41 protein-coding genes are annotated in these 46,732 nt (G+C 71.0%); 23 read left to right on the top strand and 18 right to left on the bottom strand.

Annotated features, from left to right (window positions below):
* Nucleotides 1-40 precede the first annotated feature (40 nt).
* The 9 genes from pssA to ACWCRB_RS28205 form a co-directional block, all read right to left on the bottom strand.
* Nucleotides 41-862, bottom strand: coding sequence for a CDP-diacylglycerol--serine O-phosphatidyltransferase (gene pssA / locus ACWCRB_RS28245; RefSeq protein WP_235479820.1), 822 nt, complete (start codon nucleotides 860-862; stop codon nucleotides 41-43).
* A 22-nt stretch (nucleotides 863-884) separates the two neighbouring features.
* Nucleotides 885-1,541 carry a phosphatidylserine decarboxylase gene (locus tag ACWCRB_RS28240; RefSeq protein ID WP_053747193.1) on the bottom strand — a complete coding sequence of 219 codons (657 nt, stop codon included), beginning with the start codon at nucleotides 1,539-1,541 and terminating at the stop codon, nucleotides 885-887.
* Nucleotides 1,542-1,710: 169 nt separating this feature from the next.
* Complete coding sequence (locus tag ACWCRB_RS28235; RefSeq protein WP_450998721.1) at nucleotides 1,711-2,916, bottom strand: acyl-CoA dehydrogenase family protein; 1,206 nt, start codon at nucleotides 2,914-2,916, stop codon at nucleotides 1,711-1,713.
* A 2-nt stretch (nucleotides 2,917-2,918) separates the two neighbouring features.
* The gene (locus ACWCRB_RS28230; protein ID WP_383950957.1) at nucleotides 2,919-3,431 is read right to left on the bottom strand and encodes a MaoC family dehydratase; all 513 of its coding nucleotides are present in this window, start codon (nucleotides 3,429-3,431) and stop codon (nucleotides 2,919-2,921) included.
* Between the two features lie 5 nt (nucleotides 3,432-3,436).
* Nucleotides 3,437-4,402, bottom strand: a complete 966-nt coding sequence (locus ACWCRB_RS28225; protein ID WP_450998720.1) for an HpcH/HpaI aldolase/citrate lyase family protein — start codon at nucleotides 4,400-4,402, stop codon at nucleotides 3,437-3,439.
* Nucleotides 4,399-6,447: a methylmalonyl-CoA mutase family protein gene (locus tag ACWCRB_RS28220; RefSeq protein ID WP_450998719.1), complete on the bottom strand. Its 2,049-nt coding sequence runs from the start codon at nucleotides 6,445-6,447 to the stop codon at nucleotides 4,399-4,401. The genes ACWCRB_RS28225 and ACWCRB_RS28220 overlap by 4 nt, the downstream gene beginning before the upstream one ends.
* Before the next feature lie 16 nt (nucleotides 6,448-6,463).
* On the bottom strand, nucleotides 6,464-7,807 hold the full coding sequence (gene ccrA, locus ACWCRB_RS28215; RefSeq protein ID WP_450998718.1) for a crotonyl-CoA carboxylase/reductase: 1,344 nt from the start codon (nucleotides 7,805-7,807) through the stop codon (nucleotides 6,464-6,466).
* A 423-nt stretch (nucleotides 7,808-8,230) separates the two neighbouring features.
* A complete protein-coding gene (locus ACWCRB_RS28210) occupies nucleotides 8,231-9,043 on the bottom strand; it encodes a TetR family transcriptional regulator (protein WP_198655209.1) in 813 nt (270 codons plus the stop codon).
* 148 nt (nucleotides 9,044-9,191) lie between these two features.
* Nucleotides 9,192-10,997, bottom strand: a complete 1,806-nt coding sequence (locus tag ACWCRB_RS28205) for a 3-hydroxyacyl-CoA dehydrogenase family protein (protein WP_450998717.1) — start codon at nucleotides 10,995-10,997, stop codon at nucleotides 9,192-9,194.
* 356 nt (nucleotides 10,998-11,353) lie between these two features.
* On the opposite strand from ACWCRB_RS28205, the gene ACWCRB_RS28200 reads away from it, so the two are divergent.
* Complete coding sequence (locus ACWCRB_RS28200; RefSeq protein ID WP_450998716.1) at nucleotides 11,354-11,935, top strand: adenylosuccinate lyase; 582 nt, start codon at nucleotides 11,354-11,356, stop codon at nucleotides 11,933-11,935.
* A gap of 21 nt (nucleotides 11,936-11,956) precedes the next feature.
* Here the strand turns inward: ACWCRB_RS28200 and ACWCRB_RS28195 are convergent, their stop codons facing one another.
* Together ACWCRB_RS28195 and ACWCRB_RS28190 are read right to left on the bottom strand one after the other, a co-directional pair.
* The gene (locus ACWCRB_RS28195) at nucleotides 11,957-12,493 is read right to left on the bottom strand and encodes an N-acetyltransferase family protein (protein WP_450998715.1); all 537 of its coding nucleotides are present in this window, start codon (nucleotides 12,491-12,493) and stop codon (nucleotides 11,957-11,959) included.
* A gap of 64 nt (nucleotides 12,494-12,557) precedes the next feature.
* Nucleotides 12,558-13,616 carry an Rv2578c family radical SAM protein gene (locus ACWCRB_RS28190; protein ID WP_450998714.1) on the bottom strand — a complete coding sequence of 353 codons (1,059 nt, stop codon included), beginning with the start codon at nucleotides 13,614-13,616 and terminating at the stop codon, nucleotides 12,558-12,560.
* A 175-nt stretch (nucleotides 13,617-13,791) separates the two neighbouring features.
* Here ACWCRB_RS28190 and ACWCRB_RS28185 point away from each other — a divergent pair, with 175 nt between their 5' ends.
* The 14 genes from ACWCRB_RS28185 to ACWCRB_RS28120 all read left to right on the top strand — a co-directional run bounded on the left by ACWCRB_RS28185 (nucleotide 13,792) and on the right by ACWCRB_RS28120 (nucleotide 31,645).
* Entirely contained in the window at nucleotides 13,792-14,235 is a 444-nt protein-coding gene (locus ACWCRB_RS28185) for an SRPBCC family protein (RefSeq protein ID WP_450998713.1), read from the top strand.
* 166 nt (nucleotides 14,236-14,401) lie between these two features.
* Nucleotides 14,402-16,786 carry an MFS transporter gene (locus tag ACWCRB_RS28180; RefSeq protein ID WP_450998712.1) on the top strand — a complete coding sequence of 795 codons (2,385 nt, stop codon included), beginning with the start codon at nucleotides 14,402-14,404 and terminating at the stop codon, nucleotides 16,784-16,786.
* Nucleotides 16,787-16,985: 199 nt separating this feature from the next.
* Nucleotides 16,986-19,463 carry a SpoIIE family protein phosphatase gene (locus ACWCRB_RS28175; protein ID WP_450998711.1) on the top strand — a complete coding sequence of 826 codons (2,478 nt, stop codon included), beginning with the start codon at nucleotides 16,986-16,988 and terminating at the stop codon, nucleotides 19,461-19,463.
* Nucleotides 19,464-19,691: 228 nt separating this feature from the next.
* Nucleotides 19,692-20,417, top strand: coding sequence for a class I SAM-dependent methyltransferase (locus tag ACWCRB_RS28170; protein WP_450998710.1), 726 nt, complete (start codon nucleotides 19,692-19,694; stop codon nucleotides 20,415-20,417).
* 198 nt (nucleotides 20,418-20,615) lie between these two features.
* Nucleotides 20,616-21,491, top strand: coding sequence for an alpha/beta hydrolase (locus ACWCRB_RS28165; RefSeq protein WP_450998709.1), 876 nt, complete (start codon nucleotides 20,616-20,618; stop codon nucleotides 21,489-21,491).
* Nucleotides 21,492-21,603: 112 nt separating this feature from the next.
* The gene (locus tag ACWCRB_RS28160; protein WP_450998708.1) at nucleotides 21,604-22,437 is read left to right on the top strand and encodes a M55 family metallopeptidase; all 834 of its coding nucleotides are present in this window, start codon (nucleotides 21,604-21,606) and stop codon (nucleotides 22,435-22,437) included.
* Nucleotides 22,430-23,734, top strand: a complete 1,305-nt coding sequence (locus ACWCRB_RS28155) for a M20/M25/M40 family metallo-hydrolase (protein ID WP_450998707.1) — start codon at nucleotides 22,430-22,432, stop codon at nucleotides 23,732-23,734. The genes ACWCRB_RS28160 and ACWCRB_RS28155 overlap by 8 nt, the downstream gene beginning before the upstream one ends.
* Before the next feature lie 15 nt (nucleotides 23,735-23,749).
* Nucleotides 23,750-25,708, top strand: coding sequence for a dipeptidyl-peptidase 5 (locus tag ACWCRB_RS28150; protein ID WP_450998706.1), 1,959 nt, complete (start codon nucleotides 23,750-23,752; stop codon nucleotides 25,706-25,708).
* Nucleotides 25,705-26,634: a S66 peptidase family protein gene (locus tag ACWCRB_RS28145; protein WP_450998705.1), complete on the top strand. Its 930-nt coding sequence runs from the start codon at nucleotides 25,705-25,707 to the stop codon at nucleotides 26,632-26,634. Before ACWCRB_RS28150 ends, ACWCRB_RS28145 begins: the two co-directional genes overlap by 4 nt.
* Nucleotides 26,635-26,738: 104 nt before the next feature.
* A complete protein-coding gene (locus ACWCRB_RS28140; RefSeq protein ID WP_450998704.1) occupies nucleotides 26,739-26,993 on the top strand; it encodes a DUF1049 domain-containing protein in 255 nt (84 codons plus the stop codon).
* 52 nt (nucleotides 26,994-27,045) lie between these two features.
* Entirely contained in the window at nucleotides 27,046-27,597 is a 552-nt protein-coding gene (locus ACWCRB_RS28135; RefSeq protein ID WP_450998703.1) for a GNAT family N-acetyltransferase, read from the top strand.
* A gap of 121 nt (nucleotides 27,598-27,718) precedes the next feature.
* A complete protein-coding gene (locus tag ACWCRB_RS28130) occupies nucleotides 27,719-29,116 on the top strand; it encodes an NAD(P)/FAD-dependent oxidoreductase (protein ID WP_450998702.1) in 1,398 nt (465 codons plus the stop codon).
* A complete protein-coding gene (locus ACWCRB_RS28125) occupies nucleotides 29,113-30,984 on the top strand; it encodes a transketolase (protein WP_450998701.1) in 1,872 nt (623 codons plus the stop codon). Before ACWCRB_RS28130 ends, ACWCRB_RS28125 begins: the two co-directional genes overlap by 4 nt.
* A 16-nt stretch (nucleotides 30,985-31,000) precedes the next feature.
* Entirely contained in the window at nucleotides 31,001-31,645 is a 645-nt protein-coding gene (locus ACWCRB_RS28120; RefSeq protein WP_450998700.1) for a GvpL/GvpF family gas vesicle protein, read from the top strand.
* Nucleotides 31,646-31,677: 32 nt separating this feature from the next.
* Here the strand turns inward: ACWCRB_RS28120 and ACWCRB_RS28115 are convergent, their stop codons facing one another.
* The 3 genes from ACWCRB_RS28115 to ACWCRB_RS28105 all read right to left on the bottom strand — a co-directional run bounded on the left by ACWCRB_RS28115 (nucleotide 31,678) and on the right by ACWCRB_RS28105 (nucleotide 34,336).
* Nucleotides 31,678-31,848, bottom strand: coding sequence for a hydrophobic protein (locus tag ACWCRB_RS28115; protein WP_235473873.1), 171 nt, complete (start codon nucleotides 31,846-31,848; stop codon nucleotides 31,678-31,680).
* A gap of 62 nt (nucleotides 31,849-31,910) precedes the next feature.
* Nucleotides 31,911-32,744 carry a class I SAM-dependent methyltransferase gene (locus ACWCRB_RS28110; protein WP_450998699.1) on the bottom strand — a complete coding sequence of 278 codons (834 nt, stop codon included), beginning with the start codon at nucleotides 32,742-32,744 and terminating at the stop codon, nucleotides 31,911-31,913.
* Between the two features lie 98 nt (nucleotides 32,745-32,842).
* A complete protein-coding gene (locus tag ACWCRB_RS28105; protein ID WP_450998698.1) occupies nucleotides 32,843-34,336 on the bottom strand; it encodes a phosphatase PAP2 family protein in 1,494 nt (497 codons plus the stop codon).
* Nucleotides 34,337-34,441: 105 nt separating this feature from the next.
* Here ACWCRB_RS28105 and ACWCRB_RS28100 point away from each other — a divergent pair, with 105 nt between their 5' ends.
* From ACWCRB_RS28100 to ACWCRB_RS28090, 3 genes are all read left to right on the top strand, one after another.
* Nucleotides 34,442-35,095: a histidine phosphatase family protein gene (locus ACWCRB_RS28100; RefSeq protein ID WP_450998697.1), complete on the top strand. Its 654-nt coding sequence runs from the start codon at nucleotides 34,442-34,444 to the stop codon at nucleotides 35,093-35,095.
* A gap of 128 nt (nucleotides 35,096-35,223) precedes the next feature.
* Complete coding sequence (locus tag ACWCRB_RS28095) at nucleotides 35,224-36,843, top strand: ATP-binding cassette domain-containing protein (RefSeq protein ID WP_450998696.1); 1,620 nt, start codon at nucleotides 35,224-35,226, stop codon at nucleotides 36,841-36,843.
* A gap of 66 nt (nucleotides 36,844-36,909) precedes the next feature.
* The gene (locus tag ACWCRB_RS28090; protein WP_235473868.1) at nucleotides 36,910-37,143 is read left to right on the top strand and encodes a DUF6158 family protein; all 234 of its coding nucleotides are present in this window, start codon (nucleotides 36,910-36,912) and stop codon (nucleotides 37,141-37,143) included.
* Between the two features lie 50 nt (nucleotides 37,144-37,193).
* Here the strand turns inward: ACWCRB_RS28090 and ACWCRB_RS28085 are convergent, their stop codons facing one another.
* The 3 genes from ACWCRB_RS28085 to ACWCRB_RS28075 all read right to left on the bottom strand — a co-directional run bounded on the left by ACWCRB_RS28085 (nucleotide 37,194) and on the right by ACWCRB_RS28075 (nucleotide 40,106).
* Nucleotides 37,194-37,754 (bottom strand): type 1 glutamine amidotransferase domain-containing protein, encoded by a 561-nt coding sequence (locus ACWCRB_RS28085; protein ID WP_450998695.1) that lies wholly within the window; start codon nucleotides 37,752-37,754, stop codon nucleotides 37,194-37,196.
* A 40-nt stretch (nucleotides 37,755-37,794) separates the two neighbouring features.
* Nucleotides 37,795-38,196 carry a DUF2795 domain-containing protein gene (locus ACWCRB_RS28080; protein WP_369031293.1) on the bottom strand — a complete coding sequence of 134 codons (402 nt, stop codon included), beginning with the start codon at nucleotides 38,194-38,196 and terminating at the stop codon, nucleotides 37,795-37,797.
* Nucleotides 38,197-38,267: 71 nt separating this feature from the next.
* On the bottom strand, nucleotides 38,268-40,106 hold the full coding sequence (locus ACWCRB_RS28075; protein WP_450998694.1) for a thiamine pyrophosphate-requiring protein: 1,839 nt from the start codon (nucleotides 40,104-40,106) through the stop codon (nucleotides 38,268-38,270).
* Between the two features lie 238 nt (nucleotides 40,107-40,344).
* On the opposite strand from ACWCRB_RS28075, the gene ACWCRB_RS28070 reads away from it, so the two are divergent.
* Nucleotides 40,345-41,139, top strand: coding sequence for an RNA polymerase sigma factor SigF (locus tag ACWCRB_RS28070; protein ID WP_450998693.1), 795 nt, complete (start codon nucleotides 40,345-40,347; stop codon nucleotides 41,137-41,139).
* Here ACWCRB_RS28070 and ACWCRB_RS28065 read toward each other — a convergent pair.
* Nucleotides 41,120-42,313: a GAF domain-containing protein gene (locus tag ACWCRB_RS28065; protein WP_450998692.1), complete on the bottom strand. Its 1,194-nt coding sequence runs from the start codon at nucleotides 42,311-42,313 to the stop codon at nucleotides 41,120-41,122. The two genes, ACWCRB_RS28070 and ACWCRB_RS28065, sit on opposite strands and share 20 nt — an antisense overlap.
* A 67-nt stretch (nucleotides 42,314-42,380) precedes the next feature.
* Here ACWCRB_RS28065 and ACWCRB_RS28060 point away from each other — a divergent pair, with 67 nt between their 5' ends.
* The 4 genes from ACWCRB_RS28060 (at nucleotide 42,381) to ACWCRB_RS28045 (ending at nucleotide 46,661) form a co-directional block, all read left to right on the top strand.
* A complete protein-coding gene (locus ACWCRB_RS28060; RefSeq protein ID WP_369031290.1) occupies nucleotides 42,381-43,121 on the top strand; it encodes an ANTAR domain-containing response regulator in 741 nt (246 codons plus the stop codon).
* Between the two features lie 417 nt (nucleotides 43,122-43,538).
* Nucleotides 43,539-44,252, top strand: a complete 714-nt coding sequence (locus tag ACWCRB_RS28055; protein ID WP_450998691.1) for a hypothetical protein — start codon at nucleotides 43,539-43,541, stop codon at nucleotides 44,250-44,252.
* Nucleotides 44,253-44,388: 136 nt separating this feature from the next.
* Entirely contained in the window at nucleotides 44,389-45,636 is a 1,248-nt protein-coding gene (locus ACWCRB_RS28050; RefSeq protein WP_450998690.1) for an aminotransferase class I/II-fold pyridoxal phosphate-dependent enzyme, read from the top strand.
* On the top strand, nucleotides 45,633-46,661 hold the full coding sequence (locus ACWCRB_RS28045) for an MBL fold metallo-hydrolase (RefSeq protein ID WP_450998689.1): 1,029 nt from the start codon (nucleotides 45,633-45,635) through the stop codon (nucleotides 46,659-46,661). Before ACWCRB_RS28050 ends, ACWCRB_RS28045 begins: the two co-directional genes overlap by 4 nt.
* Nucleotides 46,662-46,732 lie beyond the last annotated feature (71 nt).

The following is a 46,732-nucleotide window of genomic DNA, read 5'->3' as shown; positions in this document are numbered from 1 at the left end:
ACCGTCATCCGGTTCGGGGCCCTCCGTACAGCGATTACCGCTACGGCAGCTGTGCCGCCCGTGCCTCGCGGCGGTTGCCGCGGAAGTTGTTCACGCGGCGGGCCGTGGCGAAGAGCGGGATCACCGCGCCCAGGACGAGCTGCAGGGCGCAGCCGGTCTGGAGGAGGAGCTGACCACCGGGGGCGTCGAAGGCCCAGGCCGCCAGAAGCCCCATCGCGGCGACGATCCAGGAGAGCATCGCGACCGCGAGCGGACCCCGCGGCTTCGGGTACTCGACCCGGCTCACCATCAGCCAGGCGGTGCCGACGATGGCCATGAGCGTGGCCACGAACGGCAGCTCCAGGAGCACGATCGAGACGACCGTCAGGGCGCCGAAGGGACTCGGCATGCCCTGGAAGGTGCCGTCCTTCACCGTCACACAGGAGAATCTCGCGAGCCTCAGCACGACCGCGAGCAGGACGACGATCGCACCGACCGCGGCCACCTTCTGGTACGCGTCGTCCGCGACCATGCCGTACACCAGGACGAAGTACGCCGGTGCCAGACCGAAGCTGATCAGGTCGGAGAGGTTGTCCAGCTCGGCGCCCATGGGGGAGGAGCGCAGCTTGCGGGCGACCAGACCGTCGAACAGGTCGAAGACCGCCGCACAGAGCATCAGGATCACCGCGGTCGCCGCCGAGTGACGGGCCATGCCCGACTCGTCACTGCCGGTGAGGTGCGGGATCAGGATGCCGGTGGTGGTGAAGTACACCGCCATGAAGCCGCAGGTGGCGTTGCCGAGGGTGAGGGTGTCCGCTATTGAGAGGCGGAGAGAAAGGGGCATCTCCTCCTCGTCGTCACCCACCTCGTCGGCCTCCGGCACCCAGCCGGCCTGTGTCTCGGGATCAATCACGGTCAATGCGAGTCACCCCTGCCACCGTCTTCTGTCCGACCTCGACCGCGACCTCGACACCCTCGGGGAGGTAGATGTCGACGCGCGAGCCGAAGCGGATCAGGCCGATCCGGTCGCCCTGCTCGACCTTCGTGCCCTGCGGGACGTACGGGACGATGCGGCGAGCGACCGCACCGGCGATCTGGATCATCTCGATGTCACCGAGTTCGGTGTCGAAGTGCCAGACGACTCTCTCGTTGTTCTCGCTCTCCTTGTTGAACGCCGGAACGAACCCGCCGGGGATGTGCTCGACGGACGTCACCGTGCCGGAGAGGGGCGCGCGGTTGACGTGTACGTTGAGCGGGCTCATGAAGATCGCGACGCGGGTGCGGCCGTCCTTCCACGGCATGATGCTCTGCACCACGCCGTCGGCGGGAGAGATGACCCGGCCCTGGGTGATCTCGCGCTCGGGGTCACGGAAGAACCACAGCATGCCCGCCGCCAGCGCGGTGGCGGGTACGGCCACGGCCTTGGCGGCGCCGGACTTGCGCGCGCGTACCAGGCTGAGGGCTGCGGTGGCGACGGTCGGGAGGAGCCACGGCGATGCTCCGCGCGCCAGGCGTACGCCTGCCAGGCTGTCGCGAGGTGCAGAGGTTTGGCTGTGGGGCATGGATGACCTTCGTAGCGGATGATGCCGCGCTGTATCAGGGGACGGCGGCTTTCCGGCGATCGTAGCGGCTCACAGCAACAACTGGGTAAGCCAGGAAGCCGAGTCGGCGGCTGAAGAGTGCTGACGGGGTGTGATCTTCTTCTCGAAGAAAACACCCCGAACCGAACAATCAGCCCTGGAATTTGTACTCTTCGAGCAACCTGCGCCCGATGATCATTTTCTGGATCTCGGCGGTACCTTCGCCGATCAGCAGCATCGGGGCCTCGCGGTAGAGGCGCTCGATCTCGTACTCCTTGGAGAAGCCGTAGCCGCCGTGGATCCGGAAGGCGTCCTCCACGACCTCTTTGCAGTACTCGGAGGCGAGGTACTTCGCCATCCCTGCCTCAAGGTCGTTTCGTTCTCCCGAGTCCTTTTTGCGTGCCGCGTTCACCATCATCGCATGGGCGGCCTCGACCTTGGTAGCCATCTCGGCCAGCTTGAACTGGATCGCCTGGTGCTGGGCGATCGGCTTGCCGAAAGTATGACGCTGCTGGGCATAAGAGACGCCCAGTTCGAACGCACGCTGAGCGACACCGCAGCCACGCGCGGCCACGTTGACGCGGCCCACCTCGACGCCGTCCATCATTTGGTAAAAACCCCGGCCGGTGGCGCCACCGAGCACGCGATCGGCCGGAATGCGCAGTCCGTCCATGATGAGTTCGGTGGTGTCGACGCCCTTGTAACCCATCTTGTCGATCTTCCCCGGGATGGTGAGCCCGGGCCGGACCTCACCGAAGCCCGCCTCCTTCTCGACCAGGAAGGTGGTCATCGACTTGTGGGGCGCGGTCCCCTCCGGGTGTCCTTCGTCACTTCGGACGAGTACGGCGACCAGAGTGGACGTTCCGCCGTTCGTCAGCCACATCTTCTGGCCGTTGAGGACGTACTCGTCACCGTCCCGGACCGCCTTGGAGGTGATGGCCGACACGTCCGAGCCGAGCGCCGGCTCCGACATCGAGAACGCGCCCCGGATGTCTCCGGCCGCCATCTTCGGCAGGAAGTGGTCCTTCTGCTCCTGCGTGCCGTGCTGCTTGAGCATGTACGCCACGATGAAGTGCGTGTTGATGATCCCGGAGACCGACATCCAGCCACGCGCGATCTCCTCGACGCACAGCGCGTACGTCAGGAGCGACTCGCCCAGACCGCCGTACTCCTCGGGGATCATCAGGCCGAACAGGCCCAACTCCTTGAGGCCGTCGACGATCTGCTGCGGATACTCGTCGCGGTGCTCCAACTCGGTCGCGACCGGGAGGATCTCCTTGTCCACGAAGTCCCGGACCGTGGACAGGATCTCCTGCTGGATGTCGGTCAGACCGGCGGTCTGGGCGAGTCGCGCCATGGCTACTTCTCCTGCTCCTTGAGCTGGGGCCGGCCGGGCTGTTCGCCGCCGCGCTCCTTGATGTACGTCTCGGTGGGCACCATCACCTTGCGGCGGAACACGCAGACCAGCGTGCCGTCCTGCTTGTAGCCCTTGGTCTCGACGTAGACGATCCCGCGGTCGTTCTTCGACCGGGAGGGCGTCTTGTCGAGGACCGTCGTCTCGCCGTAGATCGTGTCGCCGTGGAAGGTCGGCGCCACGTGCTTCAGCGACTCGATCTCCAGGTTCGCGATCGCCTTGCCCGACACGTCCGGCACGGACATGCCCAGCAGCAGGGAGTAGATGTAGTTGCCGACCACGACGTTCTTGCCGAAGTCCGTGGTGTTCTCGGCGTAGTTGGCGTCCATGTGGAGCGGGTGGTGGTTCATCGTCAGGAGACAGAAGAGGTGGTCGTCGTACTCCGTGACGGTCTTTCCGGGCCAGTGCTTGTAGACCGCCCCGACCTCGAACTCCTCGTAGGTGCGTCCGAACTGCATGGTGCTCAGGCCTCCGGCGCTTCGAACTTGGACGTGCGCTCCAGGCCGGCGGCCCGGCCCTTGCCCGAGATGACCAGCGCCATCTTGCGGCTGGCCTCGTCGATCATCTCGTCGCCGATCATCGCGGAGCCCTTCTTGCCGCCCGCCTCGGACGTGTAGTACTCGTACGCGTCCAGGATCAGTTCGGCGTGGTCGAAGTCCTCCTGCGAGGGCGAGAAGATCTCGTTGGACGCCTCGACCTGGCCCGGGTGCAGCACCCACTTGCCGTCGAAGCCGAGCGCGGCGGCGCGCTGGGCGACCTCGCGGTAGCCGTCGACGTTGCGGATCTGCAGGTAGGGGCCGTCGATCGCCTGGAGGTTGTTGGCGCGGGCCGCCATCAGGATCTTCATCAGGATGTAGTGGTAGGCGTCCGCCGGGTAGCCGGGCGGCTGCTCACCCACGACCAGCGACTTCATGTTGATCGACGCCATGAAGTCGGCCGGGCCGAAGATGATCGTCTCGACGCGCTGGGAGGCCGTCGCGATCTCGTTGACGTTGTTGAGGCCCTGCGCGTTCTCGATCTGCGCCTCGATGCCGATCTTGCCGACCTCGAAGCCCATCGTCTTCTCGATCTGCGTCAGCAGCAGGTCGAGGGCGACGACCTGCTGGGCCGTCTGCACCTTCGGCAGCATGATGCAGTCGAGGTTCTGGCCGGCCCCCTCGACGACCGTGACGACATCGCGGTACGTCCACTCCGTCGTCCAGTCGTTGACGCGCACGACCCTCGTCTTGCCCGTCCAGTCGCCCTCGTTGAGGAACTTGACGATGGTGTGCCGCGCCTCGGGTTTGGCGAGCGGCGCGCACGCGTCCTCCAGGTCCAGGAAGACCTGGTCGGCGGGCAGCCCTTGGGCCTTCTCCAGGAAGCGAGGGTTGCTCCCGGGGACCGCGAGACAGGAACGCCGGGGGCGCAGACGGTTGACGGGCGTGGTCATGCGGGGACCTCCAGGGGGTCGAGCTTGTTCGCTTTCCGGATCTCGTCGACGATGCGGCCGATGATTCCGGTGATGTCGAAGTCCTTCGGGGTGAAGACCGCGGCCACGCCCGCAGCCCTCAGCTGTTCGGCGTCACCATTGGGGATGATCCCACCGGCGATGACGGGTATATCTGTGGCACCGGCCACACGGAGCCGTTCCAGTACGTCCGGCACGAGCTGCGCGTGCGAGCCGGAGAGGATCGACAGGCCGACCGCGTGCACGTCCTCGGCGACCGCCGCCTCCACGATCTCCTCCGGGGTGAGCCGGATGCCCTGGTAGACCACCTCGAACCCGGCGTCACGGGCCCGCACGGCGATCTGCTCGGCACCGTTGGAGTGCCCGTCCAGGCCCGGCTTGCCCACCAGGAACCGGAGCTTGCCCACGCCCATGTCCCGCGCCGTGGCCTCCACCCTGCGGCGCACCAGCGCCATCGCGGTGCCCTCCCCGGCGGTCACCGCGACCGGCGCGGACGAGACCCCGGTCGGCGCGCGGAACTCCCCGAACACCTCGCGCAGGGCCCCGGCCCACTCGCCGGTCGTGACCCCGGCGCGGGCGCACTCCAGGGTGGCCTCCATGAGGTTGTCGGTGCCCTTCGCGGCCTCCTTCAGCCGCTCCAGCGCCTTGCACGGGCGCGGGTGGTTGAAGGGCGGCTGGTACCGCGTGTCGCGCCAGCCCTGGAGCGCCGACGTCACCCGCGCCTCGACGGCCGGATCGACGGTCTGGATCGCCGCGTCGAGGTCGGCCGTGAGCGGGTTCGGCTCGGTCGACTCGAAGATGTTGACGCCCACGATCTTCTCTTCACCGGACTCGATACGGGCCCGGCGCTCGGCGTGGGACGCCACGAGCTGTGACTTCAGATAGCCCGACTCGACGGCGGCCATCGCGCCGCCCATCTCCTCGATGCGGCCGATCTCGGCGAGCGACTCCTCGACCAGCTCGGCCACCTTCTTCTCGACCACGTGCGACCCGGCGAAGATGTCCTCGTACTCCAGCAGATCGCTCTCGTAGGCGAGCACCTGCTGCATGCGCAGCGACCACTGCTGGTCCCAGGGCCGGGGGAGCCCCAGCGCCTCGTTCCAGGCGGGGAGCTGGACGGCACGCGCGCGTGCGTCCTTCGACAGGGTCACGGCCAGCATCTCCAGCACGATCCGCTGGACGTTGTTCTCCGGCTGCGCCTCGGTCAGCCCGAGCGAGTTGACCTGCACGCCGTACCGGAAGCGCCGCTGCTTGGGGTTCTCGATGCCGTACCGCTCGCGCGTGACCTGGTCCCAGATCCGCCCGAACGCCCGCAGCTTGCACATCTCCTCGATGAACCGGACACCCGCGTTCACGAAGAAGGAGATCCGGGCGACGACATCACCGAACTTCTCGGCGGGAACCTGCCCCGAGTCCCGTACGGCGTCCAGGACCGCGATGGCCGTCGACATCGCGTACGCGATCTCCTGGACCGGGGTCGCCCCCGCCTCCTGGAGGTGATAGCTGCATATGTTGATCGGGTTCCACTTGGGGATGTGGTTGACCGTGTAGCAGATCATGTCCGTCGTCAGCCGGAGCGAGGGTCCCGGCGGGAACACGTGGGTCCCCCGGGACAGGTACTCCTTGACGATGTCGTTCTGGGTCGTCCCCTGGAGCGTGGTGATGTCGACACCCTGCTCCTCGGCGACGACCTGGTAGAGCGCCAGCAGCCACATGGCGGTGGCGTTGATCGTCATCGAGGTGTTCATCTGGTCCAGGGGGATGTCCTGGAACAGCCGGCGCATGTCACCGAGGTGCGAGACGGGCACACCGACCCGGCCGACCTCGCCGCGGGCGAGGATGTGGTCGGGGTCGTACCCGGTCTGGGTCGGCAGGTCGAAGGCCACCGACAGACCTGTCTGGCCCTTGGCGAGGTTGCGCCGGTACAACTCGTTGGACGCCTCGGCCGTGGAGTGACCGGCGTACGTGCGCATGAGCCACGGCCGGTCCTTCTCCCGCCTGCCTTCGGCGGACTGACGCTCAGTCATCTAGGGCCTCCGGCTCTCAGATGTTCCGGAAGCGGTTGATGGCGTCGATGTGCTGGGCGCGCTTCTCCTCGTCGCGCACACCGAGGCCTTCCTCGGGGGCCAGGCACAGGACGCCGACCTTGCCCTGGTGGAGGTTGCGGTGGACGTCGTAGGCGGCCTGCCCGGTCTCCTCCAGGGAGTACACCTTGGAGAGCGTCGGGTGGATCTTGCCCTTGGCGACCAGGCGGTTGGCCTCCCAGGCCTCACGGTAGTTGGCGAAGTGGGAGCCGATGATGCGCTTGAGGGACATCCACAGGTACCGGTTGTCGTACTCGTGGTTGAAGCCCGAGGTGGAGGCGCAGGTGACGATCGTGCCGCCCTTGCGGGTGACGTAGACCGACGCGCCGAAGGTCTCGCGGCCGGGGTGCTCGAAGACGATGTCGACGTCCTCGCCGCCGGTCAGCTCACGGATGCGCTTGCCGAACCGCTTCCACTCACGGGGGTCCTGGTTGTGCTCGTCCGCCCAGAACTTGTAGCCCTCGGCGTTGCGGTCGATGATCGCCTCGGCGCCCATCTTCCGGCAGATGTCCGCCTTCTGCTCGCTGGAGACGACACAGATGGGGTTGGCGCCCCCGGCCAGCGCGAACTGCGTGGCGTACGAGCCGAGGCCGCCGCTCGCGCCCCAGATGAGGACGTTGTCGCCCTGCTTCATCCCGGCGCCGTTGCGCGACACCAGCTGGCGGTACGCGGTGGAGTTGACCAGACCGGGTGCGGCGGCCTCCTCCCACGACAGGTGGTCCGGCTTGGGCATCAGCTGGTTGGACTTGACGAGGGCGATCTCCGCCAGCCCGCCGAAGTTCGTCTCGAAGCCCCAGATGCGCTGCTCGGGGTCGAGCATCGTGTCGTTGTGCCCGTCGGAGGACTCCAGCTCGACGCTCAGGCAGTGCGCGACGACCTCGTCACCGGGCTTCCAGGAGTTGACACCGGGACCGGTGCGCAGGACGACGCCCGCGAGGTCGGAACCGATGACGTGGTACGGCAGGTCGTGCCGCTTGGTCAGCTCGCTGAGCCTTCCGTAGCGCTCCAGGAAGCCGAAGGTGGACAGCGGCTCGAAGATCGACGTCCAGACCGAGTTGTAGTTGACACTCGATGCCATGACGGCCACCAGGGCCTCGCCCGGGCCGAGTTCCGGCACCGGGACGTCGTCCAGGTGGATCGACTTACGGGGGTCCTTGTCGCGGGTCTCGAGGCCCGCGAACATGTCCGTCTCGTCCTTGTGCACGGTGATCGCACGGTACGACTCGGGAAGCTGAATGGCGGCGAAGTCGGCCGGAGTCGAGTCCGGCGACTGGATCGCGTCCAGGATGTCCTTAACGGTCACGGTGGTGCCTCCGGCGAATGGCGTCCTGAGGGAAGACGCTGAGGGTTACGTCGGTGCTGCTGAGGGTTGGGGTGAGACGTGCCGTCGGTTCGGCGGTGGTGTTTCGGCAGCGCGTGGTGGCGCGGGAGGTTGCCTGTGACGCAGGCGTCCGGGCGCGCAGACACGTGGTTTGCGGGGACAGCCGGCGTACGAATGGTCTCTGCACGCCGGCCGCCCGGACACCTTCAAGGTATGGCACCCCGTGTCAGGTAGCAAGGCACTGGGTGTCAGAAAGTGGCCTCAGATGAAATCTTTACGTAACAAATGAGCGATGATCGATCAAAGGCTACTGAGGAGTAGTTCTCGTGGGGGCACAGAGGCGCGCGGAAACGGAAGAGGCGGGCCGCAGTCACCCGCGGCACGCCTCTTGCGTACGTCCGTTCCTTACGAGCGTTCCTTCAGCGCCTGCTCGATCGTCCGCATGACCTCGTCGAGCGGCGCGTCGGTCCGCGCGACCGCGACCAGCACCTCGCCCTGCGAGGTCACCGAGGCAGGCGCCGTCCGGGGCGGGGTGTCCCGCCCGGCCCCGATGCCCGTGCCGAAGGTCTTCCGTACGATCCCGAAGGCGTGGTCGAGCTGGGTCTCGACGTCGCCCTGGCCGCCCGCCCGCAGCCAGCGCCGCAGGACGTGGTTGTGGGCGGTGACGACGGCCGACGCGGCGACCTCGGCCAGCAACGGGTCGTCGTTGGCGTCGTCGTCGTGGGCGTGCTCGTCGAAGTGGCCCAGGAGGTAGCGGGTGAAGAGGCGTTCGTAGCGGGCGACCGACGCGATCTCCGCCTCGCGCAGGGTGGGGACCTCGCGGGTCAGCTTGTAGCGGGCGACCGAGATCTCCGGCCGGGCCGCGTACATCTTCATGACTTCCTTGATGCCGCGGCACACGGTGTCGAGGGGATGCTCGTGCGCGGGTGCCGCGTTGAGCACCGCCTCGGCCCGGATCAACGTGTCGTCGTGGTCCGGGAAGATCGCCTCTTCCTTGGAGCGGAAGTGCCGGAAGAAGGTGCGGCGGGCCACGCCGGCCCGGGCCGCGATCTCGTCGACGGTGGTGCCTTCGTAGCCCTTGGTCGAGAACAGCTCCATCGCCGCGGCCGCCAGCTCTCGGCGCATCTTGAGCCGCTGGGCGGCGGCACGGCTGCCCGCGGCACTTTCCGGTGCGTCGGGAGTGGCTGGGGTACGGGAGGACTTGGCGGCCTGGGACATGACCCGAACGTACTGCATGTGTGCAGGGTGGCGCGCACGTCCCGGACCACCCCCGCCCGGTGCGGGCGGGGGTGCCGAGGCCGGGTCGAGCAGTCCGCCCCAGTCGTCCTCCTGTCCGAAGACGGGTCCGAGCCGGTCGCCCTCCCCGTCAGCGGCGGGCATATTCGCGGAAGCCGCGGCCCGTCTTGCGGCCGAGGCAGCCCGCGGCCACCAGATGCTCCAGGAGCGGCGCGGGGGCCAGTCCCGGGTCCCGGAACTCGCGGTGCAGGACCTTCTCGATGGCCAGGGAGACATCGAGTCCGACCACGTCGAGCAGCTCGAACGGGCCCATCGGGTAGCCGCCGCCCAGCTTCATCGCCGCGTCAATGTCGTCAAGAGATGCATAGTGCTCCTGCACCATCTTGATCGCGTTGTTGAGATACGGGAAAAGCAATGCGTTGACGATGAATCCAGCTCGGTCACCACAGTCCACGGCATGCTTCTTGATCTTGACGCAGACCTCGCGGACCGTTGAGTGGACGTCGTCGGCCGTCAACACCGTACGGACGACCTCGACCAGCTTCATCGCCGGCGCCGGGTTGAAGAAGTGCATGCCGATCACGTCCTGCGGACGCGAGGTGGCGCGGGCGCACGCGACGACGGGGAGTGAGGAGGTGGTGGTGGCCAGCACCGCGCCCGGCTTGCAGACCTTGTCCAGCGTCCCGAACAGCTGCTGCTTGATCTCCAGGTCCTCGGCGACGGCCTCGACGGCCAGATCGACGTCCGCGAAGGCGTCGTAGGAGCCCGCCGCGGTGATCCGGTCGAGGGTCTGCGCGGCGGCCTCGGCGGTCAGGCGGCCCTTGTCGACGGAGCGCGCGAGGGACTTGCCGATCCTGGCCTTGGCGATCTGCGCCTTCTCCTCGCTGCGGGCGGCCAGGACCACCTCGTACCCGGCCTTGGCGAAGACCTCGGCGATCCCGGAGGCCATGGTCCCGGAGCCGGCGACACCGACGGAGCGGACCGTGCGGCCGGGGGTCTCGGGAGCGTCGGAGAGCGGGGTCAGGGCGTCCGCCACGACCGTGGCGCTGCCGGGTGCCTCGTACGAGTAGAAGCCGCGTCCCGACTTGCGGCCCGTCAGGCCCGCCTCGCTGAGCTGCTTGAGGACGGGCGCCGGGGCGTGCAGCCGGTCGTTGGACTCGGAGTACATGGCCTCCAGGACCGTACGGGCCGTGTCGACGCCGATCAGGTCGAGCAGGGCGAGCGGGCCCATCGGCAGACCGCAGCCGAGCCGCATCGCCGCGTCGATGTCCTCCCGGGAGGCGTACTTCGCCTCGTACATCGCGGCGGCCTGGTTGAGATAGCCGAACAGCAGTCCGTCGGCGACGAATCCGGGGCGGTCGCCGACCGCGACGGGCTCCTTGCCCAGCTCGATCGCCAGATCGGTGACCGCGGCGACGGCCTGCGGCGCGGTCAGCACCGACGAGACCACCTCGACCAGCTTCATCGCCGGTGCCGGGTTGAAGAAGTGCAGGCCCAGGACGCGCTCGGGCCGCGCCGAGTCGGCGGCGAGACGGGTCACGGAGAGGGCGTTGGTGCCGGTCGCGAGGATCGTGTCGGGGCGCACGATGTCGTCGAGGGCGCGGAAGATCTGGTGCTTGATCTCGTACGACTCCGGCGCCACCTCGATGACCAGGTCGGCGTCGGCCGCCGCGCGCAGGTCGGTGGAGGTGCGGAAGCGGGCGAGGAGGTCCGCGCGCTCCTGTTCGGTGAGCCGGCCGCGCACCACGGCACGGGCGGTCGAGGACTCCAGGGCGGCGACGGCCTTCGCGGCCGTGGCCTCGCTGATGTCGATGCCGACGACCTCGCGGCCGGCCCGGGCGAGGACCTCGGTGATGCCGGTGCCCATCGTGCCGAGGCCGACGACGGCGACGGTCATGAGCGCGGACGGAGAGGTGTGGGACAGGGGAGTGGCCATCGCGGGACTCCAGAAATGAGGGTGGTGACGACTGGGAGCACGACGGGTGCGCCGAGGGGGCGCACCGGGTGCGAGAGGGAGTGCGGGTGTTGCCGGGCTGCGAGCGCACACGCCCGGAGAAGGGTGGATCCGACGGCCCTGTCCCAAGGCCGTGCCGTACTGCGGTACTTGATGTACCGAACCGACCAGCACTCACGACGGCTGCGTCACCAGGCCGTCGTAAGCAATCATGCGAGTGGGTAACTCGCTCGTCTGAGCTTAACCGGTGGGTAACGAGCGCGCCAGCCCCCGAATTTGTGATGTACGTCCCGAGATCCTGCCCACGCGGCCCTGTTGCCGCACCTAACCTCGGTTTTATGGACGAAGAGTTGCGATCACTCACGGAGCGCTTACGGGCCGAGGCCGGGGCAGGTGCCTCGGAGATGTACGAGGACCTCGCGGCGACCGAGGACCCGGACGCGCTGGCCGATGTCCTCACCGCGCCCGGACAGCCGCTGTGGGCAAGGGAGTTGGCCGCCTTCCGGCTCGGGCTCGCGGGTGACCGGCGTGCCTTCGAGGCCCTCGTCCTCCTCCTCAACCACCGTGACCCGCAGCGCTGTGCCTCCGCCGCGTACGCCCTGGCCCGCCTCGGCGACCCGCGCACGGCCCGTGCGGCGGCGGCCCTCGCGACGAACGAACTGCGCGTCGCCTACGCCCTGCACCCCGTCCGGCTGCTGGCCGAGCTGCACGCCCCCGAGTCCGTGCCCGCGCTGATCACCACACTGGCTCGCCGGCTGAAACCGCACGACCCCTACCGCCGGGTGGCGCTCGCCTGTGTGGAGGGGCTGGGCACGCTGGGGGACCGGCGCGCGGCCCCGGTCCTGAACGAGGCCCTCGCGCACCCGGCCCTCGCCGAGGCGGCGGTGCACGCACTGGCGCGCATTCCCAAACAGAGGTGACCCGACGGCAGAGGTGAGCCGTCAGCGGGGCAGCACGCGCGCGTACCGCACTTCCGGTACGGCGACCCCGTCCACGTCGAAGGGTTCCTCGGCGCCGTCGGCCGCGAAGTCCTCGCGCTCGTAGAACCGTCGTGCGCGGTCGTTGCCCTTGAGGACCCACAGGAGCATGCGCCGGTGCCCGGCGTCGGCGCAGCGGCGGACCGACTCCCGCAGCAGCGCCGGCCCGACCCCGGCGCCGAACTGCCCGACGTCCACGTAGATCGCGTACAACTCGGCGTCGTCGGTGCGGAATTCGCCGTCCCGGTAGGGCCCGTGACAGGCCCAGCCGACGACTTCCCCCGCTCGCTCCGCCACGAGGTTCACGACCTCGGACCCGGCGCCCACGAAGAACGTACGCCGCCGCTCGGCGTCGTCCGCCACGCTGAGGGCGTCGAGGTACGGCTGCGGCATCAGGCCCTTGTAGGCGTGCTGCCAGCCCCGGACACGGATCTCGGAGACGCGCTCGCAGTCGTCGAGGGTCATCTCGCGGACGAGGACCGGGTCGTTCGGGTCGTTCATGGCGGCACCCTAGGCGTACCGCCCGCGCGGAGACCTCCGAATTTTCGGGCCCTGGGCCGGGCCCTCAGAGGAGGGTCAGCTGGACCGGTTCGGGCGCCGCCGCCCCGGGGGCGAGGGGGTCGGGCTCGGCGGGGGCCGGGATCCTGCGGGGCATCCCCGCGCGCGTGGGGCCAATCCCGTACTCCTGGGCCAGGTCGTGGACCAGCCCGGTGATCCGGCGCTGGTACCACTTGGGGGCGTAGGCGCCCTCCGCGTACAACCGCTCGTACCGGCGCACCAGATGTGGGTGGTGGTGTCCGAGCCAGGCCATGTACCACTCGCGGGCGCCGGGGCGCAGATGCAGCACCAGCGGGGTCACGGAGGTCGCCCCGGCGGCGGCGATCGCCCGCACCGTGGCCCGCAGCTGGGCCGGGTGGTCGCTGAGGAAGGGCAGCACCGGCGCCATCAGCACCCCGCAGCCGATGCCGTGCTCGCCCAGCGTCCGTACGACGTCCAGGCGCCGTTCCGGGGCGGGTGTGCCCGGCTCGACCGTGCGCCACAGCGCCGGGTCGGTGAAGCCGACGGAGACCGAGATGCCCACGTCCGTGACCTGCGACGCCTGCACCAGGAGGTCGAGGTCGCGCAGGATCAGCGTGCCCTTCGTCAGGATCGAGAAGGGGTTCGCGTGGTCGCGCAGGGCGCTGAGGATGCCCGGCATCAGCCGGTAGCGGCCCTCCGCGCGCTGGTAGCAGTCGACGTTGGTGCCCATCGCGATGTGGTCGCCCAGCCAGCGGCGTGAGCCGAGCTGGCGGCGCAGCAGCTCCGGCGCGTTCACCTTGACGACGATCTGGGAGTCGAAGCCGAGACCGGTGTCGAGGTCCAGATAACTGTGTGTCTTGCGGGCGAAGCAGTAGACGCACGCGTGCGTGCAGCCCCGGTACGGGTTCACCGTCCACTCGAACGGCATGCGGGAGGCCCCCGGCACCCGGTTGATGATCGAACGGGCCCGGATCTCGTGGAAGGTGATCCCGCGGAACTCGGGGGAGTCGAAGGTACGGGTGGTCACCGCGTCCGCGCCGAACAACGCGGCGTCGGTCCGGCTGGAGCCGGAGCCGGATTCCACTGTGAGGTTCTCCCAGCGCATGACACCTCCTCGGTAGCACTGACCCGAGAATAGAACACATGTTCCCTTGATCGTGCGAGCGTATGTTCGAGTTCTGTGAAGCTCCTCGATAGTCCGGACCCCGATTTGGGTGGGCGGGCGGCGGGGTGGTTGGGTGAGCGCGAACCCCCGAACACCCAGCTGCTGGAGGAACGCAATGGCGCAGGTCGAGGCCACCACGGAGCGCATCGTCGCGGCGGACGCGGAGACGGTGTTCGACGCCCTCGCCGATTACAGCGGCACGCGCTCGAAGGTGTTGTCCGAGCAGTTCAGCGAGTACGAGGTGCGCGAGGGCGGCGACGGCGAGGGCACCCTCGTCCACTGGAAGCTCCAGGCCACCAGCAAGCGCGTCCGGGACTGCCTCCTGGAGGTCAGCGAGCCCACCGACGGTGAACTCGTCGAGAAGGACCGCAACTCCTCGATGGTCACCACCTGGCGTGTCACCCCGGCCGGCGAGGGCAAGTCGCGGGTCGTCGTCACCAGCGTCTGGGACGGTGCCGGCGGCATCGGCGGCTTCTTCGAGCGGACCTTCGCCCCCAAGGGCCTCGGCCGTATCTACGACGCCGTCCTCGACAAGCTCGCCACCGAGGTGGAGAAGTAGCCCAAGGGGCAACCTCCCAAGGGGCGTTGGCTCGCCCCTTCGTACCCCTCACCGGTTCGAGTGGATCTCCGCCCCCGTGCACCGGTACGCCGTAACTCGTCGCGCTTGCTCACAGTTGTCGCCCAAAGCGGGAATTGTGCGGTAGGTGCGACGAGGGGAGCGGTACATGGGCGGGATCACTCTGGTGCAGGACGAGCCGACGACCGCACCCGCGCCGCCCCCGGCCGAACCTCCGCAACTCGGCCCGCGCCAGGTCCGGTTGGTCTTCTTCGGGCTCATGCTCGCGCTGCTGCTCGCCGCGCTGGAGCAGATGATCGTCGCGACCGCGCTCCCGAAGATCGTCGGTGAGCTGCACGGCCTGGACAAGATGTCCTGGGCGATCACCGCGTATCTCCTCACCGCCACTGTCGGACTGCCGGTCTACGGCAAACTCGGCGATCTCCTCGGCCGCAAGGGCGTCTTCCAGTTCGCGATCGTCGTGTTCGTCGTCGGCTCGGCACTGGCCGGCTGGTCGCGCAGCATGGACCAGCTCATCGCCTTCCGCGCCCTCCAGGGCGTCGGCGCGGGCGGGTTGATGATCGGCGTGCAGGCGATCATCGCCGACATCGTGCCGCCGCGTGAACGCGGGCGCTTCATGGGCCTGATCGGCGCCGCGTTCGGCCTCGCCTCGGTCGCCGGGCCCCTCCTCGGCGGCTACTTCACCGACCACCTCTCCTGGCGGTGGTGCTTCTGGTTCAACGTCCCGTTCGGGCTGCTGACGCTCGCCGTCGTCACCGTCGTGCTGAAGCTGCCGAAGCCCGCCGTCAGGGCCCGGCTCGACCTCCTCGGGGCGCTGCTGCTCGCCGTGGCCTCGACCTGCCTGGTGCTGCTGACCAGTTGGGGCGGCACCGAGTACGCGTGGGGCTCGCGCGAGATCCTCGGGCTCGGCGCCGGAGCGGTCGTCGCCACCGTGCTCTTCCTGGTCGCCGAGCACTTCGCGCCCGAACCCCTCATCCCGCTGCGGCTGTTCAGGGACTCCGTCTTCAATGTCACCGGTCTGGTGGGCCTGGTGATCGGTGTGGCGCTGTTCGGCGCCGCCAGCTATCTGCCGACCTTCCTGCAGATGGTCGACGGTGCCACCGCCACCGAGTCCGGACTGCTGATGCTGCCCATGATGGCCGGCATCGTCGGCGCGTCGATCGTCTCCGGGCAGCTCATCAGCCACACCGGCCGCTACAAGATCTGGCCGATCCTGGGCGGCGCCCTGTCCGTGTTCGGCATGTGGTTGCTCTCCCGCCTCGAAGTGGACACGCCCCGGCTGCACTACAGCCTCTGGATGGCCGTCCTCGGCGCCGGTATCGGCATGGTGATGCCGGTCCTCGTCCTCGCCGTGCAGAACTCCGTGCGCCCCGCCGACCTCGGCACCGCGACCAGCGCCAACAACTACTTCCGCCAGATCGGCGGCAGCGTCGGCGCCGCGATCTTCGGCACGCTGTTCGCGAACCGGCTCGCCGAGTCCCTGGAGAACAGCCTCCCCACGCGCGCGGGTGCCGGCCTCCCCGACCCCGACTCGATCACCCCGCAGCTCGTCCACGCGCTCCCCCCGGCGCTGCGCGACAGCTACATCAGGGCGTACGCCGACGCCATGCCGCGCATCTTCCTGTACCTCGTGCCGGTGCTCGTCCTCGGCCTCCTCATCGCCTTCTTCCTCAAGGAGAAACCGCTGGTGTCCCACCACACCGCCCCCGCCGACCTCGACTCCCCAGGACCCACGGCCCCCCTGGCGATCCCGCAGGCCAGGGCGCCCTACACCGCCGGAATCCCGGTGTGCGGCACCGTCCAGCACCCGGACGGAACCGTCGTACCGCGCGCGGCGCTCACCCTCATCGATGTCACGGGGGCGCAGATCGGGCGCGGTGCGAGCGCCGAGGACGGGCGGTACGCGCTGTCCACGCCCGGCGCGGGGGCGTACGTCCTGATCGCCGCGGCGGGCGGCCACCAGCCGCAGGCGGTCACCGTGACCGTAGGCGAGCGTCCCGTCGAACTGGACGTCGTCCTCGGCGGCGCGGGACACCTCGTGGGCCAGGTGCTGACCGCGGACCGCTCGCCGGTCCGGGACGCCACCGTCACGCTCACCAACGCGCACGGCGAGGTCGTCGCCACCACCCGCAGCGGACGCGAGGGCGGGTACGTCATCACCGAGCTGGTGGCCGGCGAGTACACCCTCGCCGCCAGCGCGCCCGCGTTCCGCCCGACCGCGCTCCCCGTCATGGTGCGCGCCTCCCGGGAGACCCGCCAGGACGTCGAACTCGCGGGCGGCGCCGTCCTGAAGGGCACCGTGCGGGCCGGTGGCGGACGGCCGGTCGAGGACGCGCGCGTGACGCTGCTCGACGCGGCCGGCAACGTCGTGGACACGCTCACCACCGGAGCCGACGGAACGTTCCGGTTCGTCGACCTGTCCTGCGGCGAGTACACGGTCATCGCCTCCGGCTACCCGCCGGTCGCCACCGTCCTCCAGGTGGCCGGCGGCGACCGAACGGAACGCGACCTTCAGCTCGGGCACGACGACTGAGCCCCAGGTAAGGGCGCCGGGCAGGAGGCCGACCGGCCGGTCGGTGCGGGCGTACCGGCGTGCGGGGCGCGCGGCTGTGCGCCGGAGCGGACCGGTGAAGACCAATTACCGGATTGCCACACATCGCGACCGACCGGCGCCGTACGGTGGTGGCGACGGCACAGATCTTGCGGAGCCGTGGGAAGAAGGGGCCTGCGCCATGGACCGTGGCACCGAGACGGGCGCGACTCCCGGCCGCGGGGCCGAGGAGGGCGCACCGGCGGAGCACGCCGCTGCGGGCCGTATCCCGTTGGCCGTGGTCGTCGTCGACCGCGAAGGCCTCGTCTCCCACTGGAGCCGGGGCGCCCGGCGCCTGTTCGGTGCCTCCAAGGAGGAGGCCCTCGGCCAGCCCGCCGTCGACCTACTGCCCGTCTCCGGAGCCCTCCCCGACGACGGCGATGACGATGGCGACGAGGACGCCACTCCGTACGGCGCCCACCTGGCCGACGACGGCCTCGGACCCGACCTGGAGTCCTCCCTCGACGGCCGGCTGTCCTACCCGGCGTCGGGCCGCGCCCGCCTCACCGTGCCGGGGCGCGACCGCGTGGACGTCCTGTGGTGGGCGTACCCCCTGGTGGGCCCCGGGCACGGGCGCCTGCTGGTGCTGGCCGCCGACACCGACGTACTGCGCCAGGAGGACGACGAGATCGCCGTCGAGCGCATCGCGCCCGGCTTCGCCCTGCACACCAACTTCCCCGGCGCCGACGAACTCGCCCGCAGGCTCCCCGAGATCCTGCCCAGCATGAGCGTCGGGGAGAGCGCCCGCATCGTCGCCCAGATCCTCGAACTGGGCTATCCCGTCCTGGAGTTCAGCCAGAACGACCTGGTCCCGGTCACCCCCGACTGGGGCGTGCCCCGGCGTGCCGAGCGCAAGGCACGCCGGGAGCGGGCGGCCCGCGCGGCGCAGGCCGGCGAACCCCTGCCCGAGGACCTCAAGGACGACGTCCAGGACCTCGAATACGCGGCCGTGCGCGAGCGGTTGGAGTTCCTCAACGACGTCAGCGGACGCATCGGCACCTCGCTCGACCTGTCCCGCACGATCATCGAGGTCAGCAAGGCCGTCGTACCCCGCTTCACGGACGTCGCGGGCACCTATCTGCGCGAACAGGTCGTCGCGGGCGAGGGGTTCCCCGACGGTGTACCCGACACGACGACGATGTGGCACCGGGTCGCCCTCGAACACACCGACGAACCAGGGCGCTGGGACGACGTCGTACCGGTCGGCGAGGCCATGCCCTTCCCGGCACACACCCCGTTCTTCCAGTGCATGACCAGCGGTCAGCCCGTCCTCGTGCCGCGCATCAGCGAGCAGATGGGCCACATGATCGCCTCGCAGTTCGAGAAGCGCGACATCCGGCCGCTGATCACCGGCCGCTCCATGCTCGTCGTCCCGCTGAAGGCACGCAATGTCGTCCTCGGCTTCATGATCCTGCTGCGCCACCCGGAGCGCGTCGAGTTCAACGACATGGACCGCGTCACCGGCGCCGAACTCGCCGCCCGCGCGGGCCTCGTGCTCGACAACGCGCGTATGTACACCTACCAGGAGAGCGTCGCCGAGACCCTCCAGGACAGCATGCTGCCGCACATCCCGCCGCGCATGGCGGGCTGCGACATCGCCACCCGCTATCTGCCCGGCACCCTCCTCGGCCGGGTCGGCGGCGACTGGTTCGACTCGGTGAAACTGCCGGGCGCCCGCACGGCGCTCGTCGTCGGCGACGTCATGGGACACGGCCTCAACTCGGCCGCGATGATGGGCCAGTTGCGTACGGCCGTCCAGACCATGGCCGCCATGGACATCCCGCCCTCCCAACTCCTGCGCAATCTGGACGACTTGGCCCAGCGCCTCGGCGACACCTACCTCGCGACCTGCCTCTACGCCGTCTACGACCCCATCGCGAGCGAGCTGCACATCGCCAACGCGGGCCACATCCCGCCCGTGCTGGTCCGTGCCGAGGACGGCGGCAGCGAACTGCTCGACCTGCCCACCGGTGCGCCCATCGGCGTCGGCGGAGTGCCCTTCGAGGCGGTACGCGTGCGCGTGGAGCCCGGCGACCGGCTCGTGATGTGCACCGACGGACTGGTCGAGGTGCGCGGGGAGGACATCGGCGTGGGTCTGGCGACACTGTGCGAGTCCGCCGCCCACCCGGCCGCCTCCATGGACGACGCCTGCGACACCATCATCCGCGCCCTCAACACCGCCGGGGGCCGCAAGGACGACGTGGCGCTGCTGCTGGCCCGGCTCAACGGCATCGAACCCGACGACGTCGCCGAATGGCGGATCGGTCTCGACCCGGCCGAGGTCGGCCGGGCCCGCGCCGTGGTCCGCGAGCAGCTCTACGACTGGGGCCTCGACAAGCTGGTCGACAGCGCCTCGCTGCTGGTCAGTGAACTCGTCACCAACGCCGTACGGCACTCCCACGGGCGGCCGCTCGAACTGCGGCTCGTGCGGGGCGAGACACTGCTGTGCGAGGTGGACGACGACGACCACAGCCTGCCCACACTGCTCGACACCGAGCCCACGGCCGACTCCGGGCGCGGACTGCGCGTGGTGAGCACGCTGGCCCGGGAGTGGGGCACGAGCCGTACGGGCGCGGGCAAGACCGTGTGGTTCGAACTCACGTTGCCCCGCCGGCGCTGACGCTCCGACCGGGGCGGCCAGTGGGGCCGCTCCGGGATTGTCAGTGCCCTGTGTTTGGATTGATCGTGCCACGGGGTCGGGGGAGGCGTGCGAGACGCACACCGGCGTATACCTCTCGAACGAGCAGTGAAGGTATGCGCGGTGTGCTTGTCGGCGCAACCGGGGCGCGGTAGACCGAACTGGCCCGTCACCTCGGACGGGCCGCCGTCGCACCCTGGGGAGTTGGCCATGAGCGTGTCGAGTCGGTACAGGGAGTCCTGGGAGGGCTTCTGGCGCGAGGCTCCCCACGGACAGGGGGCCGTCTTCTGGGACTCGGAGCCGATGCTGACCGCCGGCCTCCACCTCGCCGTCTTCGAACCGCACATGGCGGACTTCGAGTTGCCCCTGCTGGACCTCGGCTGCGGCAACGGCACCCAGACCCGCTTCCTCACCGACCGCTTCACCCGCGTCATCGGCGCCGACCTCTCCTCCGCGGCCCTGGACCGCGCCCGCCGCGCCGACCCGGAGGCCGCCGCCGAGTACGAACTGCTCGACTGCGCCGAGAAGACCGAGGTCGACGAACTGCACGCGAAGCTCGGCGACACCAACGTGTACATGCGCGGGGTCCTCCACCAGTGCGACGCCGACGACAGGCAGACCCTCGTCGACGGCATCGCGACCCTGATCGGACAGCGCGGCCGGGCCTTCCTGGTCGAGCTGTCGCAGGACGCGCGCCCCATCCTGATGGGCCTCGCCGAGAGCCCCGAGGGCCCGCCGCCCAAACTGCGCCCGATCCTCCAGCACGGCATCGCACCCGGCGAGGTGGCGGACTCGGCGGTGCCCGTGTACCTGGGCGCGGCGGGCCTGGAGACCCTCGCGAGCGGCGAACTCCCGCTCACCACGACGGAGTACACGTCGGAGGGAACCCGGGTCGTGCTGCCGTCGAAGTGGGTGGTCGTGAAGCGGGCCGACTGAGCCCGGCACCCACTGGACCGCCCCCCAGCACATCCCGAGGCCCCGGACGTACACGTTCGCTGCGGCCGACGTGCTGACCGGCATCGGGCGGGCCTACGGTCGGGGGAGCGGGACCGTGACGTCGGGCACCGCCCGGCCGCGTTCCGGCGTACCCCTGGAGCGCGACCGGATCGCCACGGACAAGGGAGCAGCCCCGCCATGACCCCTCCCGACGCAGCCCTGGCGCCCGTCTCACCCGGTGTACGGACGATCACCCTGGACGCCGACGGAGTCGTCCTGTCCGCCCTGCTCCGCGAGCCCCGGACGCCGCCGCGCGCGGTCGTGGTCGCCCTGCACGGCGGCGGCATGAGCGCCGGCTACTTCGACGGCCAGGCGCATCCGGATCTCTCCCTGCTGACCCTGGGCGCGAGCCTCGGCTACACGGTCCTCGCCCTGGACCGCCCCGGCTACCGGCACTCCGCCGGACACCTGCCCGAGGGACAGCACCTCACGAGCCAGACACACTCCGTGCTCGCGGCGCTGGACGACTTCACCTCCCGGTTCGACACCGGCGCCGGGCTGTTCCTGCTGGCCCACTCCTACGGCGCCAAGGTGGCGCTGAGCGCCGCCGCGGACCCGGCGGCCCGGAACCTGCTGGGGCTGGACATCTCCGGCTGCGGCCATGTGTACGCCGTCGGCGGGCACGAACCGTTCGACCCGGCCGGTCCTGGGCACCGGGTCAGGAACTGGGGGCCGCTGCGTCTGTACCCGCCGGACACCTTCCGCGCCAGTGCCTCGGTGGTGGCGCCCATGCCGCACCGGGAGCGCAGCGACGTGGCCCGCTGGCCGGAGCTGTTTCCCGGTATCGCCGCACGCGTGCGCGTGCCGGTGCGGATGACCTTCGCCGAGCACGAGGGCTGGTGGCGCCATGATCCGGAGACCCTGGCCGGGATGGCGGCCTGCTTCTCCGGCTCCCCGCGCGTGGTCGTCGACCGGCAGCCCGACGCCGGCCACAACATCAGCCTCGGCTGGACGGCCCGCTCTTACCATCTGCGGGCCCACGCCTTCCTGGACGAGTGCCTGCCCCGGCAGTGAGAAACAGCCGGTCCTGGAGCGGACGGACGACTCCGCCCTGGGCGCCGTACACCGGGCGGCCCCCCCGAGCGGCCCTGGCACCGAGGTTCGCCGCCGCGTAATGTGACGCAGCGTGAAGATCCTCATCAGCGCCGACATGGAGGGCGCCACCGGCGTCACCTGGCCGGCCGACGTGCTGCCGGGCACCCCGCAGTGGGAGCGCTGCCGTTCGATGTTCACCTCGGACGTCAACGCCGCTGTGCTCGGCTTCTTCGACGGCGGCGCCGACGACGTGCTCGTCAACGAGGCCCACTGGACCATGCGCAATCTGCTCCTGGAGCGGCTGGACGATCGGGTCGAGATGCTCACCGGGCGCCACAAGTCGCTGTCCATGGTGGAGGGCGTGCAGCACGGCGACGTCGACGGCATCGCCTTCGTCGGCTACCACGCGGGCGCCGGCATGGAGGGCGTCCTCGCCCACACCTACCTCGCCAACTCCATCACCGGCGTGTGGGTGAACGACGTACGGGCGAGCGAGGGGCTCCTCAACTCCCATGTGGTCGCCGAGTACGGCGTGCCGGTCGTGCTCGTCACCGGGGACGACCTCGCCTGCGAGGACGCGCTCGGCTACGCGCCCGAGGCGCTGAAGGTCGCCGTCAAGGACCATGTGTCGCGGTACGCCGCCGTGTGCCGTACGCCCGCCAGGACCGCCGCCGACATCCGGGCCGCCGCGAAGGAGGCCGCCACGTTGGCCGTACGGCACGAGCCCGTCGTCGGCGGGCCGTTCACCGTCGCGCTGGAGTTCGACGCCGAGCATCTCGCCATGGCCGCGACCGTCGTGCCCGGGGTGGCGCGGATCGGGGAGCGGAAGGTGGCGTACACCAGCGGCACAATGTACGAGGGCATTCGTACCTTCAAGGCGGTCACGACGATCGTCTCGGCCGCGGTGGAGGAGCAGTATGGCTGAGCAGCAGGCGCTCGACGAGGTGGTGTCGTTCACCTCGGATCTCATCCGGATCGACACGACCAACCACGGCGGCGGTGACTGTCAGGAGCGCCCCGCCGCCGAGTACGCCGCCGCGCTGCTCGCCGAGGCGGGCCTCGAGCCCACGCTGCTCGAACGGACCAAGGGGCGCACCAACGTCGTCGCCCGGATCGAGGGCACCGACCCCGCCGCCGACGCGCTGCTCGTGCACGGACACCTCGACGTCGTGCCCGCGCAGGCCGACGACTGGAGCGTGCACCCCTTCTCCGGGGAGATCCGCGACGGCGTCGTCTGGGGGCGGGGCGCGGTCGACATGAAGAACATGGACGCGATGATCCTCGCCGTCGTCCGCGACTGGGCCCGCCAGGGCGTCAGGCCCCGGCGGGACATCGTCGTCGCGTTCACCGCCGACGAGGAGGACAGCGCCGAGGACGGCTCCGAGTTCCTGGCCGCCGAACACCCCGGGCTGTTCGAGGGGTGCACCGAAGGCGTCGGCGAATCAGGGGCGTTCACCTTCCACGACGGCTCCGGACGGCACCTGTATCCCATCGCCGCCGGCGAACGAGGCACGGGTTGGCTGAAGTTGACCGCTCGCGGCCGCGCCGGGCACGGCTCGAAGGTCAACCACAGCAACGCCGTCACCCGCCTCGCCGCCGCCGTCGCCCGAATCGGCGCGTACGAGTGGCCACTTCGCCTCACTCCCACCGTCCGGGCGGCCCTCACCGAACTCGCCGCGCTGTACGGCATCGAACCCGACCTGGACGACGTCGACGGACTCCTCACCAAGCTGGGACCGGCCGCCCGGCTCGTCGAGGCGACCATCCGCAACAGCGCCAACCCGACCATGCTCAACGCCGGTTACAAGGTCAACGTGATCCCCGGCGAGGCCGTCGCGTACGTCGATGGGCGCTTCCTCTTCGGCCACGAGGACGAGTTCCGTACGACCCTCGACGAACTCACCGGCCCCGACGTCGCCTGGGAGTTCCACCACCGCTCGGTGGCCGTGCAGGCGCCGGTGGACTCACCCACGTACGCCCAAATGAGGGCCGCTGTCGAGGAGTTCGCGCCCGAGGGGCATGTGGTGCCGTACTGCATGTCCGGTGGCACCGATGCCAAGCAGTTCTCGCGGCTAGGCATCACCGGCTACGGATTCGCGCCGCTCAGGCTTCCCGAGGGCTTCGACTACCAGGCACTCTTCCATGGTGTCGACGAGCGCGTCCCGGTCGAGGCGCTGCACTTCGGCGTCCGGGTCCTCGACCGATTCCTGCGGACGGCCTGACCAGTGGGGGAGACAGTGCAGACACTGCCGTACGGATCATGGCCCTCGCCCATCGACGCGGCACTGGCCGCCGAGCACGACGGGTCCCCGGAGTACGTGGGGTTCGTCGGCGACGAGGCCTGGTGGACCGAGCCCCGGCCCACCGAGGGCGGTCGGCGCACCCTGGTGCGGCGGCGCGCGGACGGCTCCCAGGAGCAGGTCCTGGACGCGCCGTGGAACGTGCGCAGCCGGGTCATGGAGTACGGCGGGCATCCGTGGGCGGGGGCGGTGCGCGACGGCGGTTCGGTGGTCGTGTTCGTCAACTTCGCCGATCAGCGGCTGTACTGCCTGGAGGAGGGGCAACAGCCGCGCCCGCTCACGCCCTTGTCCCTGGTCGGCGGTGGACTGCGGTGGGTGGAACCGCAGTTGCGGCTCGAGCTCGGCGAAGTCTGGTGCGTGCTGGAGGAGTTCACCGGCGACGGGCCCACCGATGTACGGCGTGTGCTCGCCGCCGTGCCGCTGGACGGATCGGCGGGCGACGACCGGGACGCCGTACGCGAACTCACCGATGACCGGCACCGGTTCGTCACCGGGCCCCGGATCTCGCCCGACGGGCGGCGCGCGGCCTGGCTCGCCTGGGACCATCCGCGGATGCCCTGGGACGGCACGGAACTGGTCCTCGCGGACGTGGGTGACGGCGGCACGCTGAGCGGGGCCCGGACCGTCGCCGGCGGGCCCGAGGAGTCGATCGCGCAGGTGGACTGGGCGGGCGACGGAGCGCTGCTGTACGTCAGCGACCGCTCCGGCTGGTGGAACCTGTACCGCGACGACGTGCCCGTGTGCTCCCGGCCGGAGGAGTTCGGCGGGGCGCTGTGGAAGGTCGGGCAGCGCTGGTTCGCGCCCCTGGAAGGCGGTCTCGTCGCCGTCGTGCACGGGCGCGGGGCGACCACGCTCGGCGTGCTGGACACCGAGACCGGCGACGTGGTCGACGCGGCAGGACCCTGGACCGAGTTCGCGTCCACCCTCGCCGTGCACGGGGAGCGGGTCGTCGCAGTCGGGGCGAGCCCGCGCAGCGCGTACGAGGTCGTCGAGCTGGACACCCGTACGGGACGGGCCCGGGTGATCGGCGCCGCCCATCACGACCCGGTCGACCCCGTGCACTATCCCGAGCCGCAGATCCGCACCTTCACCGGCCCCGAGGGCCGGGACATCCACGCGCACATCTATCCGCCGCACCACCCCGGGTACATGGCGCCCGCCGACGAACTGCCCCCGTACGTCGTGTGGGCGCACGGCGGGCCGACCGGGCGGGCGCCCCTCGTGCTCGACCTGGAGATCGCCTACTTCACCTCGCGGGGCATCGGCGTCGCCGAGGTCAACTACGGGGGCTCGACCGGGCACGGGCGCGAGTACCGCAACCGGCTGCGCGAGCAGTGGGGTGTCGTCGACGTCGAGGACTGCGCGGCCGTCGCGCTCGCCCTCGCCGACGAGGGCACCGCCGACCGCGCCCGGCTCGCCGTCCGGGGCGGCAGCGCGGGCGGCTGGACCGCGGCGGCCTCCCTCACCGGCACCGACGTCTACGCCTGCGGCACGATCCTCTACCCCATCCTCGACCTGGCCGGCTGGGGCTCCGGGGAGACCCACGACTTCGAGTCGCAGTACCTGGAGACCCTCGTCGGCCCGCTCGCCGAGGTCCCGGGCCGCTATCTCGAACGCTCGCCCGCCGAGCACGCCGCCGACATCACCGCGCCCTTCCTGCTGCTCCAGGGACTGGACGACGTCATCTGCCCGCCCGTGCAGTGCGAGCGGTTCCTCGCCCGGCTCGCGGCGGAGGGCCGGCAGGTGCCGCACCGGTACATCGCGTTCGAGGGGGAGGGCCACGGATTCCGGCGGGCCGACACGACCGTACGCGTCCTGGAGTCCGAACTCTCCCTGTACGCACAGGTCTTCGGCCTCGCCCCGCCCGGCATCCCGACTCTGGAACTCACCAAGTGAAGCCGCTGGTACGGCCGTTGAGGCTGACCCCCGGCCGCGCCCGCGTGGCCGTCGTCGCGCCCAGCGGGCCCGTGCGCGAGGAGCGGCTGCAGGCCGGGCTCGACATCCTGCGCGGCTGGGACCTCGATCCCGTAGTCGCACCCCATGTCCTGGACCGGCACGGGGAGTTCGACTATCTCGCGGGTACGGACGCCGACCGGGCCGCCGACTTCCAGGCCGCCTGGTGCGACCCCACGGTCGACGCCGTGATCTGTGCCCGTGGCGGCTACGGCGCCCAGCGCATGGTCGACCTGCTCGACTGGGACGCGCTGCGGGCCGCCGGGCCCAAGGTGTTCGTCGGCTTCAGTGACATCACCGCGCTGCACGAGGCGTTCGCGGTCCGCCTCGGACTCGCCACCCTGCACGGACCGGCGGCGTCCGGCGTCGACTTCGTCAAGAACGCGCGGGCACAGGAGCATCTGCGGGCCACGCTCCTCGATCCGGAGTCGGTACGGGTCATCAGTGCCGCAGCTGGTTCCGTGCTGGTGCCCGGGCGGGCCGCGGGTGTCACCCTCGGCGGCTGTCTGGCCATGCTCACCAGCGACCTGGGCACCCCGCACACCCGGCCCGGTGCGCGCGGCGGGCTGCTCATGATCGAGGACGTCGGGGAGAGCGCGTACCGCGTCGACCGGGCCCTCACCCAGCTCCTGCGCGCGGGCTGGCTCGACGGCGTCGCCGGGATCGCCCTCGGCTCGTGGGAGCGGTGCGGTCCGTACGAGGCACTGCGTGCCGTGTTCGCCGACCGGCTCGGCGGGCTCGGGGTGCCGGTGCTGGAGGGGTTCGGGTTCGGGCACTGTGAGGGGGCGCTGACGATCCCGTTCGGGGTGGCCGCCGAACTGGACGCGGACGCGGGGACGCTCACGCTGGAGGAACCGGCGCTGCGGTGAGGTGAGCTGCGGTGGGGGAGTGGGCGTCGGCCTTCGGCGCGCTCTCACCCGTCCGGCGTACCTCCGGGCGCGCGGGAAGCCCCGGATCGGCCCATGCTGGCTGTATGAGCCCGAAGACCTCCGAGAGCGGCGGCAAGGCCGGTGGCGGAACCGGTGGTGCGCGGGGGCTGCTGACGCCCACCAGGGTCGCCGTCGGGGCGCTCGCCCTGCTCGCCCTGATCTTCATCTTCGAGAACACCCGCGCCACCGAGATCCGGCTGCTGATCCCCGAGGTGACCATGCCGCTGTGGATGGCGCTGCTCGGCACGGCGGTCATCGGTGCCCTCTGCGGGGCCTACTTCATGCGGCGCCGTCAGTAGGAAAGAGCGCAGGTCGGGGGCGGTGAACAGGCGGCTCGCGTAGGGTGTCCGGGTGTCTGAGCGCCGTGGATTTCTCGCCGAAGGGCCCCGCGTGGGCATACGCCCGTTCACCTACGAGGACGGTGCCGAGTTCATCGCCCGGGTGCGGGAGAGCAGGGAGCTGCACCACCCCTGGCTGGCCCCGCCGGCGAGTCCGGACGCGTATGCCGCGTACGCCGGGCGACTGATCGAGGACCCGACCAAGGCGGGGTTCCTCGTGTGCGAGAAGGACGACGGCGGTGCCGTTGCGGGGTTCATCAACATCAACAACATCGTCCAGGGCGGCTTTCTGTGCGGGGCCCTCGGATACGGGGCCTTCGCACACGCTGCCGGGCGGGGACTGATGGGCGAGGGGCTCGATCTCGTCGTGCGGTACGCGTTCGGTCCGCCGCTGCGGCTGCACCGCCTGGAGATCAACGTGCAGCCCGGCAACACCGCGTCGATCGCCCTCGCCCGCCGCTGCGGCTTCCGGCTGGAGGGCTTCTCGCCGGACTTCCTGTACATCGACGGGGCCTGGCGGGACCACGAGCGGTGGGCTGTCACGTCGGACATGCTGAAGGGCTAGTCCGCGAGGACGTTTGGGGGCCCTGGCCAGGGGGACGCGGAAGGTTCCGTACGGATGCCCGCTGTGGTGTTCGTACGAGTGACCGAAGGCTCTGTACGCGCGACATCGCCGGAGGCGAAACGTGAGTCGACCCCGCATCCTGATCGTCGGTGCCGGCTTCGCCGGGTACCAGACGGCCCGCAGTCTGGCCCGGCTGACCCGGCAGAAGGCCGACATCACCCTGCTGAACCCGACCGACCACTTCCTGTATCTGCCCCTGCTGCCCCAGGTCGCCACCGGTGTCCTGGAGCCCCGCCGTGTCACCGTCTCCCTCCCCGGCACCCTCCGCGATGTGCGCCTGGTGCTCGGCGAGGCCGAGGCCGACGGTATCGATCTCGACGCGCGCACCGTGCGCTACACCGACCCCGAGGGCGGACACGGCACCCTCGGCTACGACCGGCTCGTCCTCGCCGTCGGCAGCGTCAACAAGCTGCTGCCCGTGCCCGGCGTCGCCGAGAACGCGCACGGCTTCCGGGGACTGCCCGAGGCGCTGTATCTGCGCGACCACGTGACCCGGCAGATCGAGCTGGCGGCCACCGCCGACGACCCCAAGAGCTGCGCCGCCCGCTGTACGTTCGTCGTGGTCGGCGCCGGCTACACCGGCACCGAAGTCGCCGCGCACGGACAGCTGTTCACCGAGGCGCTGGTCCGCAAGCAGCCGTTGCGCGAAGGTCTGCGGCCACGCTGGCTGCTGCTCGACATCGCACCGCGTGTCCTGCCCGAGCTGGACGAGAAGCTGTCGCGCACCGCCGACCGGGTGCTACGGCAACGGGGCATCGACGTACGGACGGGAACCTCCGTGAAGGAGGCCACCGACGGTGGAGTGCTGTTGTCCGACGGGGAGTTCGTCGAGTCGCGCACCCTGGTGTGGTGTGTCGGTGTTCGGCCTGATCCACTGGTCGAGAGCCTTGGCTCGCCCCTGGAGCGCGGGCGGCTGATCGTCGACCCGTACCTCCAAGTGCCGGGCCACCACGAGGTGTTCGCGTGCGGTGACGCCGCCGCCGTGCCCGACCTGAACAACCCCGGGCAGTTCACCGGGATGACCGCGCAGCACGCCTGGCGGCAGGGCAAGGTCGCGGCCCGCAATGTCGCCGCCTCGCTCGGCATCGGCTCACGCCGCGCCTACCGCCACCGTGACCTGGGGTTCGTCGTCGATCTGGGCGGGGTCAAGGCCGCCGCCAACCCGCTCGGCGTCTCCCTGTCAGGGCCGCTCGCCGGTGCGGTCACCCGCGGCTACCACCTCGCGGCGATGCCCGGAAACCGGGTGCGCGTCGCGGCGGACTGGCTGCTGGACGCCGTACTGCCGCGCCAGGGCGTGCAGTTGGGGCTCGTACGGTCCTGGTCGGTGCCGCTGGACACGGCGTCGCCGGAGCTGGCGCGGGTGCCGGAACAGCACTCGGCGCGGGCTGCGGAACAGCCCTCGGGGCAGGCTCCGGAACAGCCCGAGGCAACGTCCGAGGCAACGGAAGGAAAGTCGTGAAAACCCTCGCACCCCTGCACAGCACCGCCGAACTCGCCGAGCTGGGACAGCAGTTGCGCGTCGACAGCGTCCGAGCCGCCGATGCCGCGGGCTCCGGGCATCCGACCTCGTCCATGTCCGCCGCCGACCTGATGGCCGTACTCCTCGCCCGTCACCTCCGCTACGACTTCGACCGCCCGGCCCACCCCGGCAACGACCGCTTCGTCCTCTCCAAGGGACACGCCTCGCCGCTGCTCTACGCCGCCTACAAGGCGGTTGGGGCCATCGATGACGCCGAACTGCTCACCTTCCGTACGCTCGGCAGCCGGCTCGAAGGGCATCCGACGCCCCGGCGGCTGCCGTGGGTCGAGACGGCCACCGGGTCGCTCGGCCAGGGGCTGCCCGTCGGCGTCGGGATCGCGCTGGCCGGCAAGCGGCTCGACCGCACCGGATACCGCGTGTGGGTGCTGTGCGGGGACAGCGAACTGGCCGAGGGATCGGTGTGGGAGGCCGCCGAGCACGCCTCGTACGAGCATCTCGACAACCTCGTCGCCGTCGTCGACGTCAACCGGCTGGGGCAGCGCGGGCCGACCCGGCACGGGCACGATCTCGACGCCTACGCCCGCCGGTTCAAGGCCTTCGGCTGGCACACCGTCGAGATCGACGGACACGATGTCGAGGCCGTCGACCGTGCCTACGCCGAGGCCGAGTCCACGACCGGGCAGCCCGTCGTGATCCTCGCCCGCACCCTCAAGGGCAAGGGCGTCGCCTCCGTCGAGGACCGCGAGGGACTGCACGGCAAACCGCTGCCGGACGCCGACGAGGCGATCGCCGAACTCGGCGGCCCGCGCGACCTTCGCGTCCGCCCGCCCGAGCCGCGCGCCGCCCGCGCCCTGCACGCCGTACGCGCCGGACACCTCGAACTGCCCCGCTGGGACAGGGGAGACGAGGTCGCCACCCGGGACGCCTACGGGAAGGCGCTCGCCGCGCTCGGCCACGCGCGGGGCGATGTCGTGGCCCTCGACGGCGAGGTGAGCGACTCGACGCGTGCCGAGGCCTTCGCCAAGGAGTTCCCCGACCGGTTCTTCGAGTGCTACATCGCCGAACAGCAACTGGTCGGCGCCGCCGTGGGGTTGGCGGCGCGCGGCTGGATCCCGTACGTGTCGACGTTCGCCGCCTTCCTGACCCGCGCGCATGATTTCCTGCGGATGGCCGCGGTCAGCGGGGCCCGGATCAACGTCGTCGGCTCGCACGCGGGCGTCTCGATCGGGCAGGACGGGCCCTCCCAGATGGGCCTGGAGGACCTGGCTATGTTCCGGGCGCTGTACGGCTCGACGGTGCTGTATCCGTGCGACGCCCACCAGACCGCGCAGCTCGTCACCACGATGGCCGGCCTCGACGGCATCGCGTATCTGCGCACCTCGCGCGGCGGGACACCGGGGCTGTACGGGCCCGGCGAGGAGTTCCCCGTCGGCGGCAGCAAGGTGCTGCGCACCGCCGGGCGCGAGGACCGGCTGACAGTGGTCGCGGCCGGCGTGACCGTCCACGAGGCCCTGGCCGCCGCCGACGCACTCGGCGCCCAGGGCATCCCGGTCCGGGTCGTCGACCTGTACTCCGTCAAGCCCGTCGACCGCGTCACCCTGCGCAGGGCCGCCGAGGAGACCGGCTGTCTGCTCACCGTCGAGGACCACCGCGAGGAGGGCGGTATCGGCGACGCGGTCCTCGACGCCTTCCTCGACGGACGGCCGCTGCCCCGCCTGGTACGCCTCGCCGTCCGTACGATGCCCGGCTCGGCGACCCCCGACGAGCAGCTGCACGCCGCGGGCATCGACGCCGACTCGATCATGGCGGCGGGCCGGCTGCTCGTGGAGGAAGCGATCACTCCGTGAGGACGAGGAGACCCCCATGACCGGACTGCGGTACGTCTACGCCGTCTGCCGTCCCTTCGACGCGGCCCTGCAGGCCCAGTTGACGGGGGTCGCGGGTGTCCCGCCGAAACTGCTCACCCATCACGGTCTGGTCGCCGTCGTCAGTACGGTGCCGGAGGCGGACTTCGGCGAGGAGTCGCTCCGGCAGCGGACGGACGACGGCGACCGGGCCCACCACGCCGTGATCGACGCGCTGACCGCCGTCACGACCCCGCTGCCCCTACGGCCCGCCACCGTCTTCCGGGACGACAGCGCCGTACGCGTGATGATCGAGGAACGCGAGGACGACTTCCGGCGCGCTCTCGACCGGTTTTCCGGGCGGGTGGAGTGGCGCGTGAAGGTGTATCTCGAAGGCATCGAAGAGAACGCCGAGGTGTTCGCCGGGCAATTGCACCGGACTCTTTCTCGGTACGCCGAGGACCACCGACTGTACGCGTCGCCGAATGTCCTCGAAGCGGCCTATCTTGTGACGCGCGAGGATTCCGAGCAATTCGTGGAACTGGTCGACCGGACAAAGCGCGAGGCGGACGGTATCGCCCCTGGACTGAGGGTCGAACTCACCGGCCCCTGGGCCGTCTACTCCTTCTTCGGCAGCGGCACGGGTTGCGGCCCGAGGTCCTGAATCAGGACCTCGGGCCGATCGGACCCTTGTGGCTACCAGCGATACCAGCGGCCCCTTGCGCCGCCCGCACCCGTGCCCCGCACCAGGAATCCCAGTAGCCAGACGACAAGGACGATCAGCGCGATCCACCAGAGTATCTTCACCGCGAATCCGGCACCGAACAGAATCAGGGCCAGAAGCAGTACGAGCAGAATGGGAACCATAGTGTGAACCTCCTGCACACCGGGTTTCCAGAAATCCGCGACTCAGACATCGGCCGGGCGAATCATGAGGCCTTTCGGCAGAGAATCTCGCCGTGCGGCACGGTGAACCAGGCGTCCTCCCGGCGCCCCCACTCCCGCCACGCCTCCGACACCGCCCGCAGCTGCTCCACGGTCGCGAGGCCGCCCTCCGTGGCCCGGTCCGCGTACGCCGACGCCAGCGTCCGGTCCGCCCACAGGCCGCTCCACCAGGCGACCTCGTCGGTGTCCGCGAACGTCCACGTACTGGATGTGGCCGTGATGTCCGTGAGACCGGCCCGCAGCGCCCAGGACTTCAGTCGGCGCCCCGCGTCCGGCTCGCCCCCGTTGGCGCGGGCCACCCGCCGGTACAGGTCCAGCCAGTCGTCCAGGCCCGCCGACTCCGGATACCAGGCCATGGCCTGGTAGTCCCCGTCGCGGACGGCGATGTACCCGCCCGGCTTGGTGACCCGGTGCATCTCACGCAGCGCCCGCACCGGGTCGCCCACGTGCTGGAGCACCTGATGGGCGTGGACCACGCAGAACGTGTCGTCCGGGAAGTCCAGCGCGTGGACGTCCGCGACGGCGAACTCCACGTTGCCGAGGCCCCGTTCGGCCGCCGTGGTCCTGGCCTGGTCCAGGATGGCCGGCGCCCGGTCGACGCCGGTGACATGGCCGTCCGGGACCAGCTCCGCCAGGTCGGCGGTGATCGTGCCCGGGCCGCAGCCGATGTCCAGGATCCGCATGTGCGGCTTCAGTGAACCGAGGAGGTACGCGGCCGAGTTGGCGGCGGTGCGCCAGGTGTGCGAGCGGAGCACGGACTCGTGGTGCCCGTGCGTGTAGACGGCGGTCTCCTGCGGCTGCGACTGCGGCTTGGACATGACCGTGCCCCTTCTCGTCTTCTCGGCTCGTTCTCCTTCACCGTACGCAGCCGTGCCGAATAATGAGACCCACGTCTTGGAATGTGGACAGCCAGCGGTCAGTTCCGGCCGAGCGGGCGGTAGACCGTCAGCGCCTCCGGGAGCTTTTCGAGCGTCACCCCGCCCGTCACCTCCGTGACTTCGCCGTCGTACGCGAGGAGGGTTCCCGGTGTCACGTCGTCCACGTGGAGCCGGTGGACCAGGACGCCCGCGTGGGCGGGGGAGCGGGTCAGCGGGCCCGCCAGGGCCGCCCCCAGGAGGCGCAGCGCGGGCCGCCGGCCACCGTGCACCACCCGGACGTCGAGCCGCCCGTCCGCCAGGTCCAGCCGGCGGGCCGGTACGAGGCCCAGCCGGTGGTAGGTGCCGTTGCCCGCGAACAGCAGCCACAACGGGCGCTTGCCGCCCCGGAGTTGGGCCTCCAGGGGATGGCTGTCGGTGCGCAGGACACGTGCCGCCGCGACCACCCCGGCCGGCCAGCCGCCGATCCGGTCCGACCAGCGCTCACGCTCACGCACCAGCTCCGGATAGACGCCCAGGCTGCACGTGTTGAGGAAGACGCCCTCCTGCTCCCCGGACCGGAACCGGCCCACGTCCACCCGCACCGCCTCGCCCTGCCGCACCGCCCGGCCGACGTCCCGGACGTCCGCCACCCCCAGGTCGAGCGCGAAGTGGTTGAGCGTGCCGCCGGGCAGGACCACGAGCGGCTTTCCGTGGCGCAGGGCGATCTCGGCGGCCGTGTTCACCGTGCCGTCGCCGCCGCACACCCCGAGCACCTGACAGCGGGCCGCCGCCTTCTCAAGCTCGTCCCGTACGTCCTGCGGCGCGCACTCCACGATCTCCGCCAGCGGCAGTACGTCACCCAGCGCGCGGGCCCGGTCGGCGGTGGCCGCCGCCGTGTTCGCCACCAGGATCAGCCCCTCGCCGTCCGGCAGAGCCGGAGCCGTCGCGTGCGGCGGGCCCGGCGGCGTGGACCGGTCGCGGGTCGGCACCAGCCCCCGTACGGCGAACGCGGCGCCCGCGCCCAGGACCGCGCCCGCCAGCACGTCACTCGGGAAGTGGACGCCGGTGTAGACCCGGGACATCGCCACCGAGAAGGCGACCGGCGCCACCACCGCCCCGAGGCCCCGGGACTCCAGGGCGACCCCGGTCGCGAAGGCCGCCGCCGACGCCGCGTGACCGGACGGGAACGACGTGGTGATCGGCTGCCGCTTCAGCTGCCTGACCAGCGGTACGGGGTCCAGCACGGGGCGTGGACGACGTACCGAGCGCTTGCCGACCGTGTTGATCGTCGCGGAGGCCACCGCGAGGGAGGCCAGGCCCCGGACGGCGGCCCGGCGCGCCCTGGGGCTCCCGGTGGCCGCCAGCGCGGCCGCCGTCGCCATCCACAGGACGCCGTGGTTCGCGCTGCGGCTCAGCCTCGGCAGGACACGCTCGGCGCCCGGCCAGTGCCGGGTGGCGGCGGTCTCGAACAGCCGGAAGTCGAGATTCAGCAGGCTCTTGCGCAGGGCGTGGCGGCCGGGCAGTGGGACGGTGAGGTCGATGTCTGCGGTCATGACGCTCTGGGTACCCTGAAGTGAGCCCTTTTGTCTTGTCGGACGCGTCGGTTGTGCGTGTTGTGGGGCTTGTCGCAAGTGTCGTAGGGCGAGAGGAAAACCCGTATGCGTCTGCTCCTCATCCGGCACGGTCAGACCCCGTCGAACGTGTTGTATCTGCTGGACACCGCAGTTCCGGGGGCCGCACTGACCGAGCTGGGGGAGCGGCAGGCCGCCGCCCTGCCGGAGGCGCTCGTGGGAGAGGACATCGACGCGCTGTACGCGTCCACCCTGATCCGTACACAGCTGACTGCCGCTCCGCTGGCCGGGGCGCGTGGCCTGGACGTCCTGGTGCGGGACGGGATCCGGGAGGTGTCCGCCGGGGACCTGGAGATGCGGGGGGACGCCGAGGCGGCGGATCTCTACATGACCACCGTCTTCGCGTGGGCGGCCGGTGACACGGAGCGGCGGATGCCGGGTGGGGAGAACGGGGTCGAGGCGCTCGGGCGGTTCGACGCGGTGGTGGCGGAGGCCGCCGAGAGTGGGGTTGGCACCGTCGCCATGGTCAGTCATGGCGCCGCGATCCGGATGTGGGCGGCGGCCCGGGCGGACAACGTCGATGTGGCTTTCGCCGCTGAGCATCGGCTCGACAACACCGGTGTGGTCGTGCTGGAGGGGTCGCCGGTGGATGGGTGGAAGGCGGTGTCCTGGGCGGGGGCGGTTGTCGCTGCGGACGCGGAGAGTGGGCCGGCCGGAGAGCGGCTTGACTCCGTCGGGTAGGCGGTTGTTTGGCTGCGGGACCGTCGTGGCTGGTCGCGCAGTTCCCCGCGCCCCTTTGGGGCGCGTCTCGGTGCACCGGCGTTTATGGGTTTGCCCGGGGTCGTCGTCGGACCGCAGAATGCGGTCCCATGGGACATCTCGAAGCAGCGCATCTTGAGTACTACCTCCCCGATGGGAGGGCGCTGCTCGGCGATGTGTCGTTCCGCGTCGGCGAAGGGGCCGTCGTGGCCCTTGTGGGGCCCAACGGTGCCGGGAAGACGACGCTGCTGCGGCTGATCTCCGGTGAGCAGAAACCGCATGGCGGGACCGTCAACGTGGGCGGTGGGCTCGGGGTGATGCGCCAGTTCGTGGGCTCCGTACGGGACGAGACGACCGTACGGGACCTGCTCGTGTCCGTTGCCACGCCCCGTATCCAGGAGGCCGCCAAGGCCGTCGACGTGGCCGAGCACGGCATGCTGACCGTCGACGACGAGGCCGCCCAGCTGCAGTACGCGCAGGCCCTCTCCGACTGGGCCGAGGCGCGCGGGTACGAGGCCGAGACCCTGTGGGACATGTGCACCACGGCCGCGCTCGGGGTGCCGTACGAGAAGGCACAGTGGCGGCTGGTGCGGACGCTGTCCGGCGGTGAGCAGAAGCGGCTGGTGCTGGAGGCGCTGCTGCGCGGCACGGACGAGGTGCTCCTGCTCGACGAGCCGGACAACTACCTCGACGTACCCGGCAAGCGGTGGCTGGAGGAGCGGCTCGCGGAGACCCGGAAGACGGTTCTCTTCGTCTCCCACGACCGGGAACTGCTCTCCCGGTCCGCGCAGAAGATCGTGTCCGTCGAACCCGGGCCCGCCGGTGCGGACGCGTGGGTGCACGGCGCCGGGTTCGCCACCTATCACGAGGCGCGGCGTGAACGGTTCGCGCGCTTCGAGGAGTTGCGCCGGCGCTGGGACGAGAAGCACGCCCAGCTGAAGAAGCTGGTGCTGAACCTCCGTCAGGCGGCCTCCATCAGCCATGAGTTGGCGTCCCGCTACCAGGCCGCCCAGACCAGGCTGCGGAAGTTCGAGGAGGCCGGGCCGCCGCCCGAGCCGCCGCGCGAGCAGGACATCACCATGCGGCTCAAGGGCGGCCGGACCGGCGTAAGGTCCGTCACCTGCAAGGGACTTGAGCTGACCGGCCTGATGAAACCCTTCGACCTGGAGGTCTTCTACGGCGAACGGGTCGCCGTCCTCGGCTCCAACGGCTCCGGCAAGTCGCACTTCCTGCGGCTGCTCGCCGGAGACACCGTGAACCACACGGGCGAGTGGAAGCTCGGTGCGCGGGTCGTGCCCGGGCACTTCGCCCAGACGCACGCCCACCCCGAGCTGGAGGGCCGTACGCTCCTCGACATCCTGTGGTCCGAGCACGCGCAGGACCGGGGCGCGGCCAGTTCCCGACTGCGCCGCTACGAGCTGACCGCGCAGGCCGAACAGCGCTTCGACCGGCTCTCCGGGGGCCAGCAGGCCCGCTTCCAGATCCTGCTCCTGGAGCTGGAGGGCGTCACCGCGCTGCTCCTGGACGAGCCGACGGACAACCTCGACCTGGAGTCCGCCGAGGCCCTCCAGGAGGGGCTGGAGGCGTTCGAGGGCACGGTTCTCGCCGTCACCCACGACCGCTGGTTCGCTCGTTCGTTCGACCGCTATCTGGTCTTCGGCAGCGACGGGCGGGTCCGGGAGACCCCGGAGCCCGTGTGGGACGAGCGGCGCGTGGAGCGGGCCCGGTAGCACACGAGGCCCGCGCGCCCGGTTCTTCGTACAGTGGAAGGACGCCACGACGAGCGGGGTGTCACCATGACCGGAGTCGACCCGAGCCGGCTGGACGACCAGCAGCTGATGCGCGAGCTGGAGACGATCCACCGCACACGCCACGACACGCTCCTGCACGGTTCGAACGACGCCCTGCGCACCCACAACGCGCGCATGGCGGGGCTGGAGGGCGAGTACCTGCGCCGCCACCCACGCCGCCCGATCACCGCGGGCCGCACCCGCGAGGGCGCCCGGGAGCGAGGCTGCACGGACGAATGAACATCGGTGCCACTGCCCGGGCCCACGGGCTCCCACCTCGTGCTTGTCCGTCAGACGGCCTCGTCGTCGGCCACGGCGGACTTGTCGAACTCGGACACGAGCGCCGCGCAGAACGCCTTCAGGTCGTCCGGCTTACGGCTGGTGATCAGGACGTTGGGCCCGTGGTCGCAGACCCGCACCTGCTCGTCGACCCACTCCCCGCCCGCGTTGCGGATGTCGGTGGCCAGGCTCGGCCACGAGGTCAGCACCCGGCCGCGGACGACGTCCGCCTCGACGAGCGTCCACGGGGCATGGCAGATCGCGGCGACCGGCCGGCCCTGGTCGAAGAAGTCCCGCACGAACGCGACGGCGCGCTCGTCCGTGCGCAGGAAGTCGGGGTTGGCCACCCCGCCGGGCAGCACGAGCCCGCCGAAGGACGCTGCCGGTACCTCGCCGACCACCTCCTCCACGGGGAAGGTGTCCGCCTTGTCGAGGTGGTCGAAGGCCTGCACCCGGCCCTGCTTCGTCGACACGAGCACGGGTTCGTCGCCCGTGTCGGTCACCGCCTGCCAGGGCTCGGTGAGCTCGATCTGCTCGACACCCTCGGGTGCGGTCAGAAACGCGATACGCATGGTCCTCGGTGTCCTTTCTCGGTTCGGCGGCCCGGTCAGGTCACGGCTCGCGCGGGCGTGACTCCGGGCCGCCGCTCACGATCGCCTCGGCGAGCTTCTGCACGGAGGCGTAGCGGGCGTTCCTGGGGAGCCGCTCCAGGGGCTCGACCAGGGTGTCGGGGGCGTGGCCGGCGCGCAGGAGGCCGCGCAGTTCGCGCGGGCCGGCCGGGAACGACGTACGGCCCAGGAAGCGGGCCAGTTCGAAGCGCACCGTCTCCAGCCCGGCCGGGGAGCGGTCGGGGGCCACCGGGCCGCCCGCGATCGGCGGGTCGTCCTCGGCGGCGGGCTCCGGGTCGTGCCACTCCTCGGTACTGGTCGGGTGGCCGGACCTCAGCAGGCCCTGGACCTGGTGTTTCATCTCGTCGTCGCGATGGGCGCTGACACGACCGCTGCCTTGCTGCATGACTGCCTCCAGCCTTCGGGGGTGCCCGCCGCGTACCCGAAGATCCGGTGCCGACACACGGCAGGACCGCCTCAGCGGTGCTTCTTCTGCCGGGTGCTCCCCGCGCGGCTCTCCCCGCTCCGATCCCGGCCCGGCAGGAACTCCTGGACCTTGGCCTTGAGGCCCTGGCGGATCATCGAGCCCCGGTCGGCGTCGCCCTTGAGGACGGCCGAGGCCGTCGCCTCCAGCTGCTGCCAGGTGGCGTGCGCGGGCACCGGCGGGACGGCCGGGTCGGTGCGGAACTCGATCACCGCCGGGCCGTCGGCCGCCAGCCCCGCCCGCCAGCCCGCCTCGACGTCCTCCGGCCGCTCCACCCGTACTCCGGTCAGGCCCAGGGAGCGGGCGAAGGCCGCGTACGGGACGTCCGGCAGCTCCTGCGAGGGGAGGAAGGAGGGGGCGCCCTCCATCGCGCGCATCTCCCACGTGACCTGGTTGAGATCCTGGTTGTTCCAGACCCCCACCACCAGCCGCGGGTCCGTCCAGCGGTCGCGGTACTTCGCCGCGGTGATCATCTCCGCCAGCCCGTTCATCTGCATCGCCCCGTCCCCGACCAGCGCGATCACCGGCCGGTCCGGATGGGCGAACTTCGCGCCGATCGCGTACGGGACCGCACAGCCCATCGTGGCCAGCGTCCCGGAGAGCGAGGAACGCATCCCGGGCCGCATCGACAGATGCCGCGCGTACCAGTTCGCCGTCGATCCGGAGTCCGAGGTGACGATCGCGTTGTCCGGCAGCAGCGGGCTCAGGGCCCGCGCCACGTACTCCGGGTTGATCGGATCGGCCGACAGCGCGGCCCGCCGCTCCAGCACGTCCTGCCAGTGCACGACGTTCGCGCACACCGTGTCGTACCACTCACGGCCCCGCTCCGCCGTGTCCAGCAGCGGGATCAGCCGCTCCAGCGTCGCCTTGGCGTCGCCGACGAGGTTCACCTCGTACGGATAGCGCATCCCCACCATGTGCGGGTCGATGTCGATCTGGACGGCACGCGCATGCCCGTAGTCCGGGAGGAACTGGGAGTACGGGAAGGAGGAACCGATCGTCAGCAGGGTGTCGCAGTCGCGCATCAGCTCGTACGAGGGACGCGTGCCCAGCAGCCCGATCGCGCCGGTGACGTACGGGAGTTCGTCGCTCAGCGCGTCCTTGCCGAGCAGCGCCTTGGCGACGCCCGCGCCGAGGAGTTCGGCGATCCGCTCGACCTCCGGCTGGGCGCCCGCCGCGCCCTGGCCGATGAGGATCGCGGGCTTGTCACCGGAGTTGAGGATCTCGGCGGCCCGGGCCAGGGACTCCTGGGAGGGGACCGTCGTCCACGCGCTGCGGTCCAGGCTGGAGGGCACCATCTTGAACTCGTGCGTGGGCGCGGAGTAGTCGAGTTCCTGGACGTCGCCGGGGATGATGACCGCCGTCGGGGCGCGGCGCGCGTACGCGGTGCGGATCGCCCGGTCCAGGACGTTCGGCAGCTGCTCGGGCACGGTGACCGTCTCCACGAAGTCCGAGGCGACGTCCTTGAACAGGGAGTGCAGATCGACCTCCTGCTGGTACGACCCGCCCATCGCGCTGCGATACGTCTGGCCGACGATCGCCAGCACCGGCACATGGTCAAGCTTGGCGTCGTACAGACCGTTCAGGAGGTGGATCGCGCCAGGACCCGAGGTCGCCGCGCACACCCCGAGGCGGCCGCTGAACTTGGCGTAACCGACCGCCTGGAACGCGGACATCTCCTCGTGCCGCGACTGGATGAAACGGGGTCGGTCCTCGGCCCGGCCCCAGGCGGCGAGCAGACCGTTGATGCCGTCGCCGGGATACCCGAAGACCTGTTCCACACCCCACTCCCGCAGCCGCTGCAGGACCTGGTCGGCAACCTTGGTGCTCATGAGAACTCCCGGGAGCGGAGACATACGAGTGGTTCTGCGCCGAGTCACCAGGTCCCGTCCCCGAAAACCTGTTTGGCACGCATAGGGCGGGGCAGCCGCAACATCAGTGCTTCGGACAGGAGGCACGTCCGTGGGAGCGGTGTACCGCAGACCCGGGTGTGTCCGTCCGGGCTGGACGCACGCTTCCACGGGGACCGTCCGTCCAACCCAGAGCACTCCGAGGGAGTTGCGTCGCACCATGCGAACCCAAGTGAGTCCGAAGCGTCATCCCCACCATGACGCCCCCGACACCGCCGAGTCGTTCCGCAAGCTCGCCGCCCTTCCCGAGGGTCAGCAGCGCGACACCCTGCGCCAGAAGATCGTCGAGGCCTGGCTGCCCATGGCCGACCGGCTCGCGGGCCGCTTCCGCAACCGCGGCGAGAACATGGACGATCTGCGTCAGGTGGCCGCGCTTGGCCTGGTCAAGGCCGTCGACCGCTACGACCCCGCACTCGGGAACGCCTTCGAGAGCTATGCCGTACCCACCGTCACCGGTGAGATCAAGCGGCATTTCCGCGACCACATGTGGACCCTGCACGTACCGCGCCGGGTCCAGGACCTGCGCAACCGCGTACGGTTCGCCTCCCAGGACCTGGCGCAGACCATCCCGGGACGCAGGCCCACCGTCGCCGAGATCGCCGAGCACGCCAACATGAGCGAGGAGGACGTCAAGGTCGGCCTGGAGGCGCTCGAGAGCTTCACCGCGCTCTCCCTCGACGCCGAACTGCCCGGCAGCGACGACGGGTACTCCCTCAGCGACGCCCTCGGCGCATCCGACCCTGCCCTCGACACCGTCATCGACCGCGAGGCCGTCAAGCCCCGGCTGCAGGCACTGCCCGAGCGTGAACGCGACATCCTCTACATGCGGTTCTTCGGGGACATGACCCAGAGCCGCATCGCCGAGCAGCTCGGCATCTCCCAGATGCACGTCTCCCGCCTGATCAGCCGCTCCTGCAACCGGCTGCGGGACCAGGTCATGAAGGACGTCGCCTAGATCCGGAACGACCGGGTGATCCGTCGTCCTTGCGCGCCTTCTGCGTCAACTCACCCATCGCCAGGGCGATGTGACGGGACATCATGTCCATCGTCTGGGCCTCCGCCAGCGAGAACGCCGGCCGTGTGCCGCTGCGGAACAGGGTGAGCACCCCGTGGACGACGCCGTCGCGGGTCAGCGGAACGCACAGCAGGGACGTCACGTTCGCCTGGACCAGGACCGGTGCGCCGGTCGCGTCGAGGCCGAAGGCGTCCGGATCGTCGGGACGGACCCGCGGCGCGGGGGAGCCACCCCGCGCCGCCTCGACGACCAGCGGACAGTCGGCGGGATCCTGCGCAGCGACGCCGGCCGTGTCCGTCCCGGACGGCCCCAACACGGTTGTACGGGACGGACGGGCGCCGCCCGTGTCGGCGATCACCCAGTCCGCGAACCGGCCGTGCAGCACCCCGGCAGCCCGCTCCAGAACCGTCCGCGGATCATGGGACGGGCAGGTCAGCAGGGCCGAGGTCATGGCGTCCAGGAGGTCCAGCAGGGTCGCGTGCCGGGTCGCCTCGGAGAGATCGGGGAGGGCCGCGGCAGGGTTCCCCGCCGGTTCGGGCTGGCCCGGCGGCAGACTCAGGTCCGCGGGCTGGAGCACCACCAGGACCGTGGCGCGGGGTTCGCCGTTCGGTCTGAGCCCCGTGAGGGTCGTGTGCACCGGTAAGGACGGGCGCTGCTGGAGCCGTACGGTGAGGCCCCGGTCGCCCTCGCCACGGGCCACCGCCGCGACCTGGGAGCGGAACGCGGCCCGGTCGGCGTGCACGAGGAAGCCCGTCAGCGGCCGGCCCGTCGCATAGCCCGCGCGGGCGCCGGTGAAGGTCGTCGCCGCGGGGTTCAGGCGGCGCACCACCGTCTCACGGTCCGTCAACACCACGGGCAGCGGAAGCTGTTGGAAGATCATCCGCAGCAACTGCTGGTCCTGACGGTCGCGTTGACCTGCGCCCGCGGAGGGCAGGGTGGACGACAGCCGTTCGTACCAGGGCCACAACTGGTCGGCCACATGGTCGAGTTCGAAGATGGCCGCGTCCAGGACGGTCGGGAGATCGTCGGGAGGTACTGACCTCGCAGCCTTCAACTCGGCGACCCTGCGCACAAAATCCACAAGTTCCTCACCGAATTCGTCAGTCTGCGCCATGACATGAACCTAACCCGTTTTCCTTGTGGACAAGCGGGCAGGTGCGGAAAAGAAGGAGGTGGGCGCGATGCCGGACAGCGATCAACTCGGCCACTGGGCAAGGGAGTCGACCGAATCGACCGTGCCCGGGCGCAGACTGTCGGAGCTTGTCGAGCAGGCCGTCCGCTGCACCACCGACTGCTGCGGGGCCAGCAGCATGGTGACCGAGACGGGCACCGGAACCGCACAGGAGACGGGGCCGGAACGCTCGGCCGCCGTCACCCATCCCGACCTCGCGGGCCTCGTCGCCGTCCAGCTCCGCTCCGGCGACGGGCCCATCCCGGCCGCCCTCGAACGCGGTACGCCCGTCGACTCGGCGGACCTGCTGAGCGAGCGGCGCTGGCCCGAGTACCGCGCCGTGGCGCTCGACTCGGGGGTCCGCTCCAGCGTCACGCTGCCCTTCCGGCGCTCCGGGCTGACGGTCACCCTCAGCCTCTACAGCTTCCGGCCCGGCACCCTGGAGGACGCCCCGCACGGTCCCGTACGGGCCCTCGGCGACCTCGCGGCCACCTGTCTGGTCCGCGACCGCTCCTACGGCGCCGCCCTCACCGAGCTGGAGCAGCTCGGCACCGCCCTGCGCACCCGGCCCGTCGTCGACCAGGCGTGCGGCATCGTCATGCACGTCCTGGGCTGCGACGCCGACGACGCCTTCGGCGTACTGCGCCGGATCTCACAGGCCACCAACCGCAAGCTGTCGGAGGTGGCGGCACGTGTGGTCGCGCGGCGGGGGCGGGGCTTGGAAGGGGAGTTGGTCTCCCTGTCGAACTGACGGTCGGGTCGGGGGTGGTTGGGCGAGCGCGGGTGGGGACGCGCGAGGGTCGGCTGGTGCTGGTGCTGGTGCTGGTGCTGGTGCTGGTGCTGCTGGTGGTGCTGGTGGTGCTGGTGGTGCTGGTGGTGCTGGTGGTGCTGGCACCGGCACCTACAGGTGCAGGTCGGCACGGGTGGATACGGGTCGGCACAGGTACATGCACACGTCGGCAGCGCAGGTACGGGCCCTGGCGCGGGCAGCCGCGAGCAGGCACCGGCGGATGCGGCGGCCACCGGCGGGTCGGCGTGTCACCCGCTCGGGTGTGCGCGTCCCGCGAATGGTGTCCGGCCGCGCGCGCCTCGCGCCCCGTCGGGCTGTCATGGGGATGCGGGGCATCACCCGACGTGCTCCGCAGCCGCCGCTCGAAGGAGCCCAGCCATGCGCCGCACCGCCCGTGTCATGTCCGCCGCCGCCCTGGCAGGTGCCGCCCTGGGTGCCGCGGCCTCGGCCGTGTCCGCGGACACCGCCGGGGAGGTCAGCCCGGGCACCGTCGGCCCCGGCGGCACCGTCACCGTCTCCGTGGCCTGCGAGGCGACCGGCGGGACCCCGCCCGCGTCGATCGACGCGCACTCGCAGGGCTTCGAGCTGGGCACCGTCCAGCTCCAGCAGGTCCCCGGCACCGACGACCCGACGGCCGGCCCCGCCTACAGCGGCACGGCGAAGATCGCGCCCGACCTGACCTTCGAGGCCGACCAGAGCGCCGGCGCGCCGGCCTCCGAACTGTCCGCCGACGGTACGTGTCCCGGGCAGGCCGGGGGCCAGGGCAAGGCGTGGAAGGCGACGTTCACCGTCACGCGCGACGGCACCGGGACCTGCGCCACCCAGTCGCACGGCGTCGACTCCCAGAGCGGTGGCTCCCTGACCGGCGACTTCCAGGGCTTGGGCACCTGCCCGACGCACACTCCCACGCACATCCCGACACACCCCTACGAGCCCACCCCCGCCCCGGTGCAGCGCGGGGTGGAGGCAGGTCAGGGCGGCGCGTTCACCGACTCGGTGCCCGCGCTGGTCGCCGGGGGAGTGCTGATCACGGGCGCGGCCGGGGCCGCCGTACACCGGCTGCGCCGCAGGAACACGTCCGCGCGCGGGTGACCCGGGATGCCGCCCGTGCCACCCGCGTGGCCGGCCGAAGCAACCCGAGCGGGCTCCCATGGGTCCCTGTGACCGTGGGTACCAACACCCACAAGCAGTCACCAGGCACCGCACCAGCAACCGCGCGGAGGTACGCATGCGGCGGACGGACCCCCAGGGGCACGGCCCCGTCCGCTACGGTCCGCCGCTCCCCGGCGACGGACTCCCCGTACTGCCGGAACTCGCCGCCGTACTCGCCGCCGCCGCCACCCGCCCCGACGCCCAGCCGACCGGCGGCGGCCCCGCGCTCCTCGACGCGGCCTGCGGCTACTGGGCCCGGCGCGGACTGTCCGCCGAGCCCGACCGGGTGGCCGCCGCCCCCGGCGCCCCGGCCCTGCTGCTCGCGCTGACCGCCGCGATCGGCGGCGACGTCCTGGTGCCCCGGCCCTGCGCGGCCTGGTGGGCGCCCCAGGTGCGGGCGTTGGGCAGATCAGTGTTCCATGTGGGCACGCCCGCCGAGTGCGGGGGCGTGCCGGACCCGTACGCCTTCCTGGAGACCGTACGGAGGGTGCGCGCCGAGGGTGGTGATCCCCGGCTGCTCGTCCTCTCCGTGGCCGACGACCCGACGGCGACCGTCGCCCCGCCCGAACTCCTGCACGAGACCGTCGAGGCAGCGGAGGCGGAGGGCCTGCACCTGGTCAGCGACGAGACCTGGCGCGACACCCTGCACCGGCCGCACGACACGGTCCTGCTCAGCCCGGCCGAGATGCTGCCCGACCAGGTCACCGTCGTCACCGACCTGTGCGGCGCGCTGCTGCCGCCGGGCTGGCCCGCCGCCCTCGCCCGCTTCCCCGCGAACGCCGAAGGCGACGCCCTACGCGCGCGCGTGCTCGACGTCCTCACCGCGCTCGACGCCCGGATCGCCGAACCGGTCGCCGCCTCGGCGGCCTACGCCCTCGGCGAGCCCGCCCCGGTCACCGAACGGCTCACGGCCGCCGTACGCCTGCACGCGCGCGTGGCCGTCGCCGTGCACCGCGCGGTGATCGCCGCGGGCTGTCTGGCCCGGCCCCCGCGCGCGGGCCGTCATCTGTACGTCGATCTGGGCCCCCTGCGGACCGCGCTCGGCGCCCATGGTGTCGGTGACGCCCAGGAGCTGGAGGACTTCCTCACCGCCCGGCTCGGGATGCCCGCGCCGGGTGGTCACCGGTTCGGGGACGACCTCGCGGCGCTGCGTGTACGGCTGGCCACGGGGGCGCTGCTCGGCGACACGCCCGGGGAACGCGAGCAGTCGCTCAGATCACCCGAACCACTGGAACTGCCACACGTGCGACGCGCGTTGACCCTGGTGGAATCGATCTTCGACGATCTCCGTGACGACGCTCAGCGACGGGAGCCTCCTCGATGACGCAGCAGTCCGAGTCGACCACGACTACGAGCATCAGCACAGGCACCGGCCCGACCACGACCCCTGAGGTGCTTCAGCCGCCGCACGGCGACCGGGTGTGGCCGCGTTCCTTCGCCGACCGGTTGACCGCCCCGCTGCCCGGCCTCCGGGGCATGGCCAGATTCGCCAGGGAGGGCGCGGTACGACCGACGCCGGAAGGTCTCGCCGACATTCCGCGCCTGCCCTTCGAACCCGGCCCGCTGCCCCGCGTGGACGCGCGCACGGTCGCCGTCTCCTGGGCGGGGCACGCCAGTTGGGTGGTCAGGATCGGCGGGCTCACCGTCCTCACCGACCCGGTCTGGTCGCGCCGCATCCTGGGGACACCGGCCCGGATCACCCCCGTGGGCGTGGCCTGGAGCGCGCTGCCGCGTGTCGATGCCGTCGTCATCAGCCACAACCACTACGACCACCTGGACGCCCCGACGCTGCGCAGACTCCCGCGCGACACGCCGGTGTTCGTGCCGGCCGGGCTCGGACGCTGGTTCCGGCGCCGCCGGTTCACCCATGTCACCGAGCTGGACTGGTGGGAGACGGCCGAACTGGGCGGCGTCCGCTTCGACTTCGTGCCGGCCCACCACTGGTCCAAGCGTGGGCTCACCGACACCTGCCGCACCCTGTGGGGCGGGTGGGTGCTCACCGACCTGGACGGTCAGCGGGTCTACTTCGCGGGTGACACCGGGTACGGGCACTGGTTCGCCCGTATCGGGCAGCGGTATCCGGGGATCGACCTTGCGTTGTTGCCGATCGGTGCGTACAACCCCCGGTGGTGGCTCAGTGATGTGCACTGCGACCCGGAAGAGGCGGTGCAGGCGGCTGTGGACCTGGGGGCGCGCCGGATGGCTCCGATGCACTGGGCGACGTTCGTCCTGTCGGCGGAGCCGGTCCTCGAACCTCTTACCCGGGTGCAGTCCGCCTGGGAGAAGGCGGGCCTGCCCCGCGAGGACCTGTGGGACCTGCCGGTGGGGGGTTCACGGGTGCTGGCCTGAGTTTTTCTCGCCCCCGCCGCCCCTACCCGTCCCATCCCGGGGGGGGGGGGGGGCCCCGCCCCCCCCCCCCC

Source organism: Streptomyces sp. NPDC002156 (assembly GCF_053593675.1).
Note: the sequence above shows the minus strand (reverse complement) of the source record. Positions and strands in the feature narration are given on the sequence as shown.

What these genes read in the sequence shown, in the direction of transcription:
- ACWCRB_RS28070 (WP_450998693.1), top strand. Translation starts at nt 40,345, where the DNA reads ATGCGAACCCAAGTGAGTCCGAAGCGTCATCCCCACCATGACGCCCCC.
- ACWCRB_RS28225 (WP_450998720.1), bottom strand. Translation starts at nt 4,402, where the DNA reads ATGACCACGCCCGTCAACCGTCTGCGCCCCCGGCGTTCCTGTCTCGCG.
- ACWCRB_RS28210 (WP_198655209.1), bottom strand. Translation starts at nt 9,043, where the DNA reads ATGTCCCAGGCCGCCAAGTCCTCCCGTACCCCAGCCACTCCCGACGCA.
- ACWCRB_RS28180 (WP_450998712.1), top strand. Translation starts at nt 14,402, where the DNA reads ATGGGCGGGATCACTCTGGTGCAGGACGAGCCGACGACCGCACCCGCG.
- ACWCRB_RS28230 (WP_383950957.1), bottom strand. Translation starts at nt 3,431, where the DNA reads ATGCAGTTCGGACGCACCTACGAGGAGTTCGAGGTCGGGGCGGTCTAC.
- ACWCRB_RS28140 (WP_450998704.1), top strand. Translation starts at nt 26,739, where the DNA reads ATGAGCCCGAAGACCTCCGAGAGCGGCGGCAAGGCCGGTGGCGGAACC.
- ACWCRB_RS28240 (WP_053747193.1), bottom strand. Translation starts at nt 1,541, where the DNA reads ATGCCCCACAGCCAAACCTCTGCACCTCGCGACAGCCTGGCAGGCGTA.
- ACWCRB_RS28120 (WP_450998700.1), top strand. Translation starts at nt 31,001, where the DNA reads ATGACCGGACTGCGGTACGTCTACGCCGTCTGCCGTCCCTTCGACGCG.
- ACWCRB_RS28060 (WP_369031290.1), top strand. Translation starts at nt 42,381, where the DNA reads ATGCCGGACAGCGATCAACTCGGCCACTGGGCAAGGGAGTCGACCGAA.
- ACWCRB_RS28110 (WP_450998699.1), bottom strand. Translation starts at nt 32,744, where the DNA reads ATGTCCAAGCCGCAGTCGCAGCCGCAGGAGACCGCCGTCTACACGCAC.
- ACWCRB_RS28045 (WP_450998689.1), top strand. Translation starts at nt 45,633, where the DNA reads ATGACGCAGCAGTCCGAGTCGACCACGACTACGAGCATCAGCACAGGC.
- ACWCRB_RS28195 (WP_450998715.1), bottom strand. Translation starts at nt 12,493, where the DNA reads ATGAACGACCCGAACGACCCGGTCCTCGTCCGCGAGATGACCCTCGAC.
- ACWCRB_RS28205 (WP_450998717.1), bottom strand. Translation starts at nt 10,997, where the DNA reads ATGGCCACTCCCCTGTCCCACACCTCTCCGTCCGCGCTCATGACCGTC.
- ACWCRB_RS28220 (WP_450998719.1), bottom strand. Translation starts at nt 6,447, where the DNA reads ATGACTGAGCGTCAGTCCGCCGAAGGCAGGCGGGAGAAGGACCGGCCG.
- ACWCRB_RS28190 (WP_450998714.1), bottom strand. Translation starts at nt 13,616, where the DNA reads ATGCGCTGGGAGAACCTCACAGTGGAATCCGGCTCCGGCTCCAGCCGG.
- ACWCRB_RS28175 (WP_450998711.1), top strand. Translation starts at nt 16,986, where the DNA reads ATGGACCGTGGCACCGAGACGGGCGCGACTCCCGGCCGCGGGGCCGAG.
- ACWCRB_RS28105 (WP_450998698.1), bottom strand. Translation starts at nt 34,336, where the DNA reads ATGACCGCAGACATCGACCTCACCGTCCCACTGCCCGGCCGCCACGCC.
- ACWCRB_RS28065 (WP_450998692.1), bottom strand. Translation starts at nt 42,313, where the DNA reads ATGGCGCAGACTGACGAATTCGGTGAGGAACTTGTGGATTTTGTGCGC.
- ACWCRB_RS28085 (WP_450998695.1), bottom strand. Translation starts at nt 37,754, where the DNA reads ATGCGTATCGCGTTTCTGACCGCACCCGAGGGTGTCGAGCAGATCGAG.
- ACWCRB_RS28050 (WP_450998690.1), top strand. Translation starts at nt 44,389, where the DNA reads ATGCGGCGGACGGACCCCCAGGGGCACGGCCCCGTCCGCTACGGTCCG.
- ACWCRB_RS28165 (WP_450998709.1), top strand. Translation starts at nt 20,616, where the DNA reads ATGACCCCTCCCGACGCAGCCCTGGCGCCCGTCTCACCCGGTGTACGG.
- ACWCRB_RS28155 (WP_450998707.1), top strand. Translation starts at nt 22,430, where the DNA reads ATGGCTGAGCAGCAGGCGCTCGACGAGGTGGTGTCGTTCACCTCGGAT.
- ACWCRB_RS28090 (WP_235473868.1), top strand. Translation starts at nt 36,910, where the DNA reads ATGACCGGAGTCGACCCGAGCCGGCTGGACGACCAGCAGCTGATGCGC.
- ACWCRB_RS28100 (WP_450998697.1), top strand. Translation starts at nt 34,442, where the DNA reads ATGCGTCTGCTCCTCATCCGGCACGGTCAGACCCCGTCGAACGTGTTG.
- ACWCRB_RS28095 (WP_450998696.1), top strand. Translation starts at nt 35,224, where the DNA reads ATGGGACATCTCGAAGCAGCGCATCTTGAGTACTACCTCCCCGATGGG.
- ACWCRB_RS28075 (WP_450998694.1), bottom strand. Translation starts at nt 40,106, where the DNA reads ATGAGCACCAAGGTTGCCGACCAGGTCCTGCAGCGGCTGCGGGAGTGG.
- ACWCRB_RS28200 (WP_450998716.1), top strand. Translation starts at nt 11,354, where the DNA reads ATGGACGAAGAGTTGCGATCACTCACGGAGCGCTTACGGGCCGAGGCC.
- ACWCRB_RS28185 (WP_450998713.1), top strand. Translation starts at nt 13,792, where the DNA reads ATGGCGCAGGTCGAGGCCACCACGGAGCGCATCGTCGCGGCGGACGCG.
- ACWCRB_RS28235 (WP_450998721.1), bottom strand. Translation starts at nt 2,916, where the DNA reads ATGGCGCGACTCGCCCAGACCGCCGGTCTGACCGACATCCAGCAGGAG.
- ACWCRB_RS28170 (WP_450998710.1), top strand. Translation starts at nt 19,692, where the DNA reads ATGAGCGTGTCGAGTCGGTACAGGGAGTCCTGGGAGGGCTTCTGGCGC.
- ACWCRB_RS28080 (WP_369031293.1), bottom strand. Translation starts at nt 38,196, where the DNA reads ATGCAGCAAGGCAGCGGTCGTGTCAGCGCCCATCGCGACGACGAGATG.
- ACWCRB_RS28115 (WP_235473873.1), bottom strand. Translation starts at nt 31,848, where the DNA reads ATGGTTCCCATTCTGCTCGTACTGCTTCTGGCCCTGATTCTGTTCGGT.
- ACWCRB_RS28055 (WP_450998691.1), top strand. Translation starts at nt 43,539, where the DNA reads ATGCGCCGCACCGCCCGTGTCATGTCCGCCGCCGCCCTGGCAGGTGCC.